41 protein-coding genes (1 of these 41 cut by a window edge) are annotated in these 57,671 nt (G+C 46.3%); 14 read left to right on the top strand and 27 right to left on the bottom strand.

The window, feature by feature from the left end:
- Positions 1-200 precede the first annotated feature (200 nt).
- A complete protein-coding gene (locus tag EXU57_RS08035) occupies positions 201-1,763 on the top strand; it encodes a methylmalonyl-CoA mutase (protein WP_133267664.1) in 1,563 nt (520 codons plus the stop codon).
- Here the strand turns inward: EXU57_RS08035 and EXU57_RS08030 are convergent, their stop codons facing one another.
- Complete coding sequence (locus EXU57_RS08030; protein ID WP_133267663.1) at positions 1,764-2,990, bottom strand: DUF418 domain-containing protein; 1,227 nt, start codon at positions 2,988-2,990, stop codon at positions 1,764-1,766. It abuts the gene before it with no gap.
- Positions 2,991-3,202: 212 nt separating this feature from the next.
- Between EXU57_RS08030 and EXU57_RS08025 the strand changes: the two genes are divergently transcribed.
- Positions 3,203-3,787 (top strand): NUDIX domain-containing protein, encoded by a 585-nt coding sequence (locus EXU57_RS08025; protein WP_133267662.1) that lies wholly within the window; start codon positions 3,203-3,205, stop codon positions 3,785-3,787.
- A 57-nt stretch (positions 3,788-3,844) separates the two neighbouring features.
- On the opposite strand, the gene smc is transcribed toward EXU57_RS08025, so the two are convergent.
- The 4 genes from smc to EXU57_RS08005 form a co-directional block, all read right to left on the bottom strand.
- Positions 3,845-7,366 carry a chromosome segregation protein SMC gene (gene smc / locus EXU57_RS08020; RefSeq protein ID WP_133267661.1) on the bottom strand — a complete coding sequence of 1,174 codons (3,522 nt, stop codon included), beginning with the start codon at positions 7,364-7,366 and terminating at the stop codon, positions 3,845-3,847.
- A 216-nt stretch (positions 7,367-7,582) separates the two neighbouring features.
- On the bottom strand, positions 7,583-8,245 hold the full coding sequence (locus tag EXU57_RS08015) for a peptidase M10 (protein WP_133267660.1): 663 nt from the start codon (positions 8,243-8,245) through the stop codon (positions 7,583-7,585).
- Positions 8,246-8,387: 142 nt separating this feature from the next.
- On the bottom strand, positions 8,388-9,233 hold the full coding sequence (locus EXU57_RS08010; RefSeq protein ID WP_165958072.1) for a DUF6089 family protein: 846 nt from the start codon (positions 9,231-9,233) through the stop codon (positions 8,388-8,390).
- Positions 9,234-9,383: 150 nt separating this feature from the next.
- Complete coding sequence (locus EXU57_RS08005; protein WP_133267658.1) at positions 9,384-10,013, bottom strand: 4'-phosphopantetheinyl transferase family protein; 630 nt, start codon at positions 10,011-10,013, stop codon at positions 9,384-9,386.
- A 182-nt stretch (positions 10,014-10,195) separates the two neighbouring features.
- Here EXU57_RS08005 and dcd point away from each other — a divergent pair, with 182 nt between their 5' ends.
- Positions 10,196-10,732 (top strand): dCTP deaminase, encoded by a 537-nt coding sequence (gene dcd / locus EXU57_RS08000; protein WP_133267657.1) that lies wholly within the window; start codon positions 10,196-10,198, stop codon positions 10,730-10,732.
- Between the two features lie 26 nt (positions 10,733-10,758).
- Here dcd and EXU57_RS07995 read toward each other — a convergent pair whose 3' ends face one another.
- Positions 10,759-11,856: a DUF3810 domain-containing protein gene (locus EXU57_RS07995; protein WP_133267656.1), complete on the bottom strand. Its 1,098-nt coding sequence runs from the start codon at positions 11,854-11,856 to the stop codon at positions 10,759-10,761.
- Positions 11,857-12,341: 485 nt separating this feature from the next.
- Here EXU57_RS07995 and EXU57_RS07990 point away from each other — a divergent pair, with 485 nt between their 5' ends.
- The 5 genes from EXU57_RS07990 to EXU57_RS07970 all read left to right on the top strand — a co-directional run bounded on the left by EXU57_RS07990 (position 12,342) and on the right by EXU57_RS07970 (position 15,761).
- Positions 12,342-12,884: a YceD family protein gene (locus EXU57_RS07990; RefSeq protein ID WP_133267655.1), complete on the top strand. Its 543-nt coding sequence runs from the start codon at positions 12,342-12,344 to the stop codon at positions 12,882-12,884.
- Between the two features lie 23 nt (positions 12,885-12,907).
- Entirely contained in the window at positions 12,908-13,102 is a 195-nt protein-coding gene (gene rpmF, locus EXU57_RS07985) for a 50S ribosomal protein L32 (protein WP_133267654.1), read from the top strand.
- 30 nt (positions 13,103-13,132) lie between these two features.
- Positions 13,133-14,065 carry a phosphate acyltransferase PlsX gene (plsX, locus tag EXU57_RS07980; RefSeq protein WP_133267653.1) on the top strand — a complete coding sequence of 311 codons (933 nt, stop codon included), beginning with the start codon at positions 13,133-13,135 and terminating at the stop codon, positions 14,063-14,065.
- Positions 14,066-14,470: 405 nt separating this feature from the next.
- Positions 14,471-15,343: a transglutaminase family protein gene (locus EXU57_RS07975; RefSeq protein WP_133267652.1), complete on the top strand. Its 873-nt coding sequence runs from the start codon at positions 14,471-14,473 to the stop codon at positions 15,341-15,343.
- Between the two features lie 85 nt (positions 15,344-15,428).
- On the top strand, positions 15,429-15,761 hold the full coding sequence (locus EXU57_RS07970; RefSeq protein ID WP_207955420.1) for a DUF4870 domain-containing protein: 333 nt from the start codon (positions 15,429-15,431) through the stop codon (positions 15,759-15,761).
- A gap of 95 nt (positions 15,762-15,856) precedes the next feature.
- Here the strand turns inward: EXU57_RS07970 and EXU57_RS07965 are convergent, their stop codons facing one another.
- Positions 15,857-16,267 carry an OsmC family protein gene (locus EXU57_RS07965; protein ID WP_133267650.1) on the bottom strand — a complete coding sequence of 137 codons (411 nt, stop codon included), beginning with the start codon at positions 16,265-16,267 and terminating at the stop codon, positions 15,857-15,859.
- A 37-nt stretch (positions 16,268-16,304) separates the two neighbouring features.
- On the opposite strand from EXU57_RS07965, the gene EXU57_RS07960 reads away from it, so the two are divergent.
- From EXU57_RS07960 to EXU57_RS07940, 5 genes are all read left to right on the top strand, one after another.
- The gene (locus EXU57_RS07960) at positions 16,305-16,634 is read left to right on the top strand and encodes a tRNA-binding protein (protein WP_133267649.1); all 330 of its coding nucleotides are present in this window, start codon (positions 16,305-16,307) and stop codon (positions 16,632-16,634) included.
- Positions 16,634-17,128 (top strand): methylated-DNA--[protein]-cysteine S-methyltransferase, encoded by a 495-nt coding sequence (locus EXU57_RS07955; protein WP_133267648.1) that lies wholly within the window; start codon positions 16,634-16,636, stop codon positions 17,126-17,128. Before EXU57_RS07960 ends, EXU57_RS07955 begins: the two co-directional genes overlap by 1 nt.
- 174 nt (positions 17,129-17,302) lie before the next feature.
- The gene (locus tag EXU57_RS07950) at positions 17,303-18,337 is read left to right on the top strand and encodes a ferredoxin--NADP reductase (RefSeq protein ID WP_133267647.1); all 1,035 of its coding nucleotides are present in this window, start codon (positions 17,303-17,305) and stop codon (positions 18,335-18,337) included.
- 302 nt (positions 18,338-18,639) lie between these two features.
- A complete protein-coding gene (locus EXU57_RS07945) occupies positions 18,640-21,123 on the top strand; it encodes a DUF5703 domain-containing protein (protein WP_243745545.1) in 2,484 nt (827 codons plus the stop codon).
- 310 nt (positions 21,124-21,433) lie between these two features.
- Positions 21,434-23,461 carry a glycoside hydrolase family 127 protein gene (locus EXU57_RS07940; RefSeq protein WP_133267646.1) on the top strand — a complete coding sequence of 676 codons (2,028 nt, stop codon included), beginning with the start codon at positions 21,434-21,436 and terminating at the stop codon, positions 23,459-23,461.
- A gap of 467 nt (positions 23,462-23,928) precedes the next feature.
- Here EXU57_RS07940 and EXU57_RS07935 read toward each other — a convergent pair whose 3' ends face one another.
- From EXU57_RS07935 to EXU57_RS07915, 5 genes are all read right to left on the bottom strand, one after another.
- Positions 23,929-24,333: a DoxX family protein gene (locus tag EXU57_RS07935; RefSeq protein ID WP_133267645.1), complete on the bottom strand. Its 405-nt coding sequence runs from the start codon at positions 24,331-24,333 to the stop codon at positions 23,929-23,931.
- A gap of 57 nt (positions 24,334-24,390) precedes the next feature.
- Positions 24,391-27,825, bottom strand: coding sequence for a glycosyl hydrolase (locus EXU57_RS07930; RefSeq protein ID WP_133267644.1), 3,435 nt, complete (start codon positions 27,823-27,825; stop codon positions 24,391-24,393).
- Positions 27,826-27,910: 85 nt separating this feature from the next.
- A complete protein-coding gene (fucP, locus tag EXU57_RS07925) occupies positions 27,911-29,233 on the bottom strand; it encodes an L-fucose:H+ symporter permease (protein WP_133267643.1) in 1,323 nt (440 codons plus the stop codon).
- A gap of 362 nt (positions 29,234-29,595) precedes the next feature.
- The gene (locus tag EXU57_RS07920) at positions 29,596-30,069 is read right to left on the bottom strand and encodes a MaoC family dehydratase (RefSeq protein WP_133267642.1); all 474 of its coding nucleotides are present in this window, start codon (positions 30,067-30,069) and stop codon (positions 29,596-29,598) included.
- 117 nt (positions 30,070-30,186) lie between these two features.
- Positions 30,187-31,326: a Gfo/Idh/MocA family protein gene (locus EXU57_RS07915; RefSeq protein WP_243745544.1), complete on the bottom strand. Its 1,140-nt coding sequence runs from the start codon at positions 31,324-31,326 to the stop codon at positions 30,187-30,189.
- Between the two features lie 243 nt (positions 31,327-31,569).
- Between EXU57_RS07915 and EXU57_RS07910 the strand changes: the two genes are divergently transcribed.
- Positions 31,570-32,478: an AraC family transcriptional regulator gene (locus tag EXU57_RS07910; protein ID WP_133267641.1), complete on the top strand. Its 909-nt coding sequence runs from the start codon at positions 31,570-31,572 to the stop codon at positions 32,476-32,478.
- Positions 32,479-32,544: 66 nt separating this feature from the next.
- On the opposite strand, the gene EXU57_RS07905 is transcribed toward EXU57_RS07910, so the two are convergent.
- The 15 genes from EXU57_RS07905 to EXU57_RS07835 all read right to left on the bottom strand — a co-directional run.
- Entirely contained in the window at positions 32,545-33,414 is an 870-nt protein-coding gene (locus EXU57_RS07905; protein WP_133267640.1) for an amidohydrolase family protein, read from the bottom strand.
- 88 nt (positions 33,415-33,502) lie between these two features.
- A complete protein-coding gene (locus EXU57_RS07900; protein ID WP_133267639.1) occupies positions 33,503-34,648 on the bottom strand; it encodes a CaiB/BaiF CoA transferase family protein in 1,146 nt (381 codons plus the stop codon).
- Positions 34,649-34,650: 2 nt separating this feature from the next.
- Positions 34,651-35,802 carry a CaiB/BaiF CoA transferase family protein gene (locus EXU57_RS07895; protein ID WP_133267638.1) on the bottom strand — a complete coding sequence of 384 codons (1,152 nt, stop codon included), beginning with the start codon at positions 35,800-35,802 and terminating at the stop codon, positions 34,651-34,653.
- Between the two features lie 9 nt (positions 35,803-35,811).
- On the bottom strand, positions 35,812-36,963 hold the full coding sequence (locus EXU57_RS07890; RefSeq protein ID WP_133267637.1) for an extracellular solute-binding protein: 1,152 nt from the start codon (positions 36,961-36,963) through the stop codon (positions 35,812-35,814).
- Between the two features lie 286 nt (positions 36,964-37,249).
- Entirely contained in the window at positions 37,250-38,797 is a 1,548-nt protein-coding gene (locus tag EXU57_RS07885) for a RagB/SusD family nutrient uptake outer membrane protein (protein ID WP_133267636.1), read from the bottom strand.
- A gap of 3 nt (positions 38,798-38,800) precedes the next feature.
- The gene (locus EXU57_RS07880; protein WP_133267635.1) at positions 38,801-41,917 is read right to left on the bottom strand and encodes a SusC/RagA family TonB-linked outer membrane protein; all 3,117 of its coding nucleotides are present in this window, start codon (positions 41,915-41,917) and stop codon (positions 38,801-38,803) included.
- Between the two features lie 528 nt (positions 41,918-42,445).
- Complete coding sequence (locus EXU57_RS07875) at positions 42,446-43,432, bottom strand: hypothetical protein (RefSeq protein WP_133267634.1); 987 nt, start codon at positions 43,430-43,432, stop codon at positions 42,446-42,448.
- A 143-nt stretch (positions 43,433-43,575) separates the two neighbouring features.
- Positions 43,576-46,875, bottom strand: coding sequence for a glycoside hydrolase family 2 TIM barrel-domain containing protein (locus tag EXU57_RS07870; RefSeq protein WP_243745543.1), 3,300 nt, complete (start codon positions 46,873-46,875; stop codon positions 43,576-43,578).
- Between the two features lie 279 nt (positions 46,876-47,154).
- A complete protein-coding gene (locus tag EXU57_RS07865) occupies positions 47,155-48,432 on the bottom strand; it encodes a serine hydrolase domain-containing protein (protein ID WP_133267633.1) in 1,278 nt (425 codons plus the stop codon).
- A 6-nt stretch (positions 48,433-48,438) separates the two neighbouring features.
- Positions 48,439-50,607 carry an alpha-L-rhamnosidase C-terminal domain-containing protein gene (locus EXU57_RS07860; RefSeq protein WP_133267632.1) on the bottom strand — a complete coding sequence of 723 codons (2,169 nt, stop codon included), beginning with the start codon at positions 50,605-50,607 and terminating at the stop codon, positions 48,439-48,441.
- Between the two features lie 317 nt (positions 50,608-50,924).
- Complete coding sequence (locus tag EXU57_RS07855; protein WP_133267631.1) at positions 50,925-52,517, bottom strand: sodium:solute symporter family transporter; 1,593 nt, start codon at positions 52,515-52,517, stop codon at positions 50,925-50,927.
- Positions 52,518-52,622: 105 nt separating this feature from the next.
- A complete protein-coding gene (locus EXU57_RS07850; protein ID WP_133267630.1) occupies positions 52,623-53,702 on the bottom strand; it encodes a Gfo/Idh/MocA family protein in 1,080 nt (359 codons plus the stop codon).
- Positions 53,703-53,860: 158 nt separating this feature from the next.
- Positions 53,861-56,386 (bottom strand): L-rhamnose mutarotase, encoded by a 2,526-nt coding sequence (locus EXU57_RS07845; protein WP_243745542.1) that lies wholly within the window; start codon positions 56,384-56,386, stop codon positions 53,861-53,863.
- A gap of 18 nt (positions 56,387-56,404) precedes the next feature.
- Positions 56,405-57,307: a sugar phosphate isomerase/epimerase family protein gene (locus EXU57_RS07840; protein ID WP_133267629.1), complete on the bottom strand. Its 903-nt coding sequence runs from the start codon at positions 57,305-57,307 to the stop codon at positions 56,405-56,407.
- Between the two features lie 155 nt (positions 57,308-57,462).
- Positions 57,463-57,671, bottom strand: the 3' end of a protein-coding gene (locus EXU57_RS07835; protein WP_133267628.1) for a DUF4974 domain-containing protein. The gene runs 1,216 nt beyond the window's last position; 209 of the gene's 1,425 nt are visible here — the last part of the coding sequence; the start codon falls outside the window, past its right edge — the gene reads right to left on this strand; its stop codon occupies positions 57,463-57,465.

The raw sequence follows: 57,671 nt of genomic DNA, 5'->3' as shown, positions 1-57,671 counted from the left end.
ATTGCAAAGGGTTTTTGGTTTTACAAATTACCCCAAAGTTGCAATCCAGGAAACATCAGCGTGCTTATAAGGACACTCTTGTACCGCACAACATTCCGGGGCGCGTTCAACCTAATTATCGATCTATTCGACCCAGGAGAGTGCTGTTTTGCCGCCGTTTCCTTGTTTGATCTTATCTTTTTTACCCACATTTGCTTACCATGACCAACAAGCGCTATACTGATTCCGGGATTGAAGTAAAACCTGTTTATACGTCGGAAGACATAGAGCAACGATCTGTTTGTACAGAAAAGCCTGGTGAGTTTCCCTACACACGTGGTGTACAACCTGACATGTACCGCGGCCGACTTTGGACGATGCGGCAATATGCCGGTTTTTCTACGGCTGAGGAAAGCAACAAGCGTTACCACTACTTGCTCGCCCAGGGTGTTAGCGGCTTAAGCGTGGCGTTTGACCTTCCTACCCAAATAGGTTACGACAGCGATCATCCCCTGAGTGAAGGCGAGGTGGGCAAAGTTGGTGTAGCCATTGACAGCATTGAAGACATGGAACTGCTCTTTCACAACATCAAACTGGAAGATGTGAGCACCTCCATGACCATTAATGCCACCGGCTTCATATTGCTGAGTTTTTACGTAGCGCTGGCGAAACGGCAGGGAGCAAATCTCAAAAACCTGACGGGTACCATTCAAAACGATATTTTAAAAGAATATGCTGCCCGGGGCACTTATATATTTCCGCCCAAGCCAAGTATGCGCATCATCACCGACATCTTTGAATGGTGCAGTCTTGAGTTGCCGAAATGGAACACCATCTCCATCTCGGGTTATCATATCAGAGAGGCGGGGAGCACCGCTGTTCAGGAGGTAGCTTTTACACTCAGCAACGGGAAGGCATATGTACAGGCCGCACTCAGGAAAGGTTTAGACATCGATGTCTTTGGTAAAAGGCTTTCCTTCTTTTTTAATGCCCACAACAACTTGTTTGAGGAAGTTGCGAAGTTCCGGGCGGCCAGGCGGATGTGGGCGCTCATAATGAAAGATTTGGGGGCTAATGATGAAAAAGCAATGATGTTGCGGTTTCACACGCAAACCGGGGGGAGCACGCTTACTGCACAGCAACCCATGAATAACATTAGCAGGGTAACGCTACAAACACTTGCAGCGGTGCTCGGGGGCACACAAAGTCTTCACACCAATGGCTATGATGAAGCCTTAAGCCTGCCGACTGAAGAAGCGGCAAGGATTGCTTTAAGAACCCAGCAGGTTGTTGCATTTGAAAGCGGTGCGGCTGACACCGCCGATCCGCTTGCGGGTTCCTATTATGTAGAACAGCTGACAAACGAAATCGAGGCGAAAGCAAATGAACTAATGGGCATTATCGATGCAATGGGTGGAAGTGTAAGTGCAATAGAACAGGGCTTTATACAGGAAGTAATTGCCCGTAGCGCTTATCACCATCAACGCGAGGTTGAATCAGGAAATAAGATCATTGTGGGTGTCAACAAGTTTCAGGGAGTTGAGTCATCAACAATCCCATCGTTCAGAATTGATGACAGCATACGAGAAATACAATCTTTGAAACTTAAAAAATTACGATCCACCAGGAACCCGGAGGCTGCAAACCATTCTCTTGCCGAGATCAAAGCAGCTGCTTCAGACGGGCGAAATCTGATGCCAATTGTGATTAAGGCTGTTGAAAACTATTGTACCCTTGGCGAGATCTCTGACGCGCTAAGAGAAGTGTTTGGCGAACACCGTTGATTATGATGCCGGCTTTACCGCGCCCATACTGTCCCCAACATTTTCGTAAGCAGCGCTTTCGCGCTTGATGGGCAGCCTTTTGGCATAGCTCAGCTGTCGCCATACCCATTCGATCGGACCATAATAATAACGCGATAGCCACCACTTGCTAAAGAAAATCTGCACCACATAAATGATAAAAGCAAACAGCAGGTAATACCCAAAATGCACCCGGTTGACTAACGAGAGGTTGAAGCCAAATCCAGAGAAAAGGAACATTCCAAGAATGTTTTGTACAATGTAATTGGTGAGGGTCATCTTGCCGATGGTTTGCATTGCCCTGAAAAAGCCCTTTAGCTTGCCGGAGACATGCAGCCAGGAAAGCGTGGCAACAAGAAAGATCATCGAGCTAAGAATGATGAAGTAAAAGGGTTGATAATACTTCATCCATCCCCATTTCATTTTACTGGTTAAAGCAAAGATTCCGATCAACAGGCCAATGAATGCCAGTGAACCCCAGAAGATGCGCTTCAGGTATTTCCTGTTCTCCGCAAGCCTGTTAAAGAAGTTAATTTTCTGTGTAGCCAGGCCAAGAAAGAAACAGCCCAACATCACAACGTGTACAGTGATCAGGTAATTTGGACTTAATATTTCAAACAGATAAGTACCCACAAGTCCAAACCATAGTACATTCAACACATTGCTGCTTTTGTATAATGGAAAGTATGGTTCCATTAACCCCATTCCTCCGCGTATACCAAGAGACGAGACGTAGGCTGCGACTGCAGGCGTGAGCAGGAACAGCGACATGCCGATAATGAAGGCTGTTTTGGCGGAGCAGCGGTGAAAAGCAAGGAGTATCATTCCCATTACCGCGTAGTCTTTAAGGATATCGCCCCAGAAAAAGGCGCTATTGATAATTGCAAGAACAAACAACCAAAACATCCTGCGTGAGAAAAATTTCACGTGGTTTAAACCCTTATCCGCAACATTTGCCATCAAAACGGCAAAGCCATAACCAAAAAGGAAACTGAGCATTGTCCAGGACTTTGCAGCAAACAGGATGTTACCAATCGTTTGCAGAACATTCTCCAATACATCCGACTTTGCTGAATTCGTGCCCAGCCCCATATAGTAGTAGTCGGCGTAGTTCATCAGCACAACCCCAAGGAGCGCCCAACCCCGGAGCATGTCGACAATTTCGGTTCGTTGATTGAGTTGAAGGGGCTGCGCTGTTGAGTTATGCATCGCTGTGGGTTAAGGGATTATAAGCAGTTGCGGGCATAAACATAAAAAAGATTTTACTGCTTCAATTACCCCTTGTCAAAAAAGTGATCATCGATCAGGCAATTGCTATATGTCCCGCGAAGGTTGAAGAAAAAAGACAATACAAAATAATAGTATATGTAACCACTTGTGTGAAGCTTTCCGCTTTATCTTCACCGGGCAAAATCATACATATGGCCGCCGGAGATATCAACATTACGGACGTACTAAAACTATCCGCCGAAAAGTTCATACTTAACAAAATCACCTTTGACTTTACAAAGATTGATGGCAGTACAGAAACACAGGTTAGAGAAATATATGATCATGGCAATGGGGCAACAGTTCTACTGTATAATCGTCGACAACGTACAATTATACTTATCAGGCAACTAAGAATTGCCTCTTACATCAATGGTAATCCTTCCGGGTTACTGATCGAAACCTGTGCAGGGCTACTTGACAATCTATCGCCAGAAGAAGCAATAGTGAAAGAGATTTCGGAGGAAACAGGTTTCGAAATCACCAATGTTAAAAAGATTATGGAACTGTATACATCGCCCGGCGCTGATACAGAGTTGCTACATTTTTTTGTAGCAGAATATGATCACAGTCAAAAAAAGACAGCAGGTGGCGGACTTAATGATGAACAGGAAGACATAGAAGTTATGGAGGTACCTTTCGATGAAGCCTATCAATGGTTGATTGAAGGTAAAATCAAGGATGCCAAAACGGCAATATTAATCTTATATGCAAAGCTTAATAATCTTATTGAATGATAGCGGAATGAAAAAGGCTGCCCGGTTCAGGAGCAGCCTGTATATGGGAAGCAATGGTTAGTTTAAACTTCTAAAATCAACAGGCACCAGTTTGCTAACACCAGGCTCTTGCATGGTAACTCCATAAATTACATCAACTGCTCCCATTGTCATCTTGTTGTGGGTAACGATGATGAATTGCGAATTCTCGCTAAACTGCTGTATCATCTTGGTAAACTTACCCACGTTCGCGTCGTCGAGGGGGGCATCGACTTCATCAAGAATACAAAAAGGTGCAGGCTTAATCAGGTAGATCGCAAAAAGCAGCGCTGTAGCGGTCAGGGTCTTTTCTCCCCCACTCAACTGACCAATACTGCTGGGTTTTTTACCCTTTGGCTTGGCAATTATGTCAATTCCTGTTTCTGCCAGGTTCTCCGGGTTTTCAAGAATAAGGTCGCCCATATCTTCTTCAGTGAACAGTGCCTTAAATACCTTCTGGAAGTTCTCCCTGACGGCGTTGAAAGTATCAAGCAACTTCTGGTTGGCTGTGGTCTCCACCTCCTGTATGGTTTGCAGAAGACTGTCTTTTGCCGTCACAAGGTCGTTTTTCTGCTCTACTATAAAATCATAACGCTTTTTCATTTCCTGGAAAGCCTCAATGGCAGTAGGGTTCACCTCGCCCATATTCTCAAGGCGTTTTTTCATCCTGTCACTTGCGGCCTTTAGATCATCAAGCGAAGTTTCCGTTGTTCTTGCCTGGTCAATGATCTCATCGAGGTTAATGCGAAACTCAACGCTGAGGCGCTCTTTCATACCGGCAAGCTGTAACTTCAGCTCATTCAGCTTATCCTTTATTTCAGCAAGGATTTGATCAAGAATTTCTTTGCTTTTCACTTTGTGGCGTAGTTGGCTTTCCTTTTCGCCCAAAGCATTGCGAAGGTTGTAATACGCCTGGTCAGCAGCATTGAGCTTTTGCTCTTCGTCTTCCTTCATGCGGAGCAGGTTGACCAAAAATGCTTCAGCATCTTTCAAGGTGTCCTCGTTTTCAATTATGTTCTCACTGACCTGTTTCAATTGAACCTTGTTGCTCTCGATCTGTTGGGTGAGGTCGTTTAACTGGTTATTCTTAAACTGGAGTTCTGTTTTAAGCGCCGATATCTTGCTCTGTTGGCGGGTAAGCAATAAATTATTCTCATTGAACAGGCGGTTAAAATCCTGGTACTCCTGCTCCGCAAGACGGTAGTCCTGTTCCTGCGTTTTCATTTCCTCAGCCGCATCCTGCAAAGCTTCATTCAGGCCGGTTAATTCTTCACGAACATCCGCGATAGCATCCTGGTTTGCTTCCAGGTTGCCCTGGAGGTCTTCGAGTCGCTTTTGTGCGGAAGCCTGTGACGCATTTAGGTTTTCGATCTTATTCTGTATAGCAAATACCTGGTTGGTAAGCTCGCTGATTTGTTGTTGTGTTTGCCTTATTGCCTGCTCTTGTAGTTGCTGGCTGTACATCGTTACTTCATTCTGGCGAGCCTGGATTTCTGATTTCCGGTTTGCGACAACTTTTTCCAGGGACGAAAGTTCTTCCGCCAGCTTTTCAAGATTCTTTGCCCGGCCTATTTTCTTACCTTCAAAAATACCTACGCTTCCACCACTGATGCTGTATTTACCTTTCAGGAATTTCCCTGTCTTTTCCAATACAACAGCACCGTTACTTTCCTGCAAACCATCATTGGTTTCAGCAATAAATACATTGCTTAAAAGGTATTCAGCAAGCTTTCGGTACGACTCATCAACCTCTATTACGTCCATTGCAGGTATTGTTCCGGCAGGTTGATGAACGGCAGCACTTTCGTACCCGTTAATCTGGTCGAGCAAAAAGAAATTTGCCTTACCCTTCTTGTTTACGTCAAGCAGGTTAACAGCGGCAAAGCCTTCCTCAATGTTATTTACAACATAGTAGTTAAGGTATGGTTCCAATACATTTTCCACCGCTGCCCGGTATTGTTCCTTTACATAGATGATGTTTGTGAGTATGGGTGCTTTGTTGTTCCAACTTGTGCTCTTACTTAGAAACTTTACGCTTTCAGGATAACCTTCCATGCTATCGATCATACTCTTGAGAAGAGCATGCTCATTTTTCTTAGAGTCGAAGGTCCTGTTTTCCTCCGCGAGTTTACTTCTCAGGTTCTCCAGCTGCTGCTGCGTTTCAAGTATTTGTTGTTTTGTTGCTTCATGTTGTTCTTGTAATTCCCTTAATTCTACCCTTTTGTCTTCCAGTTCCTGGTCCTTATCAACCTTTTGTACCTCCAATTGCTTCAGTTGACTTTCGCGTTGCATCCGCTCATCCTGCAGTTGTAACAATGCACGTTGCAGGTTTTGTATAGACGCATCTGCAACCGCCACTTTCTTCTCTGCATCGAACTGCTTACGTTGCACCTCCTGGAACCTTCGCCTAAGTTGATCAACCGCGCTGCGTTTTTCATCGTACACCTGGCGTTTTGTTTGCACGTCCATCTTAGCAGTTTCAACCTGGTCCTGCAAATGGCTCAACTTGCTTTCTTCTTCCGATAACTGCTGGGTCGTAAAAGTTATGGACTCGTCTATTCCTGCTACCTGTCCTTCCGCTTTGTCGAGGAAAGTTTTCAAGCTCGTTGCTTTTTCTTTCAGGTATTGAAGCTTTTGGCTCGCAAGGTTTTTCTCGTTCTCCTGGCTCCGCAGTTTCTGCACCAGGTCGTTGAATTCATGTTGCATTGCCTGCAGTGCCCGTTCTTTCTCTATGAACCCCAATTTCTCCTGTTCAACAGCTGCTTCGTCGGTAGCTATTTCTGCCTCGAGTTTAAACTTTTTATCTGTCTCTGTTTCCTGCTGGGCGTTTAGCTGCTGGTAGGTGTCGTTAAATCCTTCGAGTGAAGCTTTGGCAAGTTCTACGCTGATCTCTTTATAATCCTTTTTGATCTCGTAATATTTCTCAGCCTTTTTCGCCTGGTTCTCGAGTGTTTTAAGCTGGTTATTGATTTCAAAAACAAGATCCTCGATGCGGTTAAGGTCGCTTTCCGTAAGGTCGAGTTTTGCTTTTGCTTCTTTTTTACGTGTTTTATAAATGGTTATACCTGCAGCCTGTTCTAGCATCCGGCGCCGGCTATTTTCCTTGTCGCGGATAATATCATCCACCATGCCCAACTCGATAATGGCGTAACTGTCGGTACTAACCCCGGTATCCATGAAAAGGTTGTGAATGTCTTTTAGCCGGCAACTGACATCATTCATCCGGTATTCACTTTCACCATTCTTATAAAACTTCCGGGTTATGGTTACGGTGCTAAATTCAGTAGGCAAAAGGTTTTTTGTGTTTTCAAACGTCAGGCTTACTTCAGCCAGGCCGCTTGCGCTTCGTGTGCGGCTGCCATTGAAGACAAGTGCCTCAAGGTTTTCACTTCGAAGGGCGCTGATTTTCTGCTCACCAATTACCCATCGGATGCTGTCGATGATATTGCTTTTTCCACAACCATTCGGACCAATAATACCGGTGATGCCCTCATCGAAGTTGACAACGGTTTTATCGGCAAAGCTCTTGAACCCCTTGATTTCTAATGACTTTAATCTCACTTCACAACTTTTATGTCTGCGAACATACAGCAAATCAGGGTGGCAACGAAATGGTAAAATTTAGTGGTGGAAAGCTTGTGGAGAACATGTTTAAGTAGCCATAGGCAATGAAAACACCCCTGCCATTGTACCTGAACCTAAAACTTTGGAAAGCAAGCACTGCCTCGTCCGGGCATAAAGCTATAAATAGATTGGACAACAAACACGGGCTACCTTTTATACCCAATGCTGGTCCGCATGATCGTGGTGGTAGACATTGGTAAATTCTCCAACTACAGCTATGCCATTCGAAAACTTGAGGCGGGGCAGGTTGATTGCGTGGATATCTGTCGCGAAAACTTTACGATACATGGGGTGCATCGTTCCACCGGTTACGCCTGCAGGTTTCGCCGGATCATATTGGAATTGTGGATCCACGAGGGTGCCGCGCGGAAACATGATACCGGGAACCCCTTTGCCACGGTGATCAAGATCGTATGGATGATCTAGTCCGAGGGTATGGCCATATTCATGGGCCGCGGTTGTGGAACCTTTATACAAGTTCTCGAGTTTGAAGTAGCCTGTGTTGCAGCCCAGTCCGTCTACGAAGGAAATGTTACCATGTGCATATTCCTCTATCCGGAAGTAATTATTCCGGCTGTCGACGTTTGCAATAATCTCCTCGATGCCAATGCCGGGTTGATGTGCAGCGTTGATTGAAAATACAACACAGAAATTTTCGCCGAACATATGAACTGAAGCTTTGGGTTCATTCCAGAGCGTCTCGACTTCTTCCCGTAACAACCCTGTAAGCTGCTCATCAGCAGCTTTGCCGTATGTGATAATGTTTGAGTGTATGGTAATGGTCTTATTAAAACCATCGAGTTCTGCTGTACCCATATAATTATAGTATAGTAAAAGTCAGACAAGTTCGACAAACCGAGGTTATGGCGTCTGGAGTTGACCATGAACAGTTGAAGCCGGGATGCCTGGAACTTACCATGCTGGGTCTGGGAATGCCCTGGCCTTCGAACGGCAAACATTATATCTTAGGGCAGCCAAGACGGCCGCGGGATATACGTTGTTCACCGCTGCTCAGTCGTACACTTGCAGAGATACCCGTGAAGTAGTACCAGTCTTTAAAACGTGCGATACCCCGCTCCGTTCCGGCCGCCGGGTAAGTAGCACCAGTCTTGAGTTCATCCCCCCTGAATGCGAGATCGACTGCGCGCTGGCCCCGGTTTGCCCGAAGCAGGTCCTCATCAACATAGGTGGTGCTTACATCATCTAAGTAATCGGTGAACGTTTTTCTAAAGCCTACCTCAAAACCGATCCGCAAATCGTCGGTGAGAGAAAACTTCAAGCCGCCACCGAAAGGCAACGCCAGTTGGGTGAGCTTATAAGGTTCCCGGCCAGAAACAAAGCCCTGACCTTCGGTACTCAACGGTTGTAGAAATATCTTTTTGCTAATCGAGTCAGAGGTGTAAGGATTGAATCGAAATACAGTAAGACCCGCGAAAACGTAAGGATTTACCAGATGCTCCATTGGGTCAGTGATATAGTATTGAACACCGGCAAAAGCATCGGTTATTGAAGAAGTAAAATTCAGGTTGCGGGACGGATCAATAGCACTCCTTTTATCATCAGCACCGATCTTACCTAAAGTTATCGCGCCTTTCAAACTCAAATGGTTCGACAGCTCATATTCAACACCAAGGCCAGCTGCAAATTTCGCCTGTGACAGTGTGAATCGTTTGGAACTTTGTACACCAAAAAGCAGTTCACCCTGGTAGTTAGCGGCCCCTGCAAAAATATTTATATGTGTTCGTTGTGCCTTAACTAGGCCTCCCACCGGCAGAAATGCCAGCGACAGCAAAAGCTTTTTCATGTTAGCCCCCATAGCAAATTAGTTGCCAGTTTATTATGTTCCACGGCAATGTGAAAAATGTAAACTGGCGTCGACGTTTATTAAGGTAGACGCAAGAGTAACCCTCAAAATTGCATGAAAGCCAAAATCGGCAACAAGCTAGTTTGTAAGTCAGGTACTGACCACCCAAACCAGGCACATATTATCTAACCTTTTGTAGTTTACGATGAGGCTTACCTGGAGTTCATCTTTTAAAAACGCAGACTGGATCCAGCCTTCACCCGACAGTTGAAAAGGGAAGGTTCGGATCATTTCGCTAAAATCCACCTGGCCCAGACCATACCACTTATAGATTGCCTCTTTCGCGCTCCATAGAATAGTCAGGTATTCCAACTGGCTTTCAGCCGGCATTGCGTTCACAAAGCGCAACTCCTCGGGATGAAGAAATTTGCGCTTGATGTTCTGCACCCTTGGCGTAATCAATTCAACGTCGACGCCTACCCTTTCATTTGAGCTGGCAATTGCAGCGGCATAATTGCCGCAGTGGGAGATAGAGAAATGATATTGATCGTTAGGCAAAAATGGCTTTCGGGTACCCGCAATTTCAATCTCAGCATGCGGAAAATCGGCAAACAGGAATGGCAATAGGTACCGCCCGGCCAGGTGTTGCAACCGCTTATGTGGATGGGTGATCTCCCTTTGCAAAGGAACCCGTTGCATAAAGAAATGCTCTGGCTCCTGAATTTCCCAAAGCGCAAGCCGGGTAGCATTGCTTATATCTTGTTGATAGTAAAGGCCCATATTTTCTGCTGTTCAAAAGTTTGGGCTTTAAAGCCGGAGATATTGGCAAAAATGCCGGTAATAAATCGAACAATCGGCCAGCTGACCCATAATTTTTTTGAAGCTTGTAATCCTGTTTACAACGAAACGCTATTTTTGATTGCCCCGGGGTTATATCAGGCAGGTTTAAAAAAATTGCACCAATGATTTTATCGGACAAGAGAATACTGGAAGAAATACAAAAAGGAACGATCAAACTTGAACCGTTTAACAGGGCATGTTTGGGAAGTAATTCGTACGACGTTCACCTGGGAAAAGTGCTGGCAACATATAAGGATCATATATTGGATGCAAAGCGTCATAACGAAATCGAGAGTTTTGATATTCCGGAAGAAGGTTTTGTGCTCTACCCCCACGTTTTTTACCTAGGGGTCACCCTGGAATACACTGAAACGCATGCCCATGTGCCATTTCTTGAAGGCAAATCTTCAACCGGACGGTTGGGAATAGATATTCATGCCACCGCCGGAAAAGGCGATGTCGGCTTTTGCGGAAACTGGACACTGGAGATTTCGGTGAAGCAACCGGTTAAAATTTACAAAGGAATGCCCATCGGTCAGCTGATTTACTTTCCGGTAGACGGAGAAATAGAGGTAAAGTACAATGACAAAAAAGACGCGAAATACCGCCAACAGCCGGACAAGCCGGTTGAAAGTATGATGTGGAAAAACCTTTTCTAAGCTTGAACAAGGATCAGGAAACCGTATCAGATATAACCGAACTTCTTTTGAAAAGCGATTAACAGCCCTACCACATAGTTGTAGCTTTCAATGCCTTTATCCTGTTGATTGACTTTCAGGTATTGGTCGTAAAATGATTGAATGATGGGGGCAAATGGATTTTTGTACTTTTTGTGAAAAGCTTTTAGCGCTCTAAAGTCGACCTTTACCAGCGTATCCAGCAGTTTATAATTTGCCCGGGCTGTAACACTATCTCGCAGGTACAACTCCTGGTTGGCGTAATTGAAGAGTTCAAAATAAACCGAGTAGTGGAAAAGTACATCTGGCGAGCTTATGGCAGACAAATACCCCACGAAGTTAGCTTCACTTTCGCTTGCATAACCGAGCTGGTGCGCCATCTCATGGCAGGTAACATACGGTAACAAAAATCGTGGTTGGGTTAGGTTAAGCTGCGACTCTCCGGTGAACGGATTATAATAACCAAAGAAGCCCAGGTAATTTCCCCCTCGACCATAAAGCGACCGCTTAATGGACCCATTGCCATAGTGCAGGAAAGGAAACCTCTTTTCGGCAAACTGGTAGGCAATGTGCGACTTTTTAAAAATCTCTCTAAAGGAGGGGTACTTTATGCTGGTATCAAGCTTCTTTCTACTGTCGTTAACCCGCTGGATCAAGAGGGCGGTGATTTTTTTAAGGTCAGCTTTTGTATGCTCGGCAGGGGTCAAGTCCAGTTGGTATGCGATACCAAGCCGGTTGTAATTGAGTCCCCAAAATAAGTTAAAGCAGATGTACACCAACGTTGCTATTAACAGGGTACGAACCGCACTTTTAATAAACAACAACCGCGTGATGCGCTTGAGGATCAATGCCCTCACATTAATAATAACCCGGAACAAAAGATAAAAACCAGCTATAGTATACAGGATATCACCAATGCTAAAAGGTAACCATCCAAAGATTATCCGGAAAAACTGAGCAAGCGAAAGGTAAATGCCGGTGGAGTAATATCGTTCTATCCAACCAGGTTGAAGGCTGACCAATTTGATAACCAACACAAATAGCAGCAGAACTGCAAGCACGTAATAGGTGAATTTGTTATATGATTTTTGACGAACAATGTCCATTGCAGTTCGAAGATAGAATTTTAATGTTTTTATTGTCTAATGCCCGTAGCTTGCCTGCTACCACTAGCGCGTTTAACTAAATTGAGGTTCTAATAAGCAGTTGTAAACCGAGTTGTAATCACATAAATCGTGCAGAATTCAAAGGAATTGTGAATATTATGGCGCTGTTTCCGCTTGCAAACAGGATCTGAAAGTTGGTACTAAGAGGTGTTTTCGCTTTTTTGGGGCTAATCTTGAAGTATGCTTTCTCTTTCTGACGACAGCACCCAGTTCCACGATCGCTGGAATTAAAGCACATAAGCGGTTTCTAGCCAGGATCTTTCGTGAATGTTGATAGTACACATGCTTAAACTGAAAAAGTTCGGGAGCCAATTTCTGCGGTTTAATATCATCTGGATGCCTAAAGCTCACCTGGGTATATGTTAGTTAATGTGTTTGGTATTTCGTTGTAATCCTTATACCTTTGCCAACCCTAAAAACCGACTATGGCTCAGCGAAGAGAATACGAGATTGCTTTTGTGGGGCTCAAGCCAGGTGAGCATGAGTTTACGTATGAGATCACTGATAAGTTTTTTGAGCCTTTTCAGCAACAGGATTTTACAGATTGCCAGGCAACGGTAAAGTTGAAGCTTGACAAAAAGGTGGGCTTTCTGATGCTTAAGTTTGATGTGGACGGAAAGGCACGTGTGAGTTGCGACAGGTGTGGTAATCCACTTCAACTTCAACTCTGGGATGAATTTAACATCCTGGTGAAGATGGTTGACGATCCCGAAGCAATGAACATACAAGAAGAAGATCCAGATGTTCATTATATCAGCAGAACCGAAAGTCACCTGCATTTAGAAGAATGGATTTACGAATTCATCAATCTAAGCATCCCAATGCAGAAAATGTGTAAGGAAGAAGAGATCGGCGGACCACAATGCAACAAAGAAGTACTTGAGAAACTCCAGAAGATGAGAGACGACGCAAAGTCCGATACCCAATCCATCTGGAAAGGTCTTGAACAATTTAAAGATTTACAATAAAGCCCAGAATTAAATTTTGATTTATGCCTAATCCTAAACGGAGACACTCGCAACAACGGAGTGCAAAAAGAAGAACCCATTATAAAGCTGAACCGGTAACGTTGAGTAAAGACAGCACTACCGGAGAGTTGCACGCTCGCCATCGCGCACACGTTAGCGAAGGTAAACTGTTCTACAAAGGAAAAGTTGTAGCAGAGAAGGCTCCTTTGAAAGCTTAACCTCGGTTCTTTATATAATTCTAGCCGGACATGAATATTGGTATAGACATGATGGGAGGCGACTTTGCACCGCTGGAAGCGGTGAAAGGTTTGCAACTTTACTTGTCTAAATCAGTACGTCCGGCTAATCTATTTTGTATTGGCGACGAAGCAGTTCTAACTCCCCTCCTACCTTCCGGTTTTCCTGCCCGGATTGTGCATGCGCCCCAGGTCATCGATATGCACGAGCATCCTACAAAGGCGCTGAAAGAAAAGCAACAATCTTCCATTGCCATCGGTTTTCATTTGCTGGCTACTGGTAAAATCGACGCTTTCGTTAGTGCCGGTAACACGGGTGCAATGCTGGTCGGCGCACTTTTTAGCATAAAAGCTGTCCCGGGTGTTTTACGCCCAACCATTTCCACAATACTTCCGAAGCTCAATGGCGGAACGGGTATGCTGCTCGACGTTGGATTGAATACCGATTGTAAGCCTGAAAACCTGAACCAATTTGCCATCCTCGGAAGCTTATATGCAAAAACGATCCTCGGAATTGCAGATCCAAAAGTAGGTTTGCTTAATGTGGGCGAAGAGGAAGGCAAAGGCAATATCCTCTGCCAGGCTGCATACCCGTTGCTTAAAGAAAATGATCGTATCCGTTTTGTGGGCAATATCGAAGGTCGCGACCTGCTTTTTGATAAGGCGGACGTTATTGTTTGCGATGGGTTTAGTGGCAACATCATTCTAAAGTTTGCCGAAAGCATGTACGACATTGCCCAGGCCAGAAACGTGCATACAGACGATTACCTTTCGCGTTTTCACTACGAAAAAGTTGGGGGCACACCCGTGTTAGGAGTCGCCAAACCTGTTATTATCGGACACGGCATCAGCAATGCGACAGCATTCTGCAATATGTTTTCGATGGCTGAAAAGATGGTAGAGTCTGATCTATGCGGCGAAATCGCCCGTAGTTTTCATGCCTAGCTGGTCCGGACCCTTTCTATTCACGTTGCAATACCTTGTGGACTGATGTGAACAAACCCCCTACCCCCCTGCTATTTACTACCACCCGCAATACCTTGCTCTTCTCAATCAGCCCTTAGTTTACTTTCGGTGAACCAGCACTAAACGCTTTCTCTGCGCCTTGAGTTTGTTACCTAGGTTTTGACACTAAATGGTAAACTTTTTGCTAAGGTGTAAGTGAGTTTAGCTTCCGGATTTGCAGCTTACGATTTCCTGACAACCATGCATCGTTAGTAAAGAAATCCACATCAATAGAATAACTTCTTCTTTGACTTTTAGCAAACATTAACTTAGTTTGAAGTACGGGCTAAGATTATTGACAACGGTAAATAGTAAATCGAAAACAGAACTACTACGCTCATCTTTATGCAGGAAACAAGAGAAATATCAGCTTTATTTACATTGATTGACGACCCCGACCAGGAGGTATTCAGTACGGTTTCAAACCGTATTGTCGACTATGGCCGAGGTATCATTCCTAACCTGGAGAACCTTTGGGAAAACACGCCAAGTGAAGAGGTACAGGAGCGGATAGAAATGCTGATACATAAACTCCATTATAACGACCTGCAGAACGACTTTACGCAATGGAAGAACAATCCCTATCACGACTTGCTTTTCGGTTCTTTGCTGGTAGCTAAATTTCAATATCCCGAACTTGCGACCGCCCCGGTGCTGCAGGAACTTGAAAGAATACGTCGGAATGTGTGGCTTGAGTTGAACAGTTTCCTAACCTCGCTCGAACAGGCAAACGTCATCTCAAGTATTGTTTACAACTACTATAACCTTAAAGGGGTGGAAGTTGGCTACAAAAATCCTGACGACTTTTTTATACATAAGGTAATCGAAAGTAAAAAAGGTAATGCGCTAAGCAATGGTATCCTGTACCTGTTGTTATGCGAATTGCTCGACATAAATGTGAAGGCTATCAATATTCCCAAACAATTTATCCTTGCCTTCTTTCACAACGACTTTGACCAACACGACAAAAACAGTAATCCACAGGAAAAAATTCACTTTTACATTGATGCGATAAGCGGCCAGATCTTTACGCATAAGGATATCGAGTCTTATTTTAAGCGTATATCTGTTCCTCCTGTACCCTTCTACTTCAAACCGATGTCGCACAAGCGAATCATACAAACACAACTTGAGGAGCTGGCCAAGTGTTTTGCTAATCCAAAGAATCAGTACAAGTACGATGAGCTGATGGAACTTAGCAAGTTGCTTGATGAATAGCGGTAAAGGCTTTTCCAGCCTTCTTTGATTTATCGGAACGGGTTATTATCTTAACGGTAACCTCTAAACCTTTAAATCATATATCATGGATCAAAAAACCATTGCCTGGCTAAGCTACATCACCATTATAGGCTGGATCGTTGCCCTTGTCAATTACAACAGTTCGGCAGTAAAAAGTTCACTTGCCCGCTTTCATCTGCGGCAAACACTTGGCCTGTTTCTCACGGGAATGGCCTTATATATTCTCCAGTTTAGCCTTTTCTTTATATTTCCGCTTGCTGCTTTCTTCATCCCATTATTAGCTATTGTTTTAATGGTATTTTGGATACTTGGCCTTGTTGCCGCAGTAAATGGTGAAGAAAAGCCCGTTCCATTTTTGGGCGATTTGTACCAGAAAACATTAACGTTCGTAAACTAATTTTTACGAAGAAGCCACCGCGAAAACGGTGGCTTCTTTATTAAAAACTATTGAGGATTTTTCATCCGTAAATAAACGGTATAGCACTTTGTTGTTTATGCTAGCGATGCTTCCATGGTAATCTCCATATTATAAGCTTTGCTTACCGGGCAATTTGCTTTTGCATCATCTGCGCTGGCCTGGAACTGCTCAGGCGTAATGCCAGGCACCTTTGCTTTAACAGTCAGGTGTGAGCTGGTGATAACACCATCTTCAAGACTGATTGCACAATTGGTTTCAATGTTTTCAGGAGTAAAGCCTGCAGCTCCGAGTACGAAGCTGAGCTTCATGGTAAAACAACCTGCATGGGCAGCAGCCATTAGTTCTTCGGGATTGGTTCCCACACCCTGTTCAAATCTTGATTTATACGAATATTGCGTCTCTTTAAGAACTGAACTTTGACTGGTCAGGTGGCCACTTCCTTCTTTGCCTGAACCATTCCATACAGCAGTTGCTTGTCTTTTCATAATGATTATTTTTAAGTTTGGATAAAATTAATCGTTTATGTTAACATGGGAAGATTTTGAAAAGGTTGATATGCGTACCGGTACGATCCTCGAAGCAAAAATGTTTGAAAAAGCAAAGAAGCCGTCTTACCAACTCGTGATTGACTTTGGCCCACTCGGCATAAAACGGTCGTCGGCACAAATAACCAAACACTACCTTCCCGAAGAGCTTACCGGCAGGCAGGTTGTTGCAGTAGTAAATTTTCCACCTAAACAAATTGCCAACTTCTTCAGCGAATGCCTTGTGCTGGGTGTATACGATGAAGTTAATGATGTAATTTTATTGGCACCGGGCAAGCCTGTATCAAACGGGCAAAAAGTGGGATAATGAACGACGTTTACCATACTTATTACAGGTCGCCACTGGGCATTTTAAAAATATGCGCCACTACGCAATACATCACGGAGATCACTTTCATCGACGACGAAACCAACCTTGAGCCTGCTTCCGAAATTACACCATTGCTCGCCGCTGCAGTTGAGCAGTTGATTGAATACTTTAACGGCGAACGTCGTTTTTTTGATATCGCCGTTCACCAAAACGGGACGGTGTTTCAATCGCGTGTTTGGAACGAACTCATCGGCATCCAGTTTGGAAAAACAATCAGCTATATGGATCTGGCCAAAAAGCTGGGTGACCCAAAAGCGATCAGGGCTGCTGCCTCCACGAATGGTAAAAACCAGCTTTGTATCGTTGTTCCTTGCCATCGGGTAATTGGCACCGATCGTGGGCTCGTGGGTTATGCAGGTGGCTTATGGCGAAAGAAGTGGCTGTTAAGTCATGAAAACAAAATCGCCAACGGGGTTCAAACCCTGTTCTAGCTTGAGCCCGGCAACAGCCATCGCTGCTTAAGTTTGTTAGAGAAATGTGGTTTACACTCGTGTAGTGCGAAGCCACGTTAAAAAATCAAATCACATGCAAGACCGTCATAAACTGGCTCACTTATCTGAGGCTAGCGATACATTTTTTTCTACGATTTACAAACTGACCAACCCTTGATAGAAGACCTCCAAGTACGTATTACAGCAATCAAGCAAAATACAGGCGACAGCAAATCATTTTACCTTGAGCCACTTACGGGTGCGCTAACCTACAAAGCCGGTCAGTTCATCACGTTCATGCTCGAGATCGATGGCAAAGAGGTACGCCGTTCTTACTCTTTCAGCTCAACCCCCGGTATCGACCCGGTTCCGTTTGTCACCATCAAGCGTATACAAAACGGTTACATCAGCAGGCACCTATTCGACCATGCACAGGAGGGTGACGTCCTGGATGTGCTTCCTCCCGGTGGCCGGTTTGTGCTTGAGGAAACAGGCACGGCTCACCAGTTTTTCATAGCAGCGGGCACTGGTATAACCCCAATTTTTTCACTAATCAAATCAGTCCTTCATCACCACCATTCAAAGGTTACATTGGTGAACCAAAACACCGACGAACATAGAAGCATGTTCCGGAACGAATTGCTTTTGCTAAAGCAGCAGTATCCAAATCGCTTCACGCTTGTCGAACTTTTCAGCCAGCCATTGAATGAAGCTATCGCTCCGCGTAGGCTGAACAATTGGGTTGTTGAGCAGTTGTTGCAGCAATACGCCGGCACCACCCCGGTGCACTTCTACCTTTGCGGGCCAATAGCGTTTATGCAAATGGTTTATATTACCCTTCGCTTCATAGGCTATGTTGATGACCAGGTAAGCCGCGAGAACTTTACCGTAAGTGCAGTACCGCCCCCACCATTGATGACCGATGTAACGCCAAAGACGGTTGGTGTGCACCTGAAAAATGAGTACTTCAGGTTTCCTGTCGCATACCCCCAAAACATTTTACAGGCAGCACTAATGCATGGGGTTGTATTACCCTACAGTTGCCGTGGGGGCAGGTGTAGTACCTGTGCAGCGATCTGCAAAACCGGCCGCGTAAAAATGAGTATCAACGAGGTGCTCACCGAAAGGGACCTGCGGAAAGGCCTGGTATTAACCTGCGTTGCTTTTGCCGAAACAGACGTTGAACTTGATTTTAATCTCCATCTGTAAACCAGTACACAGGCTGCTGTATGGCGATTCTACTTGACTTACCCCTGTTTCGCTTCTACCCACCCGGTGTTTCAATCCCTTCGCAGGATTACTTTCAGGCAGTTAACGCTTGTTGTACATCTACGAAATGCAATCTTTTCACAAGTGCCAAAAACGATATTTGCTTTACTTTACAGCCGGTAACCGTTTGAGCTAAATTCGGCATTTGGCTTAGTGTGCTAATCCAACTCCCGAACACCCTATTATTCAGTTTATCATAACATACGACTCACAACGATCCGTTCATAAAAAAGCTACCGATCTTGAAGATTTTTTTTATGGTACCAGCGATGGACCAATGTGGCACATCGTTGCCACGCTCGGTTCAAAGGCAGTTTTCCATGGCATCGCTGGTCTTTGGTTCAATCAACTTTCTTTGTTTACTGGCAACCCCTGTCGCTATAGCATTTTCGCCGAAGCACCGCCATGGCTGCCGCCCAGCCCTTATAGTGTTGCTCGCTTTTTTTTGCGCTTCAAATTTATCGGCACAACCGGTGGGTATTGCCAACAATAATATTGCATGGACAAGTCAGAGCAGCAACTCAGGATCGTCGATGCCATGTGGTGGTGGCGACGTGGGCTTAAACGTATGGACGGAAAATGGCGACATTCTTTTTTACATCGGCAGAAGCGGATCATTTGATGAGCATAATACCTTGCTAAAACATGGTCGTGTGCGGCTCAGCCTTTCGCCAAATCCATTTAGTAAAGATTTCAGGCAGGAGCTCACCTTGCAGGATGGTCGCGTGAAGATTTCCGGTAACGACAATGCACTTCGTACCGAAGTCACTTTATGGGTTGATGTATTTAAGCCGGTCATTCATGTTGCTGTAAACAGCAGCCGGCCAGTACAGGCAAGGGCGACTTTTGAAAGCTGGCGTTATCGCGACAGACCAGTTAAAGGCAGGGCTAACAATGGCACTTCCTATAAATGGGCACCCCAGGGTGAAATAATTACTTACAAGGACAGCATTAACTTTATAGCTAATGGCATTGAATTCTACCATCGCAACAGGCCCCAATCGATCTTCAACGTTACTGTGAAACAACAAGGGCTGGACAGCATTAGCCACCGCCTGTTTAACCCGCTTCGCGACCTTACTATAGGCGGCCGCATAGAAGGCCGCGGCATGAAGCCCGCCGGTATTGCAGAAGGCAAATACCTCGATACCGACTTCAAAGGCTGGAGTCTTCAAAGTTCACGGGCAAGCCGTACACATGAGCTTACTGTTTACCTGCATACCGCGCAGGCACCTGGTCAACAGATGTGGAAACAGGGCCTTGACTCTTTGATTAAACAGGCCAACAAAACAGCAGCAACGGCATCCAAGCAAAGTATAAATTGGTGGCAAAACTTCTGGAACCGCAGCTTTATTTTTATTCAACCGGGAGAGCGTGCCGACTCGTCGGCTGCATGGCAGGTTGGACGGAACTACCAGCTGATGCGCTATATGCTTGGTTGTAATCTTACGGGTTCTTACCCCACAAAGTCGAACGGTGGATTGTTCACCTACGACCCCGCTCAAACAGATTCAGCATTGGCTTTTACACCAGATTACAGAACATGGGGTGGTGGAACATTTACCGCGCAAAATCAACGGCTGGTTTATTTTCCGATGCTTAAGAGTGGGGACCTCGACCTCATGAAACCGCAGTTCGACTTTTACAACAGCATATTGCGCAATGCTGAATTTCGAACAGCCGCTTACTGGGGCCACAAGGGGGCTTCTTTTTCTGAACAAATGGAAAACTTTGGCCTGCCAAATCCCTCGGAGTATGGCTGGAAACGCCCGGCAGATTACGACAGGGGAATGGAATACAATGCCTGGCTCGAATACGAATGGGATACCGTACTGGAGTTTTGCTGGATGATCCTTGAGACTCGACGTTATGGAGGCAAGGACATTAGCCAGTACCTTTCGCTGATAAAAAGTTCACTCCTTTTTTTTGACGAACACTACCAGTACCTCGCAAAAAACCGCGGCAGCAAAAACCTTGATGGGAATGGACAGCTGGTAATATATCCGGGTTCCGCAGCGGAAACATACAAGATGGCCTACAATCCAAGCTCTACGGTTAGTGGACTTAAAACAGTATTGACCGGTTTGCTTTCGCTTGAAGGGAGTTACCTCGATAGCACCGAGCGCAAGTATTTCAGCGCAATGTTATCGCGTATACCACCCATCAGCTTTGCAACATTTGGTGGCAAGACAACGATCGCGCCGGCACGTTTATGGGAACGAATAAACAATACCGAGTCGCCGCAGCTCTACCCGGTATTTCCGTGGGGCATTTACGGTGTCGGCAAGCCCGGCCTCGACACCGCCCGCAATACTTACCTGTATGATACAAACGTGGTAAAATTCAAGAGTCATGTAGGGTGGAAACAGGATAACATCTTTGCGGCAAGACTTGGCCTTACCGAAGAAGCAGTTCGACTCAATACGCTTAAGTTGAAAAACTCCGGCAGGCGGTTTCCCGCCTTTTGGGGTCCGGGTTACGATTGGACACCCGATCAAAACTGGGGCGGCGCAGGAATGATTGGCTTACAGGAAATGTTGCTGCAAACCGATGGCAAAAGAATCATGCTTTTTCCTGCATGGCCTAAAGAATGGGATGTTCACTTTAAACTACATGCACCATACAACACCACTGTTGAAGCAAGCTTAAAACAAGGCAAGATTGAGTGGATGAAAGTGCTGCCGAAAGAGCGGGAACAGGACGTACTTAACTTATACTTAAATTAGCTTTTTAGTATTTGTTTGTGTCGGCTATGGTAAATTGTTTAGGATATTCGTACCCTGCTAGGTGCGTGGTTGTTTCCAGCTAAATATTATTACCAGGCATCCTGCTAAACAACCCAAACTGGTGTTTTCTCCATTAAACTAACCAGCTTTCAATAAAGTAAGAAGCTTGTTGCTGGTTGCTCACTAAGGTGCCCAATGGTTTGCCTTTGAACTGAGCCCGTCCGAATGGCAGGCCGGGCGGACCTGGCAAGGAAGTCGCCACCAAGTGGTAGGCCGGTAACCAAAAAGAAGTTTATTGACCATGTTACATATGAAACTAAGTACTACGATTGCCCTTTCCGTTGGTTTGCTTGCGTGCATGCCTGCACTTGCCCAAACGAAGTCGCTTGTAAATACCTCGGCCAGCACCCATGCCCGGCTTAGCAGCGTAAACATGCAGGACGTAAAATGGACGAAAGGCTTTTGGGCTGACCGGTTTGAAGTTTGCAAAACGTCGATGGTTCCAAACATGTGGAACATCTACAACGATCCAAAGATCAGTCATGCTTTTAAAAATTTTGAAATAGCTGCGGGCATTGATACGGGTTCGCACAAGGGTCCATCGTTTCACGATGGTGATTACTACAAAACACTTGAGGCAATGGCGAGCTTGTATGCATCCACGAAAGATCCAAAGCTTGATCAAATGATGGATAAAGCCATTGCAACAATTGCCAAAGTTCAGCGTGAAGATGGTTATATCTATACCAAGTCGACCATTGAACAAATGAAAACCGGCAAGAAAAGGCAGTTTGACGACCGGCTAAGTTTTGAGGCTTATAATATCGGGCACCTGATGACCGCCGCCTGTGTTCACTATCGTGCAACGGGCAAAACCAACCTGTTGGATGTGGCTAAAAAAGCTACTGAATACCTTTACAACTTCTACCAAAACACTTCACCTGAAATTGCGCGCAACGCGATATGTCCCTCGCATTATATGGGCATCATCGAAATGTATCGTACCACGAAAGAACCCAAGTATGTTGAGCTGGCCAAAAAGCTGATTGACATTCGTGGGGTTGCCCCCGGAACAGATGACAACTCTGACCGCTACAAATTTCGCGACATGAAAGAGGTGGTTGGACATGCCGTAAGGGCAAACTACCTTTTTGCAGGTGCCGCGGATCTTTATGCCGAAAATGGCGACACATCGCTGTTGAATACCTTAAACCGGATGTGGGATGATGTGGTTAACCACAAGATGTATATCACCGGTGGCTGTGGTGCACTGTATGATGGCGTATCTAATGATGGTACATCGTATAACCCCGACAACGTTGAGAAATTACACCAGGCTTATGGCCGCGACTACCAGTTACCCAACCTTACGGCACATAATGAAACCTGCGCAAACATTGGTAATGTATTGTGGAACTGGCGTATGCTTAAACTTACCGGCGAAGCACGTTATGCAGATGTGATGGAACTTGCGTTGTACAACAGCGTGCTTTCTGGTATAAGTCTCGATGGCACCAAATTTCTTTATACCAATCCACTTGCGTATTCCGAAGAGTCACCCACAATACAGCGGTGGTCAAAAGAGCGGGTACCATATATCGGCCTTTCAAATTGTTGCCCGCCAAACGTTGTTCGTACCGTTGCTGAAGTAAATAACTACGCTTACAGTCTTTCAGACGAAGGTGTTTGGCTGAACCTTTATGGTGGCAGCACTTTAAACACCAACCTTAAAGATGGCAGCCCCGTTGCACTTACACAGGTTACCAATTACCCCTGGGACGGCAATATTGTAATTAATATAGAGAAGGCACCTGCGCAATCCTTTGCGTTTATGCTTCGCATACCAGGATGGGCAAAGGGCGCTAAACTAATGGTCAATGGCAAGCCTTTTCAAACGGGTCTTGAACCAGGTACTTACGCCTCGGTGAAGCGTACCTGGAAGGCCGGCGACAAGGTTGAGCTGGTATTACCCATGAAAGCTTCGTTGATTGAAGCAAATCCTATGGTTGAAGAAACCCGCAACCAGGTGGCGGTGAAAAGAGGGCCAATTGTGTACTGCCTTGAAGCGGTTGACATACCGAAGGACACCAAAGTATTCGACCTTGGGATTGCTGCGAAAACCAATTTTCAACCTAAGCTGGTTAAAATCGCCAATAGTGATGTTATGATATTGGAAGGCAAGGCAAAGGTGATCGGTCAGAAAGACTGGAAGGGAACCTTATACAAAGAAGTTTCCGACAAAGATCCTGTTGAAGTACCGGTTAAACTTGTACCGTATTATGCCTGGGGCAATCGTGCCTTCGGTGATATGTCGGTTTGGCTAAGACTGAGCCGATGAGGAGAGGAAAGAAGTTAAGAGTTAGGAATTGAGAATTATGAGTCGCTTGAATTATGATGAATGTTGTATTTTATATGTTGAATGGAGAAAGTGATGAGTGATGAGAGTTGAGTGATGGGACGTGAAGGTTTTGTCGTTTCGACGAGGAAATCGCTTGAATTATGTTGAATGTTGTATGTTATATGTTGAATGAAAAAATGATGCGGGGAAAGAAGTTGAGAGTTATGCGTTAAGAATTATGAGTAATTCAAGCTATGTTCAATGTTATATGTTGAATGCAGAACTAAGTGATAAGTGATGGGACTTGAACTTTTTGTCGTTCTGAGGAAGGAGGAGTCGCTTGGATTATGTTGAGTGTTGTATGTTAAATGTTTAATGGGTTTGTGCTATGTTGATTGTAGCTAAATACGAGATGTGATCGGCGTGGACTTTTTACTTTTTACTTTTGACTTTTGACATTTGACTTTTTACTTCCGCAATCTTACATGCGTATACGCCCACCATATTAAAAGTGCCTGCAGGGGCAGTCGAAGTATGGCGATCCAGGCGGCCGGGTGTTGTTCCCGGGTATAGTTTAACATCATCTGGACGTTAGCCGGGAATACTGCAATCAACAACACGATGATACCAACCGCTGCAAACCTCCTGGTTGCTGGCAAAAGCAGTAGGACACCAAGCCCGACTTCCACAATTCCACTAATAATTACAAGTTGATGATGCCAGTGTAACCATGGTGGCATTATGCTTACGTAGACCTTTGGGTTGATGAAATGGTTTACCCCGGCTGCTGTATATAGTACCGCCATGGCATACAGGGACCATCTTTTAAGCGGGGTTGTTTTGTTTGTTTCATTAAGTTGACCAGCTGTCATACACCTATTACAGATCAGTGCGGCATGAGTTCATTGAAACCGGACAGTAGAATTGCTCTAGCGGGAGATCTCCAATTGTACAGGGCCGAACAAACCGGCTTCTAACAATGGTTTGCCTTCGAGCCGGTAAGGTGATTCGGTTTGCGTGACGCGTTTATTTTCCGGCAAGTCATGATCACCCATTAGGCGATTTGCCCAGGTATTCACCACATCGATTCGAACTGTATTGATTCCCTTCTTCAGTGCTTTTGTGATATCAACTTTAAAGGGCGGTGTCCAGGCAGTACCGCAAAAAATATTATTTACATATACATCGGCGATGTTTGCAACTTTTCCTACGTTAAGCCATGTTCTTGAAGCACTGATGTTGGCGTTGAAAGTATTGTGATAGGTGGCGGTACCCGAGTAATTGCGAATTGCTGGATCGTTGTGTTTCGACCAATCTGAAAGCTGATCAAAAACAACCTGCTGAGCCGGACCGCCTAACCCCGCATCAAACTTCACCTTCCAGCTTCCGTTGATTACCTGCGCAACAGACGATTGTGGCCAGTTGTTCTTGTTTACCGACGACAATGCTTTGACAGGTTCGCGAAAAACAACAAACAGGGATCCATTCGCTTCAAGCTTTACCGGCAGTGATGTTCTTCCATTAGCGATCTTCCATGAACCTGCTTCGTAAATGTCTCCGGATACCGGATCGAAGATTTCCGGCTTACGGCCACTAACCCGAAGAGAAAGGTTGACCAACTTTGAAACGCTATCCTGGTTTGAGATGAAATAGATGTCTACACCGGGAGCAAAGCGATGTGTCCATGCGAGACCGGTTACGATCGTATCAGCCTGCGTAGCTATAAAGTCTTTGGCTATTCCCATGGCACTGAAATCCGCCTGGTTAAACACACCTGCAAACAACTTACCCTTACCCACGTTTTTGCCCCCTGCTCCAGCTTGCTGCATTAGTTCTGCGATGGTCTTTAAAGGTTGATCGCCGGCAGGCAGATCTTTTGCGCCAGCAATCATATCCGGTGAGTGGTTGATGATGATGTTTGCACCATCATTGAGCATCTTAAGGAGTTTGTTAGCTATGGGAACACTCATTACCGATCCATTTGGATTTAGCCTCGTAATACCTGGTAACACTAAAACACCATAGCTTCCACCAGTGCTTATTATTCTTCCATTTGTTACTCTTGTGTGGTTCAACAAAACATCGGGATTGTAGGAGTCGTAAGCATATCCACGCATCGGATCTATCCAGTTTTCAGGGTCAGCCATGTTAGCGGAATGTACGACCCCTTGTGGAAGGGTACGCAACGGCTCACCCCTATTGGCTAGCCGTTCTTGTTCCTTTTCAACGGTGCCTTTGCCGAATATACCTGGCAGGGCAGCAACCAGCCGATCCGGAAGTACCGAACGCAAGGGGTACTCTTCACCGGAGAAAACGGCGACATCCGCTGCGGGGCGGCCAAACTGTAGCAAGGCCTGGCAGCGTTTTGCGTAATCGACCCAGGCTTTTGCCTGTTTCCACCAGGTTTGATCCCTTTGAATGTAAAGTCCTATGGCGTCAAGGGTCATACCTGGCTTGCGGTTTAACCACGGATTGTGCGTAAACACGTGGTATACCAGCTTGTTAATTCCCAATGCATAGTTGCGGTCCGCAATGGTTTTCAACATGCCCGGATGTTCATCCCATGACATTCGTAATTCGGTGAACGCTTCTGCCTGGATGATGTTTTTGCCATAGATGTGGGCACCCGAAATTGCATCCATCATATCATTTGGCTTATCATGGGTTGGACTGCGTAACCAGAATTCGCCCATTGGTATGTCAACGTGTTTATAATGCAGCATTCCGTCGCTAACCATGGTTGGTGCAACGCTTTCTGCGGTAAAAGTCACCCCCTTTTCGCGGGCAAGTTTTGCAAGGGTTACATAAAAGTTTTCGGCAACGAGTTCAGCAATGGTACGCCTGACGTCGTATAATACACCTTCCGAAAATGCTGCTGATTCTATTGGAAGGCCGGTCAAAACCGGCAGGTAAGGCAGCAGGTCGTAGCCCCGACGTTTTTGAAAGGCATCGCGAAATACGGGCGACCAGTTCTGGCTACCGCATTCCCAACTGTCGACATGAAATACCTTCAGGACAGCAGCCGTGAGATCAGCAGGAACCTTTTCGAACACCTGCCCATACCAGCCGTTGAACTGGGTGCGAATGGCACGTTCATCAAACTTATCACATTCAAGTCCCTTTCCTCCGCCGCCGGTATCGTTACGATGACCCGTTGAGGTATGCCCAATCCTAAGGATCGTCCATTTACCAGCTGGAAGGGTCCAGTTCAGCCGGCCTGATTTATCCATTTTACCCGTCAGGTTCACGATCTTGTTTAATGGGAGACACAGCGCTGCTGGTAACTCCCTGTCTGTCGACCTTTTACTTACCCGCCATACTTCACCATTCTTACCTTCATACTGATGTATGCGGGGTTCCGCAGAAAGCTCGATACCGGTAAGTTTGAATGAAGGTTTCCATTTAGCGGCATCCAGGTCTTCAGACCCGGGTTCAGACCCGGTTTTATCGTAAGTAAAACGGAAAAACCTGGCTGTAACCGCTGGTATCGAATGGGTATAATTGGCATCCCAATCCTGCCAGCCATGCCTCGGCGGATCAAGCCTGCCGAGAGAACGATAGTTGATTCCATCATCGCTGACTTCGATCAACATCCGGTTAACCTGGTAATTGTTGCGACTTCTGATAATGATGGTCCGGCAGGTAAACGGCCGGTCAAAAGCATATTGTATCCAACCTTTATCATCAGCGTTGTAAGTACGGGTATTGGCCGGATCGGCGAGCTGTTGCAATGCACTATCCGGCTTGCTGCCCGTAATGATGGGCTTAGTCGTCCGGGTAGATGCAACGGTTCCTTCCTGGGTGGGATAAGCATAAACAGCTATATCCTCGTAATAACTTTCTATTGTTTCAGGCTGTTCTAAAACGATGTCGTTTGTTCCGGCGGCAACTTGCTTCGTTGACCAAACAATTTTTTGCATCGACATTGCGGGGGTGATCCATGGCCCGCCTGCAAGAGCAAACCCATCACTGACATGCATACCGATTTCGATACCCAATCTCTTGGCGTCCTTCATAGCATGACTAACCATATTCCACCATTCGGGGGATAGCTGCCTGACCGCCGGCGTTATCAACGGCGGAGTAAGTGTATCCTTGATGGGCATGAGGTAGGCGCCGCCTATTCCGGCCTGCTTCATTGCCTCGAGATCGGCAGTGATCCCTTCTGCTGTTACAGCCCCGTTCATCCAATACCAAAACACCCATGGACTGGCAGACTTGCCCGGGTTTTTAAATTGCTGGTCCAATGAAGCGCCCCCGGGAGTTTTACCAACTGTTTGCGCAGTTGAGGAAAAGACCTGCAAACAAAAGATAAGCAGCCAATACCCGGATAGTCTGAGAAAGAATAAAACACAAGCTCTCATGAAATCGATTTAAGTTTCAGCTGCGTATTACAGCACAGGCATGGTCCATTTTACCCATTAAGGAACCATATAAGACATCGGACAACTATTGCAGTTCCAGTTGTTTTTCGTGTTCACGAACCTTGTAGCCGCTCAAACCAAAATAGATAATCACCAAAAAACAAACGAGGGGAACAATATAGCCCACCTGGATCTTGTCGCCGTTCATGTCGATAATAGTGCCCATGATGTAGGGGAATATCGCACCACCAACAATCGACATTACGAGCAGTGACGACCCGATCTTGGTGTCGGCACCCAACTCTTCGATCCCCAGTGAGAAGATGGTTGGGAACATGATCGACATAAAAAATCCAAGTCCACCAAGTGAATAGATGACATAATCTCCTTTACCTAAAATCGCCAACAGGCAAAGTAGGGTTGCTATTACCGCGTATATGGTAAGCAACCGTTGTGAAGAGACATACTTGAGAAAAAATGTTCCAATGAAACGACCAACCATAAACAGTAAGCCGTATACCCCGAGGTAATAGCCGGCGGTTTTTTCATCGATGCCCCCACCCTGCTTTGCCATGCGGATAAAAAAACTGGTTACACATACCTGCGCACCAACATAGGCAAATTGGGCGATAACGGCCCATGTGAGGTGCCGGTGGCGAAATGCCCGTAGAAACTCAGCAGGGCGAGCCACTTTGGTATCGTCCCTGACTTCGGGGAAGCGGAAAAAGTAGAACATTACCGCAACCAACAACAGAACCGCCCCAAGTATAATATATGGCAACTTTACTGCTGATGCTTCGGTTTGTAGGTAAGCAATGCGTTCAGTTGTTGGCATAGCCGCAAGTTCGGCCGTCGTATGCTCAACCCCTGAAAGGATAAACGCTGTTCCGATTACGGGAGCGATAAAAGCAGCCAGTCCGTTAAAGGAAGCTGCAAGGTTAAGCCGGGTGCTTGCACCTTCGGGAGAACCCAGGATAGCTGCATAGGGGTTAGCAGCTGTTTCGAGCATAGCAAGCCCGCAGCCAATTACAAAAAGTGCAACCAGAAACAACTCGTAGCTGCGGTTGTTTGCAGCTGGTACAAAAAGGAAGGCACCAACAGCAAATACCAGCAGGCCGGTAATGATGCCGCTTTTGTATCCCCATCGTTTAAGGTACATGCCGGCAGGAATAGCCATAATGAAATAGGCAAAGAAAACGGAGGTGTCTACCAATGTAGACTGCCGGTTATTGAGCTCACATGCTTTCTTGAGATGTGGAATTAATATAGAGTCGAAGTTGTGTGCCATTCCCCAAAGAAAAAAGAGGCTTGTAACGAGGATAAAGGGAACAAGAAAACGTTTTTGTGAGCCCGCAGCGTTGTTGAAATTGGTTGGCTGGGCTACAGATTCAATGGGAAGTTGGGCCATGGAGGGGAGTTGTGTTGAATAATGTATGTTGTATGTTGGATGGTGAGTTTAGCACCGCAGATCGAAGCGGAAGTGTTATGTTGGATGTTTCATATTGATGTTTAGGGAAGCAAAAGTTATGAGTTATAGTTTTAGCCTGCAGACACGCTCAAGTTATGCTGAATGTTAGCTACCGGAAAAATAATGTTCAATGCAGGATAACGAATCCCGAAGGAAGTTTCAGGTAGAAAGTAATAGCTAAGGGCATTAGATACCGGGCGGGCAGCCCATCCATTGCCAGCTTCTGATTCTACTTTCCTTGCTTTGCTTTATCATCATCGGAACCCCGCTAACATTTAGTTTTTAATTTGACTTTTTACTTACTACTTAGGACTGTCTCCGTTTGAATTACTCTCCGGCTTTCGTTTGGCGAGCAAGATGTGGTCACATACCAATACCACCTCACCATGTTGATTAATGATGTCGACGTGCTCGATAACGGTTCCGTATTCCGGCTTCTTTGAGTCTGTTTTTTCAGCTATGGTTACAACAGCATGTATGGTATCCCCGATAAATACCGGCTTTACAAAGCGCAGGCGATCGTAACCTTTAGAGAATGCTTCAGGATTTATTTCTGATGCAGTAAGCCCGATACCGATGCTGAATATCATGGTTCCGTGAGCGATTCGCTGTTTGAAGGGCTGGGTTTTGCACCACTCTGCATCCATATGATGCGGAAAGAAGTCGCCGGTGTGGCCGGCATGAACAACAAAATCAGTTTCAGTGATTGTACGCCCGAGCGTAACCCGCTTACTTTCCGCAATATAGTCCTCGAAGAAAATTGACTTGAAATACATTTTTGTAACGCTGAACTATGAATGATGAATTATGTTGAATGTTGTATGAAGCGAAAGAGGTAAACTATATGAACTGCGTGTTCAACAGTGCAGCTTTTTAATTTTACATTTTTCATTTTACATTTTTACACCCCCGATGTCGCTCGATTTGTATGCTGCTTCCACAACAGCCATTGTTTTCACCACGTCTTCCACGCTCGTAGGCAGTACGTCGGAAGAGCCTTCTTTAAATCGCATCAGGCTCGACATGGTACCAATAAACGCATCGGGAAACCATGATCCCTCAAGTTCCATCGTCTTCCATTCGCGACCCTCTTCCAAAAGGCAATATTCGAAATGATCCGGAACCCCATGCGGATAGTCCATCAGCAATCCCATCTTCGCCTTAATCGCACCCCTGGTACCCTCCCACTTGATATAGCTTTCCTGGTTTTTAGCACCAAAGTCATGATCGTGATTGGTGTTAATAACCGCATGCATCGTGTTGCCATAATCAAACAGAATGGTCGAGCGGGAAGAGGAAAGTTCTTTTGCAGGATGGCGAAGGGTTTTTGCCATAACACTGGCGGGTTCACCCAGGAATGAACGCACGAGGTCGATATAATGGATACTGTGGTATTGAATTTCAAGTCGCGGATGAATGATTACATGCGGGAAGATTTCCCAGGGTGTATTGATGGTAACCCGCACTTCCATATCGTACAAGTCGCCGATTAATCCCTGGCTTACAAGATAACGCGCAGCGGATACATAGGGGGCAAACCTAAGCTGGCAGTTGATTGCTGCGACAAGCTTTTTCTCCCTGCATACCTCCAGTATTTCCCGGGTTTGCCAGAAGTAATCACCCATCGGTTTTTGTATAAGTACGGCACTGCCATCGGGCAGTAAGCGCAGGGTTTCAACAAACTGTTCCGGCATTATGGTAAGGTCGTATACCGTGTTCGGTTGTGAACTGGCAACCGCTTCCGCAACACTATCGTATACATTAGGTATACCAAATTCTTCCGCCACCTTTACTGCCCTTGCTCTTGTGCGATTGGTAATTCCGCTTACCTCGAATCCCGCTTTGCGGTAAGCAGGAAGGTGTGCATCGCGAACGATGCCGCCAGCACCAATGATCACAATGGGCATCCGGGTGTCAGGTAAGATTGGTTTGTAGGGTATTTCCATATTGTTATCGCTAACCTTGTTTATCGCTGCTCCAAATTCCTTACCTAAACAGGAGCTGGTAAAAGTGAACTGATGGTTGCAGCACATTCGCCTGAAAAGTTGCCTCTGAAAAGCACACTTTATCTAAACTGTCACCTGTTGTAATCCTGTATTCCCCTGGTAAAAACCAGTTTTTAAGAATGGTATTCTTCGGCACCGGATATTTGCAACCGTGCCGCCTGCTTTATTAACAAACTTTATCGACAACAGCGCCCGCTACATGCTTTAGAATAGATACATTCAACATATCGTTTTAAGCAGTAAATACGTATTGCAAGAACTGTTTACCATATGCAACAAACTATAAAAGAAGGCTCCTATAAAAACATTTGGCATGGCCTTGGCCGCCAGCGGATCGAGATCCCGAAGTCCGTACTGAAGTCAAGCGTGTACAATAAACGCCTGTTGAGCCAGTTTTATATTTGCAGCCTTGGTTATTACCCGCAGGCTAAAGATCATTTTACTTATCGTAAAAAAGGCTTGCCCGAAAACTTCCTGTTTTACTGTGTTGATGGCCAGGGATGGTATAAAATAGGTGAAAACAAGTACACCGTTAATCCCAATGAATTTTTTATCCTTCCGCAGAATATCGAACATGCTTATGGCAGCGATGAGAACAATCCATGGTCGATCTACTGGATCCATTTTGGCGGTGAACTACTGCCCTACTTTAACCAGTCGAAAGCGGTGCAAACACACTACAAGCCTTTTCACATCCGGAGCTCCGACGAAATAGTATCGCAATTCTCAAAGATCTATCGCACCCTTGAACTTGGCTACAGTATCGACAACCTGTTGTTTGCAAACATGTGCCTGACCTATTTTCTTACGCTTTTCATCTTCAACGCAAAACATTATAAAACAAACCCTGCAGACAAAATTCACTGTATCGATAGCGCGATCCTTTATATGCAGGATAACATTCACCAGAACCTTACGCTAAACGAGCTCTGCTCACACTATAACTATTCCGCTTCGCGTTTTTCAAGCCTTTTTAAACAAAAGACCGGCTATGCTCCGATTGACTATTTTATACAGATGAAGATGCAAAAGGCAACCCAGCTACTTGATTTTACCGATCGTTCAATCAAGGATATTGCGCTGACCTTTGGTTTTGATGATCCTTATTATTTTTCCAGGCGTTTTAGTAAGATCATTGGTATGTCGCCAAAAAAATACCGCTCCATTAACAAAGATTAACCCAGGCAAACAATATCAAGACTTTCGTTATTAAAGTGCTACCGTAGCAACTTTGTACTTCCTATATCACAAAGCAGGCCTGGAGTCTAACTGGTAGAAAGCAGCTGCATTGTTGTAATAAATCTTTTGCCGTTGCTCACCATCACACAAGGAATTGATTACACTTTTGTAGTGATCCCAGGTGCGAACATAATCTCCGGCCAGTAGACTTACCGGCCAGTTGCTACCGCAAAACAACCGGTTCTCACCAAAGTGTTCTAAAGCAAAGGCGATATAAGGTTCAATAACCGAGGTTGACCAATACGGGTTCTTTGCCGTATTTCCATGCCCCGATATTTTTCCATAGAACTGCGGGTGTTTAGCCGCTTCCTGCATGAGTTCGCCCCATTCGCCAAACCGTTCACCTGTTGCAATGGGTGGTTGATTCAGGTGATTGAACACCATTTTAAGTTCGGGCACTTTTTCAGCAACAACCAGGGCCGTTCTGATATGACTTGTGAGCACCCCAACAAAATCGAAAGGCAGGTTATGATCTGCAAGCAATTGCAGGCTCTCTAAAACCGTGGGCTGGAGCAACCACTCAGGGTCGGCTTCGTCGTGAATAAGATGGCGCACACTTTTAAAATAAGGATTGTCCAGGTATTCATTGTTTAAAGCTTCTTCAGTTGCTTCGGGATCGGTGAGGGGTACCCAACCCACAACCCCGTTGATCCATGGGGTATGTGCAGCAACCTCCAGCATCCATTCAGTCTCTTCCATGTTGTTTGCGGCCTGCACCAACACACCTTCACTAACACGCGCAGCTTTTCGTTCCTGCTCGATCTCTTCAATGTGATAACTCCTGCCTAAGATCGAAATATCGTTCCTTAGCCATGAATATTCCGCCCGCTTGAAATTCCAAACATGAAGATGTGTGTCGACGAGTCGTTCCGGCATGCAATCGTTATTTAAACAAGGCAAATAAAACTCCTTTCCTGCAAACGCAAAAAAGTTTCATCTTACCTGGCAGGGCAGATGCATATAGCTAGTTAATAGAGAACTGTTTTTCAATCGGCCCATTGTGTTCACCAAGCGACGGCGCACCCACCGGTGAGGTCAACAAGGCGCCATCCACCCGGATCGGGCACCGGGTAGTAGTGACTGTTAAACCATTAGTCGTTTGTACCTCCAGTTCCATATTCAGCACCTTATAGCCCTCATGAGCTGTTAGGTGATCATAATCCATGACAGCCGCACACCAGATATCAGCCGGCTCAAGAATGGAGAGCCAGTGAGCGGTTGTTGCTGTAGCCAGGTGTTCCGCCAGCTTGGTTTTAATTTCATCACGTTTATCAAACCAGCCAAAGCTATCCGTATACCCGCTTAGTGCATCACAGCTTATCAGGTTTGCAAGGGTAACTATATTACCCATGGCAAGAGCAAGGTAGCCATCCCCGGTTTTGTAAATACCATATGGAGCGGGGATATAGGCGTGACCGTTGTTTACCGAACTGCGCACAGGTAACTCGTTACCATCGTTGAAAAAACAGGTCAGTAATTCAAACTGGAAGTCAATGATACTTTCAAACATACTCACCTGCACCAAGGCTCCCTCCCCGGTAACAGCGCGTTTATACAACGATGCAAGTATACCCTGTGCCACATGCGCGCCGGCAAGAATGTCAACCACTGCAACACCCATTGGTGTTGGCGTATCGCTGTCGTTATTGCTCAGCCACGACAGGCCTGATGCAGACTGCAACAAGAGGTCCTGTCCGGGTAGATCTTTCCATGGGCCCTCATTGCCGTAACCACTCACTTCGGCGTACACAAGCGAAGGATTCCCCGGTTTTAATGTTTCGTAGTCAAGGCCAAGGCGTTTCATTACACCCGGGCGGAAATTGTGTATCACCACATCTGCTTTAGAGATCAGTTGCTTTACTCTAGCAACATCGTCGCTGTTTTTCAGGTCGGCAGCATAGCTCTGCTTGTTGCGGTTGATGGCATGGAAAATAGTCGACTCCCCTTCGACCATTACGTCGGAAACGTAAAGTTCACGGCAGATATCCCCGGTACCCGGCTTCTCAATTTTGATGACCTGTGCACCCATATCCGCCAGCCGGAGTGCGGCTGATGGTCCTGACAGGAATTGGCTGAAATCAACGACAACAATATCTTCGAGTAAGTTCATGTTCAAGCTTTTTGGAGTAGGCCCTCTTTGATTTTTTTGTTGTGTTCACCCAACTGTGGTGCAGGTACGCTTGAAAAAAGCCGTTCGCCGTTGATGCGTATCGGACAGCGGGTGGTAACAATTTTCCTGCCCTCAGCGGTGATAATTTCCTGCTGCATCTGCAGGCTCTGGTAAGCAGGATGTTCCATCATTTGCGACCAGTTTAATACACCCATTGCCCATATACCTGAGCCTACCAGCTTTTCAAGCCAGGTATCCGAGGGCTTTGTCACCAGGTGTTGGGTTAGGATCTCTTTGATTTCATCGCGGCGGCTGAAAGCTTCATCCTGGGTAAAAACTTTTAAGGGCTCACATTCAAGTGCGTGAGCCAACTTTTGAATATTAACCATTGCGATCGCAATGAAGTTATCGCTGGTTGCATATAAGCCATAAGGTGCACTCAATAAGGGATGACCATTGCTGATAAAACTTCTTTTAGGCACCTGCCGGTTTGCGTAATAGGTGGTTAGTAATTCAAACTGGAAGTCGAGCAAAGACTCCATAAGGCTTACTTCGATATAGGCACCAACTTCCCTTTTGTGGCGCCGGATTGAAGCGCCGAGTATTCCCTGAACGAGGTGTGCACCACAGATGATATCGGCAATGGCAACCCCAAAGGGCACAGGGTCGTCGTGTTCATTACCACTTGTATAAACCAGGCCTGACATGGATTGCAGCAGGAGATCCTGGCCAGGGCGATCTTTCCAGGGCCCCTCTTTTCCATAACCGGTAATCTCGGCATAGATAATCTTTGGATTGATCTCTTTTGCCCCCTGGTAGTGGAGGCCGACCTTATCCATTACACCGGGACGGAAGTTGTGTGTGATCACATCTGCTTCCTTAATGAGCTCGCGTATCATTGCAAGGTCGGCAGGGTTTTTCAAGTCGGCAGCAAAGCTTTCTTTATTGCGATTGATGGTGTGAAACAAGAGGCTGCTACCATCATCTGCCCAGAGGTTTTTTATCGATAGCTGACGGCAGGCATCGCCGCCTTTTGGACGTTCAATTTTAATTACCCTTGCACCCATATCGGCAAGACGTAAGCCCGCCGATGGCCCTGAGAGGTATTGGCTGAACTCCAAAACGGTTATGCCCTGCAGCGGTAGATTGTTCATACGGTTTGATTAGATAGCTGGTTGTAAGCTATGCCTGTACAATTCGTTTATTTCCTGTAAAACATCCGTGGCAGTACCACCGTTTAAAAGAAAATTTCGTAAAGGGTCACCTGCATGATCCTGGAAGTGCAGGTAACCATTATACCTCGGCCGGATATACCCATTTTCCATGGCCGGCATTACGCGGGTAAAATACTCATTACAGAGCAGATTTGCATTTTTATTGAGCCATGCCGACCGATGTCCGGGCTGACCCCCATGCTGTACATAAAAGGTACTTTGAATTTTTCGCGACACAATACCCGCGGCATATTTTACCGCAAGCGCTACATTGTTCGAAGTGGCGGAAACGGCCAGTCCGGTACCACCAACTGTGCTCCGTAATCTTACCTCATTAAAAGAAACCAGGTCATCATAGTGCAACAAGTTTTCAGCATAACCAACCCGTGAATAGTTGGAGTACCCATAAGCGAATGGGCAGTACCAAAATTGATCACCGGAACTCATCAGTTCGGCTACTGCGATAGGATTACGTTCAAACATCTTTTTGTCCAGCAAAACATACAAGCTCCTCATGGTTTCGAGGGCACGAAGTCCTGTAGCCGCATCAATCACCTCTTCTTCAGATGCAAACGGTACTGTGCCGTGAGCGATACAAAACATATAGAAATTCATCAGCGTGTCGATGGCAATGGCGGGAACTGCAACCCTTCCCTGTTCTGCAAGCCTGATGACCTCCTCCCATGTTTTTGGCACCCCTACCCCGTTTTGTTCCAGCAGATCCTTCCGGTAGCTTGCCACCGGTGTAGCCGCATCTATTGCAAGCGCCCACTGGTGACCACCATATTCATAACTCTGGTGAGAAAAGCCAACGCTGTTTGCCAGTTGATCATCCAGGTATTCGGCTGGCAGGTATTCTTCCAATGGCAGTACACAGCCTGTAGCAGCGGCACAACCAACCCATGGATGATCGATGATGAGCAGGTCGTATTCTTCGGTAAGTTTCTCAATCGGAAAATCTGCAAACTCCTGCAGGGTTCGTTTGGTCCAGCTGACTTCAACCTGCGGGTTTAATTCACTAAACCGTTGCGAATACGCCAGCAGTGGGGTAATACCGCGGCTGTGTCCCCAGGTTATTCCTTTTAAAACGATTTTCGACATCTATAATGTTTTCCAGCCTGGTTTTTTATGGGCCAGGCCTTTGTTACTCGATTTGGCCGCGGTTGCCCGCCCGGCCGCGCCAGTCGGACGGGCGTCGCACAGCGTGTACGGCAACAAACAATTCAGCCGGGCCATATGCGGGCACGTTTACAACTTCGTGGTAAAAATGTATATTGAGTTGCAGGTTTCTTGCTCAATAAAGAACAAACTGTACAAGAGTGCGACGCAAGTAAAGCCAAATAGCATTCCTATCCTATGGCCCAACATGGCGCCTGTATCTTGGTAATTAGTAACCTGGATTTTGTACGAGAGCAGGATTATTATCCAACTCCGATTGTTGAAAAGGCAACAGGTAGTTCTGCGTTCCAAACACCAAAGGTGCGGCTGACGGCGTTTTTAGCGTTGGCAATTTGATGTGTGCGATGTTCCATCGTTTTAAGTCGTTGTAACGCTGCCCTTCGAAAGCAAACTCAACCCTGCGCTCGTGGCGGATATAGTCCCTTAGCTTTTCTTTGGTATTGTATTTTGCTTCATCTACAGGTGGCATGTTTATGCCTGCCCTGCCACGCACCTGGTTTATGGCAGCATAAACCGTAGCGTCGGGGCCGCTAACCTCATTTTTCGCTTCGGCATACATCAGGAGTACGTCGGCATACCTAAGGTGAATATAGTCCTGGTCGGTTGTTGTAGCGGATGCGGTTGTAAAGGGTGCCTTTGAAAGATCCACATATTTTTCAACCAGGTAACCTGTGAATGTACTGTAGCTACCGGTCCATGCTACGCCGGCGGCATTCCTCCAGGTTTCGCCCGGCAGTTTAACCGACAGGTCAAGCCGTGGATCGCGGTTTGCGAACGGGGCAGCCGGGTTGTATAATGGTGATTCGGTAATCGGCTTACCATCGGTCATCTCGTAATCATTCACCAGGTCCTGGTAGGGTTGCATGAGTGAATACCAGCCCAGCTCTATATCCATACCTGCTGCACCCGGACTTGTTCTTTGCGGGTTAGTGGTAGCAAGATATTGGGTGGAAAACATGATCTCCTGGTTTACTGCAGCATTGGTTTGACCGGCGGTTCTAAACAACCCGGCGTAATTGTTTGCCAAAGCAAACTTGCCACCGCCCGTTACCTGTTGGAGTACGGCAACTGCGTCGGCCCATTTTTGTTGGGTAATCAGCACCCGGCCTTTCATACCCTGTGCACTACCTTTAACGGCGTGCCCGCTATACCTGTTATCAGGCAGGTTTGCAATGGCAAAGTCAAGGTCTTCTTCGATAAAAGCATAAACTTCCTCCCTGGTGCTTTTGGCGATCTTCGCTGACTCAAGCGTTGCAGGAAAATTCCGGTAGATAATTACTCCGCCAAAATTTTGCACGAGGTCGAAATAACAAAGTGCACGAATAAAACGAGCCTCGGCTTTCATTATATTCTTGCCTGCCTCAGCTACCGGTGCCTTATCGATGTTGTCGAGAAAATAGTTGCATGAGGTGATTGCCCGGTATGGTGAACTATACATGTTCGCAAGTGCGCCACCAAGCGTAGCAGAAAGACTGCCCGTGGTCATGATCATAAAACTTCCCTGGTTGGTATTGTCCCACAAAAAGGCGTTATCGGTAAGACCGTCGAGGTACACCCTTTCGTAGCCAAGAAAATTTGATTGCAGCCTTGTGTATACACCAGCTAAACCGCTGTTGGCATCAGACTCGGAAGCCCAGAAGATTTCTGAGGAAACATTATCAAGCGGGTTCCTGTCCAGCAAATCTTTGTTGCAGGATACTGCCGGAGCGAGCATACAGCAACATAAAAATGAGAGTATTTTATTCTTGATGGTCATGACTTAAAATTTGATGTTTACGCCTGCATTGAAAACACGGGCCTGTGGATATTGGGCAAAGTTGCCTGTAGTACTCGAACGTTCAGGATCGCTGCCTTCGTAATTGGTAATGGTGAACAGGTTATCGCCGGAAAGATAAACGGTAAGTTCTTTGGCTTTAATGCGACCAATAAGCGAACGCGGTAGTGAATATGAGAGTACCACATTTTTTAACCGCAGATACGATGCATCCATCAGGTAAAAAGTAGATGCGGCATAACCTGATACCCCTGTATAACCCTGGATATACATAGCCGGTAAGGTATTACTGCGATTTGCAGGGGTCCATGCATCGCGCCACTTTTCTGAGGGTGCAGAATGCTGGTGGAAAGGATCTACCCCCCAACCGGTAACCCGGTTTTTAATACCCTGAACACCCTGGAAAAATGCCGACAAACTCAAACCTTTATAATCAACATTAAAACCGAACGAATACATATAATTGGGGTAAGCACCATCAACAACAACCCGGTCGTTTGCGTCGATTACACCATCGCTGTTCACGTCCTTCATTTTAAGATCGCCCGCTTTGGGGTTTGGATTCAAAGAATGCTTGGGCAGTTTAGACCCTGCTACGGTGTCTTCGACCTGTATGATACCATCCCAGATATACAGGTAGTGCGAACCGTAAGGCAAACCTACCTGGTTAATGCTGCTTCCGAAGCCAGGCACTTTGATATCCAACACCTTGTTTTTAGCCGTTGAAACCTGGGCATTAACACCATAATGCACCTTACCAATGGTTTGCTGGTGCCGGAGTTCCAGCTCTATTCCCTGGGACTGCATGCTCCCGTTATTGAAAGTTGAGGAAGTAAGACCAAGGCTAGCCGGAACCGGCTGTGCAGCGAGGATATCACTTGTTGTTCTCCTGAACCAGTCGAACGTGAACCCGAACACATTTTTACGCAGGTCCAGGTCTATTCCATAATCAATCGTGCGGGTGGACTCCCATTGTAAACTCTGGTCCTTAAACGAATTCAAAACGGCGGCGCTTACCGGTGCAGCGTTTCCGAAAGGATAACCCCCGCTTACGGTGAGCACGTTTTGGTAGGAATAGTTTCCGATGTCCTGGTTGCCGAGGGTACCATAGGATGCCCGAAGTTTAAGGTTGCTGATCGCGCTAACATTGTCGCGAAAGAAGTCTTCATTGGATACCAGCCAGCCAGCCGAAACCGACGGGAAAAAGCCCCAACGGAATTCAGGTGAAACCCTTGAGGTACCATCGTACCGGGCGTTTACTTCAAGCAGGTATTTGCCCTTGTAATCATAATTTACCCGGCCAAACACCGATTGCAGCGCCCACTCAGAAACACCTGGTAATCCTGGAAGACGGGGATAAGTGGCGTTTATCTGCTCACCCGTAGCGTTGTAACCGGCAATCTCTGTAATTGCTGATGACACCCCGTTCAACCTTCTTCCCCGCAGTCCCTGGTTGCGGTTGTAGAGTTGTTCGTAACCAACAAGTGCTTTAAAGTTATGGTCGTTTCCAAACTTGGTATCATAATTCAAAACCGAATATACCGTTGGATTGATCGATTTAGAATATTGATCCGTTACGCCAAGGTAGTCGGGTCCGAAGGATTGCGCCCGGTATTCATTATTCGCGCCACGATCCTGAAGCAAGTAGGCAGAATATGGATGCTGGTACATCTTGTAATATTCATCTACATAGTTGATGGCAACTTTCGACGACCAGGTAAGACCCTTTAACAGCTTGATGTCGATATAGGCCTGGGCATTCAGGTTGTATTCTTTGGTGTTCTGGTAACCCATTTCAAATGCTTCCTGTACGTTACGGTTGCGTCCCTCAAGCTCGTAAGCGCGTGAAACGATACGGCCGCTACCATCTGGTAAAAATGGCCCGTAAAGTGGTCCCGCGGCATATACCAATAAGGCAAGATTTTCACTGGTGAAAGGTGGTTCCTGCCGGTTCTTATAGGTCATGTTTATGGTGGTACCCACATTGATGCCGCTGGTTACCTGGTTGGTGTAATTCAATAAAGCGTTATACCTTTTGAAATTATACACCGCCAGCATAGCATCCTGGTTTAAATAACTCATGGAAACATTGAAGGTGCTCCGTTCGGTACCACCTGAAATGGAGAGGTTGTGGTTGGTAACGGTGGCAGGATTAAAGTAGTAGTCGATTGCGTTGAAATTGGGATACTGTGCGGGATCTGAACCACTTTCGTATTTATCAATATCAGCCTGCGGGTACTTGAATGCAACACCTTGCCTGTTTGCTGCGGCATTATACATTTTCATGTATTCTGCGGAATTCGTGATTAGCTTTGGAAGCGCTGTTGGGGTATGCCGGCCAACATTTACCCGGTAGCTTACCGTGGTTTGTCCCCTGCGTCCTTTTTTGGTTGTAACGAGTATTACACCATTGGCCGACCGGGAGCCATAAATGGCAGCCGAAGCAGCGTCTTTGAGGACGGTGATATTTTCAACGTCGTCGGGTGAAAGGTTGTTGATGTTACCGGTAACACCATCGATCAATACGAGTGGACCTGAACCGGCACCAAACGAAGCGCGTCCCCGGATTAATAAGTTGGCATTATCACGCCCCGGCTCAGCCGAAGGTTGTGTTACCTGCAGACCGGCTACCCTGCCCTCGAGCATATTGGCAACATTCGGAACGGGGCGTTGTGTAAGTACATCTCCTTTTACGGAAGCTACAGAACCCGTGAGGTTGATTTTGCGTGTGGTGCCATAACCGATGACCACCACTTCATCCAACGCGTTGCCAAGTGATTTCAGCTGCACGTTGATGGTGGTGCGATTGTTCAAAGGCACTTCCTGTGTTTCGAGGCCGACGTAGGAAAAACTGAGGCTGGTGGCATTATCCGGAACGGCAATGGAAAAGGTACCATCTGCCCGGGTCAAGGTTGAGGCTGTGCCATTGGTTACAAGTACCGTTACATCAGCAAGGGGTTCTCCCCTGTCGTTGGTAACCCTGCCGCTAACGGGCTTTTGATAATAAACTTTCGGCGACTTTTCTTTTATGAAACGCGGAGTGGAATAGGCCGGGACACCCACAAGGAGTCCCGCGCACATGGCAAGTAGCAAATGCTTCATAGCTAATCGTAGAGTTTTATGTGAGCAGCAAATGTTCTACACCGGCAACAGTGGGTGCATTAACACCAAACATTCAGGTACTAAAAGTAGATTGAGGCTGCGCGGTAAACAATGGCAGGTTTAACTATAATGATGGATTATTTTACTATGGGGATGGCGGATAAAAGAGAACCGCAGAGAATGGGAGAAGCAGAGGGTACGCAGAGGAAGTGATGAGTTATGAGAGATGGGGACGTGCTTGGGGGTTGGGTATTGAGGTATTGGGTATTGGTTGTGAAGTTGATAGGTTGATTAATTGATAGGTTGAGAAGTGGAGAAGTTGAGTAGTTGAGTAGATGAGAAGTTGATTAGTTGATATGTTGAGAGGCCGATCAGATTCGGCTATAAGTTCGCGTACGTTCTAAATCAAGTGCTGAATGGTTAACGGGATCATACCAGTAGACAGCCAACATAAACTTAGACTTTCATACAATCTTCATCAAGCGAATGCACATCATTATAGCACCAATCATTTTGAATTTTACATTTTTAATTTTTAATTTTCTTCCCCGCTTCAAGCACTCCTTTCGCACCTTCGATATACCGCAGGTTGGTATTTAGTCCATCCAGTACAATTACCCCTTGCAACGAAGAAAACTTATGTGCATACTGACGCCATGACCAGGCGAGTTTACCAGCAGGGGTATATTCAAGTACCTGGTGACCGCTACCCCCATAATTAGGACCGTGGCCCTGCCAGTTGGCAACCACATAATTTCCATTGGGCAATACCTGGAAGCCGGAAAAAAAGTTTGGCTTTACTTCAGGCGGACCAGTGATGGTGGAAACAGGTTTACCCGCTTTGTCAAAAACTTCGAAATAACCTGCATATCCACCGCTCACAACAGTTTGGCCGTTTGCCAACCGAAGCGCCTGCCAGGCATTTGTTTTCTCAGGCCCCTTGGTGAGGTTTGCTTTCCAGATGATCTTGCCATTGGCATCCGTTTCGAAAACCATCTTGTTCGCTGTTACCAGGTAAGTCCCTTTTGCGGTTTCACGTACGAGACGTACATAATCGTATTCAGGAAAATTCAATACTTTTTTGACCAACCCGGATTTATTTACTTCGGCAAGCACGGCACCTTTTTTGCCCTGCGCATTCAATCCTACAACTAGCAGATTTCCATTCCGCAACATACGAACCATTACCGTTCCGGGGTAGGTCGTATCTTGTTTTACCAGCTTACCGCCTTTGATCTCGCGCACTTCATAACCGTTACCTGTACTAATCAACACTTCTCCATTTCCAACCAATTGCAGGTCGCGACCGGCCGGTACCGTCACAAACCAGTTTTTCGTGGAGTCTGCAAGATCAATATAACTGACCTGGGACAGTCCTTCATCACGAAGCAACATCTTCCGCTTCGATCCATAATTATCGCTCTGGCAGAAAGCAGTTGTACCAATCAGGAGCACAAACGACAGTAGTAAAATCCTCAGTTCAAATCGGTTTATTAGCAGTTGCGACGTAATCATGACTTAAATATTTTAACGAGTAACCAGGTGTATTCACCGAGGCCTGGCTTACATTTCAATAAACTTACCAATTAACGGTCATCAAGTTCATTTTTTGTTAGCTTGACCGGCTGACTTTTTACTTTTTACTTTTGACTTTTGACTTAAAACCTTACTCCTTTCACCTGGCTGCTTATACTTTGTTTCCCGGTAGTGACGGGCTTTAGGAAGAAGCTGTAACGATATGGCCTTGAAGGTATCTGGTACTTTTCTAACGGCGCCGCAACATCGCTCCAACTGTCGTTTCCACCAACACCCATTTGTATAAGGTCGATGTTCAACGTAATATAACCAGCGTCTTTTAGCTTGTTGGTATGTTTAGCATTCTCGAGGTTTTCATCGGTGTATGGCCAGGCGCTCATGCTGAGCAGGCTATCGGCGACGACCATTAAACCCGACCTGCTTTTGTCGGCTAACAGCATCCAGCGAACATCGGTCCGGTTACCATTCTCCTGCGGTACGGCATAGTTCTCCATGAATCCTGTAATCGGCTGGCTGTAAATGGCTGCATCAAAACCATAGTTGCGATCGATGTAGTTTTCCAGTTCCCCCCTTCCATACCAGGTAATGTTGTCGTATGCACGGTTGATCCCGCATTGCATACCAACCTTTGGAATGTTGGGCAAGCCGGGTAATGGTGTCAGTGCATAATCAACCTTAACAACACCATTGCCCGCAATGGTATAATTTACCAAAACGGTTGCGCTGTCGTTGATCAGGCGGTAAGTACTGGTTATTTGGTGACTGCCATTTGCACCCGCTTTCGATACAATGTTCTTCAACTGAGGCAGTGCATCATACCATTGTTTTAGTTTCCTGTTCGACTTCCAGCCACGACGATCGTTATCGGTAAGCGGCCGGGTAAAATGCGGCAAGAGGGGCTGCATTACCTGCTGTTTGCCGTTGAGCAGGTAAGAACTCAAGGCACCATTGGTTTTATTGATTTTGACCTCGAAGCCTTTCCCCTGGATTGTATAGTCAGAAGCACTTTCATTGACCGTCGTTTTTGGAAAAGCTGAAACGCTTGCTTTCATAGTAGATAGCCCCGTTAATGCAAATTGATTCGATGCCACTTCAAAGCCCGCCGGTGCCCAAAGCTCATCTGCTTTAAGCATAAAGTGAATATCAGCCAGGTACTCCGAATGGGGTGTCATCTTTGGCAGGTAACTACTGATGTTGATGATGGTATCGCGACCTGCCCCGAGTGATATTGCGGGCAGGTCTTTTGTAACCACAACATTGCCGTTTTCTCTTACCACGAGTTGCACCGCATAATCGGCAAGTGACTTTACTGCATGCCTGTTAAGGATGCGAATGGTGCCTTCCTTTGCATTTACCAGTTCGCTTTGTGCGCCCTGGTACACGCGTTTGCATTCGAACATCGGCGCTTTGGGCCGGCCGTCGGATGCAACTACGCCTTTAATCGTAAAGTTGTCGAAATACCTTTCGCCGTAGTCACCACCATAAGCATAGAACTCCACCCCTGCCGAGTCTTTCTTTAGTAAACCCTGGTCCTTAAACTCCCAGATGGCTCCACCGATCACCCGTTTGGTGGAGCGGAAGATGTCCCAGAAGTCTTTCATATTTCCAACCGAATTACCCATGGCGTGCGCATACTCTACGAAGAAGATCGGGCGGTTATCGCCATTGTTTTGTTCGGCCAAAAGTTTGGGGGTATAGTCGCTCGGATACATCCGGCTGATGATGTCGATGTAAGGCGCATCCCTGGGGTTTTGCGTACGGTGCGAGTGATCATTTGATTTCAGGTACCTGGGGTCCGATGGATCCATATAACCTTCCAGACGTGGATCACCCATTGCAGGCTCATAATGCACGGGCCTTGTAATATCGAATTCATGTATCCACTCAGCCATTGCCGCATGGTTTGGTCCCCTGCCTGACTCGTTACCCAGGCTCCAGATGATAATGCTTGGATGATTCTTGTCTCTCATCACCATACGGTTGCTGCGCTCGAGGTAAGCCGCCGTCCACTGCGGATCGTTACTCAGCTTCGAACCAAGTCCATGGGTTTCGAGGTTAGCTTCATCGATAACCAGTATTCCATATTCATCACACAAGTCGTACAGGTAAGGATCCATAGGATAATGGCTCGTGCGAATACAATTGAAATTAAAACGCTTGATGGTTCGAACGTCTTCAAGGATATCCTCCCTGCTCAACGCTTTCCCTTTTACCGGGTGGTGATCCGGCCGGTTTACCCCGTACAGGTAAGTGACCTTCCCATTGATCAGGAGCTTGCTGTTGTCTTTTGCAAATTCAACGGTGCGGAAGCCCACCTTACAACTTTTTGCTTCGAGCACATTGCCTGCACTGTCCTCCAACGATAACACGAGCGTATACAGGTTCGGGATTTCATCGCTCCACTTGTCCGGATTCACCAGTTTTGTTTCGAGCAGGCCAAACTTCACATTATCGAGCCTTGGATAAATTTCGTTGATGATGGACTCAACGGATCGTTCAAGGGGTTGTTCAAAAACATCCTTGTTGTTCCGGTTGTATAGTCTTGCTTTTACTTTGTAGCCGGTTACTTCCTTGCCTGTCAGGTTTTCGATACGCGGCCGAATACTCAGCACAGCGTCCCGATAATCTTTGTCGAGTCTGGCCTGCCAGTGAAAATCAGCAATGCGCAGTTTTGGTTCGGCAAGCAACAGCACCTCGCGGTGTATACCGCTGAGCCGCCAGTGATCCTGGTCCTCTAGAAATGATCCATCACTCCACCGGATTACCTGAACTGAAACAATATTTTCACCGGCTTGCAGGTATGGTGTAATGTTAAATTCCGATGCTAAAAAACTATCTTCTGCATAACCCAAAAACTTGCCATTGAGCCATACTTTATAACCCGAACTTACACCGCCGAAGTGCAGGGTAATGTTCATGTTCTTCCAATTGTCGGGCAGGGTAAATGAGCGCTGGTACGAACCAACCCCATTATAATCCTGAGGCACGTGTGGAGGGTTAACCGGTCGAAACGGGTATACCGCACTTTTATAAATCGGCTTATCAAAGCCTTTCATTTCCCAGTTCGATGGCACTTCGATTTTCTTCCAGCCGCTTACTTTGTTTTTGTAAAAATCTGCAGGTGCATCAGCAGGCTTTATTGCAAAAGAAAAATCCCATTCGCCGTTAAGCGACAACATGCGGGTAGACTTTGTGCGGTCACCCTGTAATGCTTCGTTTACACTATTAAACGAGTAACCTGTTGCGCGGGACGCATCCCGGTTTATACCACTGATTGCAGGATCTTCCCAGGGCTCGGTGCTGTAGATAGCCGGAACGTTCGGGATAGCAGCAGGGGTTTTATCCACCAACTGCGCACTTACACTTAACCCTGCCAGGAAAGTGGAAATCAAAGCCACGAATACAATATTTTTCTTCATCATCAATTTGCAATTAAGGTTCATTGTACCGTCTTAAACGACGATACAAAGCATAAAACAATCTATGCACCCAGGTCATAAGCGCAATCACGGCTACACGCTTGAACTAAGCCCGTCCGAATGGCGGGCCGGGCTCAGTTCAACGGCAAACCATTGGTGATCTTCAGTTTCCCCTTTAAACATACCCGGGACTTATTAACGTTCTAACCTATAAACATTACAACCAATCAACCTTTCAACTAATCAACCTATCAACTTCTCAACCAATCAACTGATCAACTTTCACTCGACCATCGTATACACCGTGGCTTTAAACTTATCGTGCACCTCGCCGCGTAATCCCATCTGCTGCACAAAAAGCAGGCAAACCAGTTTTTCTGCCGGATCAACCCAATACGTGGTACCAAAGTAACCGCCCCATGCAAATGAACCTTTTGATACGCCCAGTTTGGCAAAGCCACGCTCGGAAGTAATTTGAAATCCGAGCCCGAATTTGTCGACACCCACATTCAGGTCACCGATCTGGTTGGTTGTCATCAGCTCAACACTGCGCTTGCTGAGCATTCTTTTGTTGTTATAAACACCACCGTTCAACATCATTTGCAGAAAAACAGCGTAGTCCCGGATGGTGGAACTCAAACCCGCACCGCCGGAGTAATACATGCCACGGGTGCGTGGATAGTTGGTAGCCTGCACAGGGGCAGACTGAAGTTTGCCACTTACAATAGCATTCACAGGCACCAGGCGCGCGTGCTTATCTGCCGGTAAATAAAAGTAAGTGTCATTCATTTCAAGCGGCCTGAAGATGCGCTCGGTAAAGAACTGGTCGAGGCTCATTCCGGAAAGTACTTCAACGAGGTAGCCAAGCAAGTCGGTATTCAGGCCATAGGTGTAACGTTCGCCCGGCTGATGTACAAGGGGCACCTTACCAAGCGCAACCATCTTTTCCTTTAGCATTGTGGTTCCATCGCCTATACCTGATGGTATGCCTGCCTTTGCATATATGGAACGCATTTTAGCCGAACCGATACCGGCGTAATCAATACCTGAAGTATGGGTAAGCAGGTCCCGGATGGTAATCTCCCGTTTTGCGGGCACCGTCGTATAAGTGGTATCTGCAGCATTATACTGGTCAACTACAGCGGGCTTTGCAAACGTGGGTATGTACTTGGAGATGGGATCGTCGAGCAGGAGTTTACCATCCTCGAACAACATCATTATAGCAACGCTTGTAATCGCCTTTGTTTGCGATGCAATGCGAAAAATATTGTCCACTCGCATAGCATCCCCTGAACCGGGAGCAGCAAGCCCCACGGCTTTCTCGTACACCAGGCGGCCATCCTTTGCCACAAGTGCAACTGCTCCGCTGATCCAACCGCTATCCACATAGCTATTGATGAGCTTGTCCATTCTTTGTTGAAACCTCGCCTGTGATTCGGTGGCTTTTGTTACTGCACGGGTAAGCGTTGGTTGCGCAGTAATACTCGTTTGCAACAGCAACAAAAACCAGCCAAAACAGATTTGGTTTAAGAGTCGTTTATTCAGGTCCACATGTTTCATATCAGGCTATTGAGCAGCGTAAGTGATTGCATATTGTACCCCTTTGTCGAGCTGTAACTCGTAACGGTTATTGCCAATTGATTTGATGGCAGCACTACCGGTTGGCGTTGACTTACTGGTAAACCTAAGCGTGCCGGTACCGGCATTGGATTTTACCTTTAATTGGCTGGTACTTGCATAAACCGAGATTTTCCCGGTTGGTGTCGGCACATCACCTTCCATCCATTGTAGTCCGCCGAGTTGCGGTTCAACCAGGTAAGTAGCGTAACCAGGGGTAAGTGGCTGTACACCGAGGTAATACTTGCCCAGCAGGTATATCGGGCTTGCACCCCAGGCATGGCAAAGACTTTTTCCGTAATTACGCCCATACATGGCCAGGTGTTCACGCCCCGACTTTGATGGATTGTATTCTTCCCAAAACGATGTTGCGCCAAGCTTAAGCATGCCGCCCCAATAATCTTTCATCTCTTTTAAAACATACGACTGTTCACCCATCGCACAAAGCGCTTCAAGTTCGTAGAAGCGCATATACGGTGTGGTGATCTTTGGCACATTATTGTTCAACAATACGTTTGTTTTTACACCCTGCTTTTGCGACTCGGTAAGGTAGTTGAAGAAAATGGCGAACATGTTTGCATAGCGGGTTACCAGGCTATCTGTTGGAACACCATCAACCCTGCTGTGTACCAACGCCTGCTTTTTCTCGTTCCAATAGGTGGCGAATATTTTCGACTTCAGTTCTGCAGCGAGTTTTTCGTACCGGAGAGCACCTTCCGCATCGGAAGCGATCTTCGCACTAATCGCCATCGCCTCAAGACTGCGCGCCAGCAATAATTGTTCAAAACTCACCTCGCCTTTTTTGCTCAGTCCTTCTGCCCAGTCGATGAATACCCAATCGCCAGCAAGGCCTTCCATCATCCCGTTTTTATTGCGGCGGGATAAACAGTATTCCATTAAGCTCTGCATGCGTGGGTAAAACTGTTTGATAAACCGGGTTTCACCGCTATACAGGTAGTAGTCGTATATACCCAGGAACCAGTAAAAAGTATAGTCCATGATGGTGTTGATATGACTTGTTACGGGGTCCTTACCGCGCAATGCGAGGATTGTTCTTTCAACAGTTGGATTATCGAAATACAGGTAATAGTTCATCAGGTAACTCTGGTTGGCGTCGCCGCTCCAGATCCACCGGTCGCGCTTGATGCCGTCAATAAAAAACTCCCGGGTGTTCAGGTGCAGGGTGTATTTGGCAACATCGTAAATACGATTCATCTCCTCATCAGAACACCTGAAGCCGCCACGTTCCTTTACATCGGCGTATTCGTATAACATCGATACCGAATCGATGGTCATGCCCGGATCGGATTGAATATTTACATAACGAAAAGCCTTTGAAAGCTCCATCACCGTGTCGCGCTTTTTCACTTCATTTACCACCAGGTTATCCAGCGTTTCACAACTGTCGGTCGACAGGGCTTCTTCGGGAGACTCCCCATAGTAGATCCCCACCTTACCTTTTCCTTTTAAGCCATGCAGCCTGATAAAACCAAAGCTTTCCCTGCCAAAGTCGGCGAGCATGGATTGTGGTTTTTTGGTAACCTTTACGGCACGTTGTACCACGGTAGGCAACTGTATCTTCGAAGGCAGGTCTTTTGGTGAGTTAAAGTTCCAGCTGCCCGCTTTCAGCCAGGTGGTACCGGATTGATCAGACACCTTACCCGATTGGTCGATCCACTCTTTGTCTTCAAACGTGAGCAACCACGAAGAGTCGGAGACCACGGTTTTTCCTTTGATGTAAATGGCCGGAACACTCGATTGGTTAAATACCTTGAGGCTGAGTTTATGCACCCCCGCCGGCATAGTGATTTTCTTCGGAAAACCGGTAACGGCTGCACCATCGATTTTAAGATTGTAGGTTCCTTCAACATGTACTTCCACTTCTTCCGCTACGGGAACCGTAAACACTTTATGAAAGTCGATCAACACATAGTGGTTATCGAGTTTCCAAAATGGTGGCAAAAATGATCCCCGTTCGGTACGACGGTTTTGCATCTTATTCCCGAGCCAAACCTCGTAGTCGCCGGGATACCAGATCCAGGTGGCGGTTTGGGCGTTCACGGCGAAGTCAAAAGTCAAAAATAAAAAGTAAAAAAAGAGCAGGCGTTTCGATAGCATGGTGGAGAGTTATGTTGAATGTTATATGTTGAATGTTGTATGGAGAGTTATGAGCTTGCGGTCTATGTTGAATGTTATATGTTGAATGTTGTATGGAGAGTTATGAGTGTAGATTTATGAGTTATGAGTCTTTGGTTTATGTTGGATGTTATATGTTGAATGTTGTATGAAGAAAGTTATGAGTGTAGAGCCTTTGGTTTATGTTGAATGAACACAGTCATGAGTTAAAAATTATGAATTAAGAATGTATTCGCGACCAGCCCAAGCTGTTTTGCTCTTTTTACATTTTGCATTTTTAATTTTGCATTTTGAATTTATTAGTGTCCATTGAAGATTACGTATAGCACCACCATTACTGCTGCGAGCAGGGCCCATAATGTCCATACGCGTTTGGTAGGTTTAACCAGCTCACCACCATGTATGGCATTGGTCTGGTCATGTACAACGGGTGATGGATCGAGTAACGAAATGACCATGGCAACGATAAAAAGAAATGCAAAAATGTAAAACGACAACATCAGGTAGTGTGGCCATATGGGGTATTGATCAGGCGTAAACACCCATAGGTACAATACACCAACACCAAGGCTAAATGCAGAGCCCGCCGACAATACCGTGTTTACCGCTTTCCGGGTGGTTCTGTTCCAAAATACAGTTAGCAAAAACACAACCGACAACGGAGGTGCAATAAAACCCAGCACCGATTGAAATACGTCGAACAGGTTGAGCCCCTTAATGGCATCAATTGCAAGCGCCATCATTATGGCAAAGAGGCAACCTGCAACTACTGTCATCCTGCCCACCCGGACAATGTCGCTGTCCGTAGCATTGGTATTGATCTTTTTCGCGTAAACATCCATGGTAAACACGGTGCTTAATGAGTTGAGTGAAGAGCCAATGGTACCCACCAGCACGGCGATCAATACCACGATAACAAGCCCATTCATACCTGGTGGAAACAAATTCGTCACCATGGTCATATACGCTTCCGCCGGATCTTTTAGCCCCGGATACAGGATATAACAGATGATGCCGGTTCCGATGAATAGCGGTAAAGAAAGGATTTTCAACCAGCCAATAAAGTTTACACCCAGTTGTCCCTGCTCAAGGTTTTTTGCACCCAATACCGACTGCACCATTGCCTGGTCGGTACAGAAAAACGCAATGGCAGCCACAGGATAGCCCAGCAGGATGGCCGGCCAGGGATATTTGGGATCGTTTGCCGGGTGAATGAGGTTCCAGTAATCACCAGGCACATTATGATAGATTGCGGATAAGCCCCCGGCTTTGTTAATGCCGAGTATGGTAAGGGTTAATGAAACCGCAATCAGCAAAAGCATCTGGAAAACATTGACCTTGGCGATGGCTTTAAGCCCGCCGGCAAAGGCAAAAATTCCAGCGAAGGAAACAAGCACCATAACGGATTGCCACATGGGAATACCAAGGATCTGCCGAACGAGAAAACCGCCTGCGAAAAGACCCAGCGAAAGCCAGCTGATGAGTATTTTGATGAGTGCATACCAGGCGAGAATCGTTTGTGTGCTGGAGCCATAGCGATTGCCCATAAACTCAGGCATGGTGGACACCTTTGCGGCAATATACCGTGGCGCAAAAACAACGGCCAGCAAAAACAGGAACACAAATGCATACCAGTCGAAGTTCAGCGCAACAACACCTGTACTATAGCCAATACTTGCAAAGGCCAGCAACATCGACGGGCCCACGTTGGTACCCCACATGTTAAAGCCGATACTTGCCCATCCCAGTGACTTATTCGCCAGGAACAGTGACTCACCATCTTTTCTTTTATTCGTAAAACTCGCCCGGTAGCCTATGACCATCAAAATCACCAGGTACGCTACGATAATGCTATAGTCCAAAATGGTTAAGCGATCCAGAATGTTGTTCATAAGAACGAATGCAAAATGAAAAATGTAAAATGTAAAAGAAAGCCGTTGGTGGTTATAGATCGAGATTCATCATATTGTTGATGAGCCGGTTTTGCATTTTTAATTTTACATTTTTAATTGGTTTGTCAGCCCGTTTTCCGCCAGCACATCCTTCACTTTCACGGGGCGGCCGGTTTGCAGGCTGCGGTCCATGGCCTGGAGCAGTGCGATGGTTCCGATGCCTTCCCTAATGTCGGGGTAAGCGGTGGTGTTGTTGGCTATACTGTCGGCAAAGTATTCCAGGTAGTTCTGGTATTCGCCGGCGTGGTGGCTTTTGCCTTCGAAACGAAAATAGTGTTTTAGTTTATGCTCCCAGGTGATCAGTTGTTCTTCGCCGGTTTTGGTAGTTACGGCATATCGTAGGTCCATATAGTCGGCCTGGCTGCAACCTTCGGTGCATCGTAGTATACAGCTCATCTCGCTGTCGCGAACAACAGGTTGTACGGGACCGGTATACGCACCGCTTACCCGCGCTACCCTGCCATCGGTTGCTTTAAAAATAAAATGCATGGTGTCCTGGTTTTTGAGACCACCTCTTGCGCCATTTGCGCTGAGCATACCATAACCCATTACTTCTTCAATATCGGGAAGGTACCAGCGAATAAAGTCGGTTGGATGGCTCAAACCACCATACAGCCATTTGAAAGATTGTTGCAGCGACCATCCTTTGTCGAGGAACCAACGATGGTCTGCGTGGTAGTAGCCTTCGATGGTAATCAGTTCGCCGATCAGGCCCGCTTCAAAGTCGGCACGTTGTCTTTTCATCGGTTCAAAAAAACGTGAGCTTTGCCCGATAAAAACCTTCTTGCCCGATTGCTGTTGCAGGTCAAGCAATTCCCTTGCATCCGCGAGGTTATCGATAAAGGGTTTTGTACAAACAACATGTTTGTCGTGTTCGAGCGCCATCTTTACATGACTCGCATGCAGGTGATCGGGTGTGTATATTGCTATCGCATCAATATTGGGGTCGTTGAGCAGGTCCTGGTATTTGGTAGTATAATGGTGAAAGTCAAATTCCTTCTCACGCTGTTTACACAATTCCTCTTTTGCATCACAAATTTTTACCAGTTCCAGTTTGTCGCTTTGCAGCGCCGCCGACATGGTGCTGCGGCCTTCGCCTAGTCCGAGAATTCCAATTCTTAGCATGAGAGGAGTTGAATGTTGTATGTTGAATGTTGTATGTTGGATGTTATATGCCGTAGGTTAGATGTTGTATGTTAAGTCTTGTATGTTGGGTGTTGTTTGTTTTGCATATCAAAACAGCCATCCTCTTTAGGCAGGCCGGGTGCTCCCATTTTGAATTTTTAATTTTGAATTTTTAATTTTTTTACCTCCACCCACACCTCTCCCGGCTTAGTTCCTTCAATGCCCTCCTGGTATTTTTTCATGAGGGTGTTCCATTGATCTACTCGGGGGTTGTTTTCAGTGGTTTTCGGATTGAGTTTGTCGAGGCTTTCGCCTTTTGGTATACTGATGACCAACATGAGTTGGCGCCCACTTTTATAAATCAGCAGTTGCTGAAAGCTGGCATTGCAAAAGCCCTGCGACAACTCGGGCCACTTTTCAAATTGGGTGTTGTGGTAGTAGAGGTATTCCCGTTGCAGCTTTGGATCGCTGACAAGATTAGCCGTGAGAATGGTATGCGCCCACTCCCGCGCAGTGGCCGTATCGGAACACCTTGACCGGTTAAATTCGTACACCACATCAAAGTAGACCTTCACTTTGGCCTGCGGGAATGCCGAACGGAGCTTTCCCTGTATCACCGACTCATCCTGAACATTTTCAAATATTACGTACCTGTTGTTCCAATGGTATACCGCTTCCGGGTTGATGTTGTTTTGCACCAGTACAGCCCTCAGCCGCTGAGTATCCAGCTGTGTACCCGGAGCTACAACCAGCTCGATCATTGCCGGTAATTCATGGTTGATTTTCCAGGCTGTATTTAGGGGTCGTTTTTCTTTTAGAAGGCTTTGGTAAGCAGGCTGCAAACCTGCAGTACGCTTTACGGAGTCATGCGTTGCAGGCCCATTGTTCAGCCAGGTATTACCAGGTCCATTCGCATTTTGCAGGTACTTTTTCGAAGGGGTCCAGTTGTTGGTAACAGAAGCGTAAGCAGTACCCTCGTCGGTGTAGATATAAAACCAGTGATTTGGAAGATGCGCATAGGGTGCCTTGTAAATACTGTCGATATAATTTTCGCTGATGAGTGAATTTGGTTGTGCACTTAAACTGTAGATACCTGCAACATCATACATCTGTTTACCAAAATGATGGATGCGATTGCCCACGATATGGTTGTTGCGCATTGCATTCAAGGTGCGGGTCCAGCCCCAACCAAGCATGATGCCGGTATAGGCAATATCGCTGATATCGTTGTGGGCAATATGGGTGTTTCTTACGAAGCCGGCTCCTATTCCCACGCAACCCCAATCTTCATTGGTAACATCATTGATGAGGTTATTGGTGATCCGCAAATCGCCTGATATTTCGCGTTCGTCTTTAGGCTCGTAGGGAAGATGTACTTCAACCGCCGGATCAGAAAACACACCGGCAAGAATAGCCGTTCCGCCGATGTCTTTGAAAAGATTGCCGTTGATTGTTGCATTATGCACAGCCTTATGATAGTCCAGCCCGGTGGACGCCAGGTGTTCAAAACGACAGCCTTGAAACCCGGTGTAATCAGCATAGGAAACTTCAACCGCAGCAGCCGGCCGTCCCACCCATGCCTGGTTTTCAAGGGACTTCTTATCTGGTGTACCCGGAACTTTTAATTTGTATGCGTCAATCATGTACATGCCCGCCTGGTGTGGAACGTGTCCCTGTTTGGAGGGGCGTAACCAGCCGGTATGTTCAAAGGATATCCCCTTGAAGAAAATATTCGAAACCGGGTTATCAGGGGTGCCCTCAATCTTAACCAGGGTCTCCAAAGCAGGTGCAATTACTTTTGCGTTGGCCATGTTTTCGCCTTCGAGTGGCCAGTAATAAACCTTTGCCCGCTGAAGGTCGAGGAACCATTCACCTGGCTCATCCAGAAACTGTATCGCATTGGTAAGGTTGAAAGCAGAGTTACCCGTTTCCGAAGAAATCCATGGTGCCGGCCAGGGATGTTCAGATTGCACCCGGCTCTCGGGTTGATGAAATGCGATGACGGAGGTGTCGCCCTTATTTACGACTGACTTGATCCGAAGTGTTGCAATTGCCCACCACTGGTGAATAAACATCTCTATCCCCTTCACGGCAGAAAGATCGGCGCCTTTAAACCGTGGAACTTTGGTGGTTTGTGCGCTATGATCCCAGGAATAGATCCTGTTCATGCTGTCGCCATTCCGCAATTTGGCGCGTACGGCTTTTCGGTCGTTGATCCAGAGCTGCCGGAATTCCATCACCCCTGCGCCAATATAGGGCACATCTGTTTCCCATATCTTGTTACGTGCAACCTGTGGTAATCCTCCGGGTGCTGAACCGGTCCTTTTCCAGCCGCTCAATTGAACACCTCCACTGAAAACCGTTTTGTTTCCTGGTTGTGCTTCTATTGTTGTTGGACTTTCTGCTGTTCCGGAATCCTCGGGACGAATAAATAGTGATTCATCAAAAGCATAGGTTCCGGCCGCAACAATTATATGAATGCCGCCACTAATGGCAGGATCCCTGAGCCTGCGCATCTCCCGGGCTTTCCGAAGGGCCATATTTAAAGTTAGCAACGGCCTTTCCTTTGTGCCCAGGTTGGTGTCGTTACCATTTGTAGCCACATAGATATCCGCTGCACCAGCCGTTGAGATAGCAATAATTAGAAAGACTAAAAACGCAAAGGGGGTTTTTGTTGGCATCATAATGAAGGTAAAAAGGCGCTAAGGTTTATCACTCCCCTGGAATATAGATTTCACGTATGCAGTATTCGCACTAAAGTTTTTCTTCACGTTGGTGGGCTCATTTTGATCTCTTGAGCGCTCAATCACCAGCCAGCCACTCCATTTCATTTTATCCAGGGTCTCCTTCACCTTCCGCATGTCGAGACGGGTGTTGTTCTGTAACCATACGCCGTCATCGTCGGTACAATGGATCTGTACGATATTTCTCCTGCCCAATATCTTTAATTCGCTGCTGACGTCGCGACCATTCTTAAGGGCATTCGAGAAATTGAAATAGCTTTTGATGGCGGGCGAATTAACCTCGCGCAGCAGCTTTAGTTCTGATTTGGCGTCTAATGCAGTTTCAACCCCGATGACTACCCCTGCACGTTCGGCAAGCATACCTGCAATCTTAAGCCGGCTCACCACTGAGTCCCGAAGCTCAGGTCTCTTTACGAGATCGCATTGTACACCCAGCGGCAGGAAGGCCACTTTGACATTCATCAGTTGCATCGTTTGAATGCAGTCCTGCACGGAGCGTATGAATTCAGGTCGCTGGCAAAAAGATTGAGCATAATACCCTGACATCGACAGTGAAGGTATCTCAAGGTCGAGTGACTTAGCCTTACTGATGAACTGCTGCCGGATGGTATCGTTTAACAGCTGGTTATCGAAAGTTGGCCGGTTTCCCAATCCACCCATGTCTACCTCAACCCCGTCGGCACCGATTTCTTTGGTCAGCTGAAATGCCCCAAGTTTTTGGCGTTTTAAAATCATGAGGTCGACAACTGCGACCTTATAACGTTGCTTCGAACCGGAAGCCGTTTGTGCGATAATAAGTTCGCTGCAACCGATGATCAGTAAAACGGTAGTTAGAAAAGCAGCTGTTTGTCTGGAATTCATATTTGCAATTTGATGGCATAAGCCCGGTGTGCCGGCCGGAGATCAGACCAACTGGGAATGAATAGTGATATCTGGTGCGCACTCCCGTTACTATCCGGATCAGTAAGGTATACGATCATACACGAAACATCGGTTTTTGCAGGCAGATAGGAGTTTTAATGCTGTATGGCAGCTACCCTTTTTGTAGCAGTATCAAATACCCTTGTAAGCTCTTCAAAGCTTTTGATCGCGTTTGCGGGAAGGCGCTCCCCTTTTTCGCCAAAAACATACATGGCAGGAAATTGCTCAATGGATATCTTCGACTCGTCGACCAAGCCGTTTTTTACTACTGCGGCGAGATTTAACCTAAAATGTTCCGCCATAA

The organism is Segetibacter sp. 3557_3, from assembly GCF_004354985.1.
Lineage (GTDB): Bacteria > Bacteroidota > Bacteroidia > Chitinophagales > Chitinophagaceae > Segetibacter.
This window is presented reverse-complemented; position numbering and strand designations above follow the sequence as displayed.

Excerpts from the sequence above, each read along its gene's own strand:
- EXU57_RS08035 (WP_133267664.1), top strand. The coding sequence starts at position 201 with ATGACCAACAAGCGCTATACTGATTCCGGGATTGAAGTAAAACCTGTT.
- EXU57_RS08030 (WP_133267663.1), bottom strand. The coding sequence starts at position 2,990 with ATGCATAACTCAACAGCGCAGCCCCTTCAACTCAATCAACGAACCGAA.
- EXU57_RS08025 (WP_133267662.1), top strand. The coding sequence starts at position 3,203 with ATGGCCGCCGGAGATATCAACATTACGGACGTACTAAAACTATCCGCC.
- EXU57_RS08015 (WP_133267660.1), bottom strand. The coding sequence starts at position 8,245 with ATGGGTACAGCAGAACTCGATGGTTTTAATAAGACCATTACCATACAC.
- EXU57_RS08010 (WP_165958072.1), bottom strand. The coding sequence starts at position 9,233 with ATGAAAAAGCTTTTGCTGTCGCTGGCATTTCTGCCGGTGGGAGGCCTA.
- EXU57_RS08005 (WP_133267658.1), bottom strand. The coding sequence starts at position 10,013 with ATGGGCCTTTACTATCAACAAGATATAAGCAATGCTACCCGGCTTGCG.
- dcd (WP_133267657.1), top strand. The coding sequence starts at position 10,196 with ATGATTTTATCGGACAAGAGAATACTGGAAGAAATACAAAAAGGAACG.
- EXU57_RS07995 (WP_133267656.1), bottom strand. The coding sequence starts at position 11,856 with ATGGACATTGTTCGTCAAAAATCATATAACAAATTCACCTATTACGTG.
- EXU57_RS07990 (WP_133267655.1), top strand. The coding sequence starts at position 12,342 with ATGGCTCAGCGAAGAGAATACGAGATTGCTTTTGTGGGGCTCAAGCCA.
- rpmF (WP_133267654.1), top strand. The coding sequence starts at position 12,908 with ATGCCTAATCCTAAACGGAGACACTCGCAACAACGGAGTGCAAAAAGA.
- plsX (WP_133267653.1), top strand. The coding sequence starts at position 13,133 with ATGAATATTGGTATAGACATGATGGGAGGCGACTTTGCACCGCTGGAA.
- EXU57_RS07975 (WP_133267652.1), top strand. The coding sequence starts at position 14,471 with ATGCAGGAAACAAGAGAAATATCAGCTTTATTTACATTGATTGACGAC.
- EXU57_RS07970 (WP_207955420.1), top strand. The coding sequence starts at position 15,429 with ATGGATCAAAAAACCATTGCCTGGCTAAGCTACATCACCATTATAGGC.
- EXU57_RS07965 (WP_133267650.1), bottom strand. The coding sequence starts at position 16,267 with ATGAAAAGACAAGCAACTGCTGTATGGAATGGTTCAGGCAAAGAAGGA.
- EXU57_RS07960 (WP_133267649.1), top strand. The coding sequence starts at position 16,305 with ATGTTAACATGGGAAGATTTTGAAAAGGTTGATATGCGTACCGGTACG.
- EXU57_RS07955 (WP_133267648.1), top strand. The coding sequence starts at position 16,634 with ATGAACGACGTTTACCATACTTATTACAGGTCGCCACTGGGCATTTTA.
- EXU57_RS07940 (WP_133267646.1), top strand. The coding sequence starts at position 21,434 with ATGAAACTAAGTACTACGATTGCCCTTTCCGTTGGTTTGCTTGCGTGC.
- EXU57_RS07935 (WP_133267645.1), bottom strand. The coding sequence starts at position 24,333 with ATGACAGCTGGTCAACTTAATGAAACAAACAAAACAACCCCGCTTAAA.
- EXU57_RS07930 (WP_133267644.1), bottom strand. The coding sequence starts at position 27,825 with ATGAGAGCTTGTGTTTTATTCTTTCTCAGACTATCCGGGTATTGGCTG.
- fucP (WP_133267643.1), bottom strand. The coding sequence starts at position 29,233 with ATGGCCCAACTTCCCATTGAATCTGTAGCCCAGCCAACCAATTTCAAC.
- EXU57_RS07920 (WP_133267642.1), bottom strand. The coding sequence starts at position 30,069 with ATGTATTTCAAGTCAATTTTCTTCGAGGACTATATTGCGGAAAGTAAG.
- EXU57_RS07915 (WP_243745544.1), bottom strand. The coding sequence starts at position 31,326 with ATGTGCTGCAACCATCAGTTCACTTTTACCAGCTCCTGTTTAGGTAAG.
- EXU57_RS07910 (WP_133267641.1), top strand. The coding sequence starts at position 31,570 with ATGCAACAAACTATAAAAGAAGGCTCCTATAAAAACATTTGGCATGGC.
- EXU57_RS07905 (WP_133267640.1), bottom strand. The coding sequence starts at position 33,414 with ATGCCGGAACGACTCGTCGACACACATCTTCATGTTTGGAATTTCAAG.
- EXU57_RS07900 (WP_133267639.1), bottom strand. The coding sequence starts at position 34,648 with ATGAACTTACTCGAAGATATTGTTGTCGTTGATTTCAGCCAATTCCTG.
- EXU57_RS07895 (WP_133267638.1), bottom strand. The coding sequence starts at position 35,802 with ATGAACAATCTACCGCTGCAGGGCATAACCGTTTTGGAGTTCAGCCAA.
- EXU57_RS07890 (WP_133267637.1), bottom strand. The coding sequence starts at position 36,963 with ATGTCGAAAATCGTTTTAAAAGGAATAACCTGGGGACACAGCCGCGGT.
- EXU57_RS07885 (WP_133267636.1), bottom strand. The coding sequence starts at position 38,797 with ATGACCATCAAGAATAAAATACTCTCATTTTTATGTTGCTGTATGCTC.
- EXU57_RS07880 (WP_133267635.1), bottom strand. The coding sequence starts at position 41,917 with ATGAAGCATTTGCTACTTGCCATGTGCGCGGGACTCCTTGTGGGTGTC.
- EXU57_RS07875 (WP_133267634.1), bottom strand. The coding sequence starts at position 43,432 with ATGATTACGTCGCAACTGCTAATAAACCGATTTGAACTGAGGATTTTA.
- EXU57_RS07870 (WP_243745543.1), bottom strand. The coding sequence starts at position 46,875 with ATGATGAAGAAAAATATTGTATTCGTGGCTTTGATTTCCACTTTCCTG.
- EXU57_RS07865 (WP_133267633.1), bottom strand. The coding sequence starts at position 48,432 with ATGAAACATGTGGACCTGAATAAACGACTCTTAAACCAAATCTGTTTT.
- EXU57_RS07860 (WP_133267632.1), bottom strand. The coding sequence starts at position 50,607 with ATGCTATCGAAACGCCTGCTCTTTTTTTACTTTTTATTTTTGACTTTT.
- EXU57_RS07855 (WP_133267631.1), bottom strand. The coding sequence starts at position 52,517 with ATGAACAACATTCTGGATCGCTTAACCATTTTGGACTATAGCATTATC.
- EXU57_RS07850 (WP_133267630.1), bottom strand. The coding sequence starts at position 53,702 with ATGCTAAGAATTGGAATTCTCGGACTAGGCGAAGGCCGCAGCACCATG.
- EXU57_RS07845 (WP_243745542.1), bottom strand. The coding sequence starts at position 56,386 with ATGATGCCAACAAAAACCCCCTTTGCGTTTTTAGTCTTTCTAATTATT.
- EXU57_RS07840 (WP_133267629.1), bottom strand. The coding sequence starts at position 57,307 with ATGAATTCCAGACAAACAGCTGCTTTTCTAACTACCGTTTTACTGATC.